This is a genomic window from Lewinella cohaerens DSM 23179 (assembly GCF_000379805.1).
Taxonomy (GTDB): Bacteria; Bacteroidota; Bacteroidia; order Chitinophagales; family Saprospiraceae; genus Lewinella; species Lewinella cohaerens.
Map to the genome: position 1 here is coordinate 1 of NZ_KB903587.1, position 57671 is coordinate 57671.

Annotated in this window: 49 protein-coding genes and 1 tRNA gene (1 of these 50 running past the window's edge); 20 read left to right on the forward strand and 30 right to left on the reverse strand. The window is 44.9% G+C overall.

Annotated elements, in window-relative coordinates:
- The coding region (locus A3EU_RS31740; RefSeq protein ID WP_044086679.1) for a T9SS type A sorting domain-containing protein at nucleotides 1-369 on the forward strand (369 nt) is incomplete at its 5' end.
- Between the two features lie 542 nt (nucleotides 370-911).
- Here the strand turns inward: A3EU_RS31740 and A3EU_RS0124500 are convergent.
- Nucleotides 912-1322: an RrF2 family transcriptional regulator gene (locus A3EU_RS0124500; RefSeq protein WP_020538832.1), complete on the reverse strand. Its 411-nt coding sequence runs from the start codon at nucleotides 1320-1322 to the stop codon at nucleotides 912-914.
- A gap of 167 nt (nucleotides 1323-1489) precedes the next feature.
- On the opposite strand from A3EU_RS0124500, the gene A3EU_RS0124505 reads away from it, so the two are divergent.
- Genes A3EU_RS0124505 through A3EU_RS0124520 form a run of 4 tightly spaced genes read left to right on the forward strand, consistent with a single transcriptional unit; the run spans nucleotide 1490 to nucleotide 5942 of the window.
- A complete protein-coding gene (locus A3EU_RS0124505) occupies nucleotides 1490-3589 on the forward strand; it encodes a HEPN domain-containing protein (protein WP_020538833.1) in 2100 nt (699 codons plus the stop codon).
- 13 nt (nucleotides 3590-3602) lie between these two features.
- Nucleotides 3603-4373 (forward strand): uroporphyrinogen-III C-methyltransferase, encoded by a 771-nt coding sequence (gene cobA / locus A3EU_RS0124510; protein ID WP_020538834.1) that lies wholly within the window; start codon nucleotides 3603-3605, stop codon nucleotides 4371-4373.
- Nucleotides 4370-4945, forward strand: a complete 576-nt coding sequence (locus tag A3EU_RS0124515) for a precorrin-2 dehydrogenase/sirohydrochlorin ferrochelatase family protein (protein ID WP_020538835.1) — start codon at nucleotides 4370-4372, stop codon at nucleotides 4943-4945. The genes cobA and A3EU_RS0124515 overlap by 4 nt, the downstream gene beginning before the upstream one ends.
- Entirely contained in the window at nucleotides 4938-5942 is a 1005-nt protein-coding gene (locus tag A3EU_RS0124520) for an NAD(P)/FAD-dependent oxidoreductase (RefSeq protein ID WP_020538836.1), read from the forward strand. The genes A3EU_RS0124515 and A3EU_RS0124520 overlap by 8 nt, the downstream gene beginning before the upstream one ends.
- An 8-nt stretch (nucleotides 5943-5950) precedes the next feature.
- Here the strand turns inward: A3EU_RS0124520 and A3EU_RS0124525 are convergent, their stop codons facing one another.
- The 4 genes from A3EU_RS0124525 to A3EU_RS0124540 form a co-directional block, all read right to left on the reverse strand.
- A complete protein-coding gene (locus A3EU_RS0124525; protein ID WP_020538837.1) occupies nucleotides 5951-6592 on the reverse strand; it encodes a response regulator in 642 nt (213 codons plus the stop codon).
- A gap of 243 nt (nucleotides 6593-6835) precedes the next feature.
- On the reverse strand, nucleotides 6836-8761 hold the full coding sequence (locus A3EU_RS0124530) for an ATP-binding protein (protein WP_020538838.1): 1926 nt from the start codon (nucleotides 8759-8761) through the stop codon (nucleotides 6836-6838).
- A 221-nt stretch (nucleotides 8762-8982) separates the two neighbouring features.
- A complete protein-coding gene (locus tag A3EU_RS34885; RefSeq protein ID WP_026211568.1) occupies nucleotides 8983-12288 on the reverse strand; it encodes a PKD domain-containing protein in 3306 nt (1101 codons plus the stop codon).
- 97 nt (nucleotides 12289-12385) lie between these two features.
- The gene (locus A3EU_RS0124540; RefSeq protein WP_156825898.1) at nucleotides 12386-13471 is read right to left on the reverse strand and encodes a hypothetical protein; all 1086 of its coding nucleotides are present in this window, start codon (nucleotides 13469-13471) and stop codon (nucleotides 12386-12388) included.
- 171 nt (nucleotides 13472-13642) lie between these two features.
- Here A3EU_RS0124540 and A3EU_RS0124545 point away from each other — a divergent pair, with 171 nt between their 5' ends.
- The 4 genes from A3EU_RS0124545 to A3EU_RS0124560 all read left to right on the forward strand — a co-directional run bounded on the left by A3EU_RS0124545 (nucleotide 13643) and on the right by A3EU_RS0124560 (nucleotide 17829).
- Entirely contained in the window at nucleotides 13643-15067 is a 1425-nt protein-coding gene (locus A3EU_RS0124545) for a hypothetical protein (protein WP_044086686.1), read from the forward strand.
- 99 nt (nucleotides 15068-15166) lie between these two features.
- Nucleotides 15167-16087, forward strand: coding sequence for an SdiA-regulated domain-containing protein (locus A3EU_RS0124550; RefSeq protein ID WP_020538841.1), 921 nt, complete (start codon nucleotides 15167-15169; stop codon nucleotides 16085-16087).
- Entirely contained in the window at nucleotides 16087-16848 is a 762-nt protein-coding gene (locus A3EU_RS31745) for a 5'-nucleotidase C-terminal domain-containing protein (RefSeq protein ID WP_026211569.1), read from the forward strand. The genes A3EU_RS0124550 and A3EU_RS31745 overlap by 1 nt, the downstream gene beginning before the upstream one ends.
- A 63-nt stretch (nucleotides 16849-16911) precedes the next feature.
- Complete coding sequence (locus tag A3EU_RS0124560; protein WP_020538843.1) at nucleotides 16912-17829, forward strand: bifunctional metallophosphatase/5'-nucleotidase; 918 nt, start codon at nucleotides 16912-16914, stop codon at nucleotides 17827-17829.
- A 20-nt stretch (nucleotides 17830-17849) separates the two neighbouring features.
- Here the strand turns inward: A3EU_RS0124560 and A3EU_RS0124565 are convergent, their stop codons facing one another.
- The 7 genes from A3EU_RS0124565 to A3EU_RS0124595 form a co-directional block, all read right to left on the reverse strand.
- Nucleotides 17850-18797 carry a hypothetical protein gene (locus A3EU_RS0124565; RefSeq protein ID WP_020538844.1) on the reverse strand — a complete coding sequence of 316 codons (948 nt, stop codon included), beginning with the start codon at nucleotides 18795-18797 and terminating at the stop codon, nucleotides 17850-17852.
- Entirely contained in the window at nucleotides 18784-19755 is a 972-nt protein-coding gene (locus A3EU_RS0124570; protein WP_020538845.1) for a hypothetical protein, read from the reverse strand. Before A3EU_RS0124570 ends, A3EU_RS0124565 begins: the two co-directional genes overlap by 14 nt.
- 296 nt (nucleotides 19756-20051) lie before the next feature.
- Nucleotides 20052-20528 carry a hypothetical protein gene (locus A3EU_RS0124575; protein ID WP_020538846.1) on the reverse strand — a complete coding sequence of 159 codons (477 nt, stop codon included), beginning with the start codon at nucleotides 20526-20528 and terminating at the stop codon, nucleotides 20052-20054.
- Entirely contained in the window at nucleotides 20528-20830 is a 303-nt protein-coding gene (locus A3EU_RS31750; protein WP_020538847.1) for a hypothetical protein, read from the reverse strand. Before A3EU_RS31750 ends, A3EU_RS0124575 begins: the two co-directional genes overlap by 1 nt.
- Before the next feature lie 14 nt (nucleotides 20831-20844).
- Entirely contained in the window at nucleotides 20845-21402 is a 558-nt protein-coding gene (locus A3EU_RS0124585; protein WP_020538848.1) for an RNA polymerase sigma factor, read from the reverse strand.
- A gap of 149 nt (nucleotides 21403-21551) precedes the next feature.
- Nucleotides 21552-22496 carry a bifunctional Delta(1)-pyrroline-2-carboxylate/Delta(1)-piperideine-2-carboxylate reductase gene (gene lhpI / locus A3EU_RS0124590; RefSeq protein ID WP_020538849.1) on the reverse strand — a complete coding sequence of 315 codons (945 nt, stop codon included), beginning with the start codon at nucleotides 22494-22496 and terminating at the stop codon, nucleotides 21552-21554.
- Between the two features lie 29 nt (nucleotides 22497-22525).
- Nucleotides 22526-23263 (reverse strand): polyprenol monophosphomannose synthase, encoded by a 738-nt coding sequence (locus A3EU_RS0124595; protein WP_026211570.1) that lies wholly within the window; start codon nucleotides 23261-23263, stop codon nucleotides 22526-22528.
- Nucleotides 23264-23422: 159 nt separating this feature from the next.
- Between A3EU_RS0124595 and A3EU_RS0124600 the strand changes: the two genes are divergently transcribed.
- A complete protein-coding gene (locus A3EU_RS0124600) occupies nucleotides 23423-24229 on the forward strand; it encodes a hypothetical protein (protein WP_020538851.1) in 807 nt (268 codons plus the stop codon).
- A gap of 139 nt (nucleotides 24230-24368) precedes the next feature.
- On the opposite strand, the gene A3EU_RS0124605 is transcribed toward A3EU_RS0124600, so the two are convergent.
- From A3EU_RS0124605 to A3EU_RS0124615, 3 genes are all read right to left on the reverse strand, one after another.
- A complete protein-coding gene (locus A3EU_RS0124605) occupies nucleotides 24369-24740 on the reverse strand; it encodes a DUF1573 domain-containing protein (RefSeq protein ID WP_020538852.1) in 372 nt (123 codons plus the stop codon).
- Nucleotides 24741-24767: 27 nt separating this feature from the next.
- Nucleotides 24768-25256 carry a DUF2452 domain-containing protein gene (locus A3EU_RS0124610; protein WP_020538853.1) on the reverse strand — a complete coding sequence of 163 codons (489 nt, stop codon included), beginning with the start codon at nucleotides 25254-25256 and terminating at the stop codon, nucleotides 24768-24770.
- 190 nt (nucleotides 25257-25446) lie between these two features.
- A complete protein-coding gene (locus A3EU_RS0124615; protein WP_020538854.1) occupies nucleotides 25447-26475 on the reverse strand; it encodes an MBL fold metallo-hydrolase in 1029 nt (342 codons plus the stop codon).
- Between the two features lie 137 nt (nucleotides 26476-26612).
- On the opposite strand from A3EU_RS0124615, the gene A3EU_RS0124620 reads away from it, so the two are divergent.
- Entirely contained in the window at nucleotides 26613-27362 is a 750-nt protein-coding gene (locus A3EU_RS0124620; RefSeq protein ID WP_020538855.1) for a 3'-5' exonuclease, read from the forward strand.
- A gap of 105 nt (nucleotides 27363-27467) precedes the next feature.
- Here A3EU_RS0124620 and A3EU_RS0124625 read toward each other — a convergent pair whose 3' ends face one another.
- From A3EU_RS0124625 to A3EU_RS33260, 6 genes are all read right to left on the reverse strand, one after another.
- A complete protein-coding gene (locus A3EU_RS0124625; protein ID WP_020538856.1) occupies nucleotides 27468-28088 on the reverse strand; it encodes an aminotransferase class IV in 621 nt (206 codons plus the stop codon).
- A 53-nt stretch (nucleotides 28089-28141) separates the two neighbouring features.
- Complete coding sequence (locus tag A3EU_RS0124630; protein WP_020538857.1) at nucleotides 28142-29134, reverse strand: aminodeoxychorismate synthase component I; 993 nt, start codon at nucleotides 29132-29134, stop codon at nucleotides 28142-28144.
- 126 nt (nucleotides 29135-29260) lie between these two features.
- A complete protein-coding gene (locus tag A3EU_RS0124635) occupies nucleotides 29261-29713 on the reverse strand; it encodes a hypothetical protein (RefSeq protein ID WP_020538858.1) in 453 nt (150 codons plus the stop codon).
- Between the two features lie 87 nt (nucleotides 29714-29800).
- The gene (locus tag A3EU_RS0124640; protein ID WP_020538859.1) at nucleotides 29801-30361 is read right to left on the reverse strand and encodes an RsmD family RNA methyltransferase; all 561 of its coding nucleotides are present in this window, start codon (nucleotides 30359-30361) and stop codon (nucleotides 29801-29803) included.
- Nucleotides 30362-30372: 11 nt separating this feature from the next.
- Nucleotides 30373-31197: a DUF3822 family protein gene (locus A3EU_RS0124645; RefSeq protein ID WP_020538860.1), complete on the reverse strand. Its 825-nt coding sequence runs from the start codon at nucleotides 31195-31197 to the stop codon at nucleotides 30373-30375.
- Complete coding sequence (locus A3EU_RS33260; protein ID WP_020538861.1) at nucleotides 31188-31778, reverse strand: hypothetical protein; 591 nt, start codon at nucleotides 31776-31778, stop codon at nucleotides 31188-31190. The genes A3EU_RS0124645 and A3EU_RS33260 overlap by 10 nt, the downstream gene beginning before the upstream one ends.
- Nucleotides 31779-32089: 311 nt before the next feature.
- Here A3EU_RS33260 and A3EU_RS0124655 point away from each other — a divergent pair, with 311 nt between their 5' ends.
- Nucleotides 32090-32647: a hypothetical protein gene (locus A3EU_RS0124655; RefSeq protein ID WP_156825899.1), complete on the forward strand. Its 558-nt coding sequence runs from the start codon at nucleotides 32090-32092 to the stop codon at nucleotides 32645-32647.
- A 58-nt stretch (nucleotides 32648-32705) separates the two neighbouring features.
- Here A3EU_RS0124655 and A3EU_RS0124660 read toward each other — a convergent pair whose 3' ends face one another.
- The 5 genes from A3EU_RS0124660 to A3EU_RS0124680 form a co-directional block, all read right to left on the reverse strand.
- A complete protein-coding gene (locus A3EU_RS0124660) occupies nucleotides 32706-33404 on the reverse strand; it encodes a DUF697 domain-containing protein (protein WP_020538863.1) in 699 nt (232 codons plus the stop codon).
- A 356-nt stretch (nucleotides 33405-33760) separates the two neighbouring features.
- Nucleotides 33761-39775, reverse strand: a complete 6015-nt coding sequence (locus A3EU_RS0124665) for an alpha-2-macroglobulin family protein (RefSeq protein WP_044086692.1) — start codon at nucleotides 39773-39775, stop codon at nucleotides 33761-33763.
- A gap of 98 nt (nucleotides 39776-39873) precedes the next feature.
- On the reverse strand, nucleotides 39874-40962 hold the full coding sequence (locus A3EU_RS0124670) for an NAD(P)/FAD-dependent oxidoreductase (protein WP_425412742.1): 1089 nt from the start codon (nucleotides 40960-40962) through the stop codon (nucleotides 39874-39876).
- A gap of 155 nt (nucleotides 40963-41117) precedes the next feature.
- A complete protein-coding gene (locus tag A3EU_RS0124675; protein ID WP_026211571.1) occupies nucleotides 41118-41486 on the reverse strand; it encodes an MmcQ/YjbR family DNA-binding protein in 369 nt (122 codons plus the stop codon).
- Nucleotides 41487-41508: 22 nt separating this feature from the next.
- Entirely contained in the window at nucleotides 41509-42111 is a 603-nt protein-coding gene (locus A3EU_RS0124680) for a hypothetical protein (RefSeq protein WP_156825901.1), read from the reverse strand.
- A 303-nt stretch (nucleotides 42112-42414) separates the two neighbouring features.
- On the opposite strand from A3EU_RS0124680, the gene A3EU_RS0124685 reads away from it, so the two are divergent.
- The 8 genes from A3EU_RS0124685 (at nucleotide 42415) to A3EU_RS34890 (ending at nucleotide 51219) form a co-directional block, all read left to right on the forward strand.
- Nucleotides 42415-42486, forward strand: a tRNA-Arg gene (locus A3EU_RS0124685).
- A gap of 759 nt (nucleotides 42487-43245) precedes the next feature.
- Nucleotides 43246-45048: a helix-turn-helix domain-containing protein gene (locus tag A3EU_RS0124700; protein WP_020538870.1), complete on the forward strand. Its 1803-nt coding sequence runs from the start codon at nucleotides 43246-43248 to the stop codon at nucleotides 45046-45048.
- A 277-nt stretch (nucleotides 45049-45325) separates the two neighbouring features.
- Nucleotides 45326-47722 (forward strand): TonB-dependent receptor, encoded by a 2397-nt coding sequence (locus tag A3EU_RS0124705; protein ID WP_020538871.1) that lies wholly within the window; start codon nucleotides 45326-45328, stop codon nucleotides 47720-47722.
- A gap of 142 nt (nucleotides 47723-47864) precedes the next feature.
- Nucleotides 47865-49106, forward strand: coding sequence for a serine hydrolase domain-containing protein (locus A3EU_RS0124710; protein ID WP_020538872.1), 1242 nt, complete (start codon nucleotides 47865-47867; stop codon nucleotides 49104-49106).
- A gap of 117 nt (nucleotides 49107-49223) precedes the next feature.
- Nucleotides 49224-49907: a DUF4386 domain-containing protein gene (locus tag A3EU_RS0124715; protein WP_026211572.1), complete on the forward strand. Its 684-nt coding sequence runs from the start codon at nucleotides 49224-49226 to the stop codon at nucleotides 49905-49907.
- The gene (locus tag A3EU_RS0124720; protein ID WP_020538875.1) at nucleotides 49904-50617 is read left to right on the forward strand and encodes an alpha/beta fold hydrolase; all 714 of its coding nucleotides are present in this window, start codon (nucleotides 49904-49906) and stop codon (nucleotides 50615-50617) included. Before A3EU_RS0124715 ends, A3EU_RS0124720 begins: the two co-directional genes overlap by 4 nt.
- A gap of 31 nt (nucleotides 50618-50648) precedes the next feature.
- Nucleotides 50649-50930, forward strand: a complete 282-nt coding sequence (locus A3EU_RS31760) for a hypothetical protein (RefSeq protein WP_020538876.1) — start codon at nucleotides 50649-50651, stop codon at nucleotides 50928-50930.
- A 40-nt stretch (nucleotides 50931-50970) separates the two neighbouring features.
- Nucleotides 50971-51219, forward strand: coding sequence for a hypothetical protein (locus A3EU_RS34890; RefSeq protein ID WP_211213970.1), 249 nt, complete (start codon nucleotides 50971-50973; stop codon nucleotides 51217-51219).
- A 350-nt stretch (nucleotides 51220-51569) separates the two neighbouring features.
- On the opposite strand, the gene A3EU_RS0124730 is transcribed toward A3EU_RS34890, so the two are convergent.
- The 4 genes from A3EU_RS0124730 to A3EU_RS0124750 all read right to left on the reverse strand — a co-directional run.
- A complete protein-coding gene (locus tag A3EU_RS0124730) occupies nucleotides 51570-53648 on the reverse strand; it encodes a zinc-dependent metalloprotease (protein ID WP_020538877.1) in 2079 nt (692 codons plus the stop codon).
- Between the two features lie 33 nt (nucleotides 53649-53681).
- Nucleotides 53682-55436: a hypothetical protein gene (locus A3EU_RS33265; protein WP_020538878.1), complete on the reverse strand. Its 1755-nt coding sequence runs from the start codon at nucleotides 55434-55436 to the stop codon at nucleotides 53682-53684.
- A 625-nt stretch (nucleotides 55437-56061) separates the two neighbouring features.
- Nucleotides 56062-56556: a hypothetical protein gene (locus tag A3EU_RS0124745; RefSeq protein WP_020538880.1), complete on the reverse strand. Its 495-nt coding sequence runs from the start codon at nucleotides 56554-56556 to the stop codon at nucleotides 56062-56064.
- 121 nt (nucleotides 56557-56677) lie between these two features.
- A protein-coding gene (locus A3EU_RS0124750; protein WP_020538881.1) for a DEAD/DEAH box helicase crosses the window boundary here: on the reverse strand, nucleotides 56678-57671 show its 3' portion. It continues 152 nt past the right edge of the window; the window shows 994 of its 1146 coding nt (coding positions 153-1146); the start codon falls outside the window, past its right edge — the gene reads right to left on this strand; the stop codon is at nucleotides 56678-56680.

The following is a 57671-nucleotide window of genomic DNA, read 5'->3' on the forward strand; positions in this document are numbered from 1 at the left end:
GAGGCGCTAAGCATCTCAAGCCGTTACACGGCCGCAGAAGCCTACCGCAATGGCGAAATGACCGACCTGGGTATTGAATTTACCAATGGTTGGAATGTAGCTGGGGAATTTGCATTGTACCAGAACACGCCTAACCCTTTTGCAGCAGCAACCCTGATCGGGTTCAATCTGCCCGAGGATGCAGCGGCAACGGTAACGATCAATGACGCTAGCGGTCGAGTACTCCGGGTAATCAAAGGTGATTACGCAGCAGGTTACAATACGATCAATGTGACGAAGCAAGATCTCCAAGGCGCTACTGGTGTACTGAGCTACACGATAGAGGCCGGCGAACATCGCGCGACGAAGCAGATGATCGTGGTGGATTAATTCCTCACGATATATAGACAACAGGCGGCGGTATCCTTCGGGGTGCCGCCGTTTTTTATTTGCACCCCCAGATGCATTGAACCACCAAAGGCAGCAAAGGTTTTTGAGCCATATGAGGGATTATAAGGGCATTTAAGGGGGGAGGCAAACATGACACGACGTAGATGAAATCTACGCCGAACGGGGCATATAAGTGGGCGGTAAACCAAAAGACTGGTTAACTGGTCTTTATGTTTTTTACTTGATGGATCATTATTTTTTGCACCACCTGAGGCACCTGAGGCAAATTCATGAATTTGCCTTGAAATTTGCCTTGAAATTTGCCTTGAACTCGTGCTATTAACGAGCCCCAATCGCTAGAACAGCAATAGCCGCGCAGGCCGTGAGGCCGGAGCGCGGGGCCCGGAGGGCGCAAGGCCGAGGGATGGCAGCGGTATGCAATGCGCAGCAATGCATGAGAGCGAACAGCCTGGTGCCGTAGTGGCGGCGGCGCAGCAACGCTACTACCGGCGCGGCCCCAAGAAGAAGTCAATAAAAAGTAACTAGGCTAGTTTATCTATCGTAGCAGCATTGAATATATCGAGGGTTACATCGCGAACCTTAAGGAAAACAGCGCGAATTACACAGTCCTCTTCCTGGTTGCATTCCTCACAGGGCGTATAGTAATTGAGGGATACACACGGCATCAATGCAATAGGGCCATCCATAATACGCATCACTTCCGTGAAGGAAATTTCTGACGGCTGCTTGAGCAATCGATAACCGCCGTAGCGCCCTCGTTTACTAACGAGAATACGTTGGTTACAAAGTTCCCGCAGGATACTTTCTAAAAATTTCTGAGGGATATTTTCATTCTTGGCAATCTCTGAGGCAAAAATAGATCGATCATCGGCCTCATTACGAGCGATGTAGAGAATTGCTTTTATCGCGTATTTACATTTTTTAGATACCATCAATAATTAGTCTGTTAAGCAAAGATAAGCATTTGTACAACAGTGTTAATGTCTTTAATTCCTATCAATTCTATAGATTTTATCAAATTAATTGGTTTAAATCAAATTTGCCCTTATCTTGCCGCACGAAAACAAGCTCCTAGTACTCCAAAAGACTCTTGGCTAACATGAAAAGTTTTAGAACAGAATTAGAAGACCCTATAGTAGAAAAGGACATCCTTGAACTGGAACGGAAGATATTTGCTTTCCGCAATGGCAAAATTGATGAAGAACAATTTCGCAGTTTGCGCTTAGCTCGTGGTGTTTATGGGCAGCGGCAGGAAGGCGTTCAGATGGTTAGAATAAAAATTCCTTTTGGAAAAGTTGATACTCGCCAGCTGCGTCGCATTGCAGATATTTCTGATAAATACGCTACCGGAAATTTGCACTTGACGACCCGGCAGGATGTACAGATTCACTACGTGAGCCTGGACAGAACCCCTGAGTTATGGGCAGAATTAGAGCAAGATAAGATTACACTGCGCGAGGCTTGTGGCAATACTGTTCGCAACATCACTGGTTCTCCATTAGCGGGGATAGACCCTGCTGAGCCCTTTGACATTGCTCCCTACGCTGAAGCCGTTTTTCAATACTTCCTACGCAATCCTATTTGTCAGGATATGGGAAGAAAGTTTAAGATTTCTTTTTCTTCTTCTGATCAAGATGACAGTTATTCTTTTGTCCATGACTTGGGTTTTATCCCTAAGGTAAAAAATGGTAAACGCGGATTTAAAGTGATGTTGGGAGGTGGAATAGGGTCGCAACCAAAGCATGCAGAAATCATCTTTGAGTTCTTGCCTGTAGACCAACTTATTCCCTTAACCGAAAGTGTATTGAGGGTATTTGACCACTACGGGGAGCGCAACCGCAGGCACAAGGCTCGAATGAAGTACTTGCTACAAGAGGTAGGCCTGGAGGGGTTTAAAAAACTAGTTACTGAGCAACAATTGAGTTTGCCTTACCACTCCTACCCTATTGAGATGAAGCCAACGGTTGTTCCTACTATAAAGAAATCGGCAATAAAGCATGATCTATCACTAGTAGAAAACACTGATTTTCTATTCTGGAAGAGCACCAATGTATTGCCACAGAAGCAAGATGGGTTTTATGCAGTGGGAATAAAGTTAACGAATGGCGATATTAGCAGCGATCATACAAGAGCACTTGCGAAGGTGATTGATGAATTGGCTGGCCCCGAATTACGTCTTACTATTGAACAAAACATCCTACTCCGATTTGTGCCCCAAAGTAACCTTCCTGCTCTCTACCAAGCTCTTAAAGGTTTGGACTTAGCTGATCCTGGATACAAATCACCGTTGGACATTGTTGCATGCCCTGGTACTGACACGTGTAACCTTGGAATTTCCAGCAGTATGGGTTTGGCACGAGCGTTGGAGCAATTAATGACAGAAGAATACCCTGAACTTGCTAAAGACAAAGACCTTGTTATAAAAATAAGCGGTTGTATGAACGCTTGTGCCCAACATACTTTGGCTAGTATTGGATTTCAGGGGATGACCATAAAAGCGGGGAAACTCATAGCACCAGCATCTCAGTTGCTTTTAGGCGGAGGCAACTTGGGCAATGGGCAGGGGCGCTTTGCTGATAAGGTGTTGAAAATGCCTGCACGCCGAAGCACGGAAGCTTTAAGAAGGTTACTCAAAGACTATTTGTCGAAGAAAGAAACAGGTGAACTGTATCATGAATACTATGATCGCCAGGGGCAGGATTACTTCTATCAAATGCTTAAAGATCTTTCGGTTACCGACCAACTGCAACCGGAAGATTTTGTTGACTGGGGAAATAAAGAACAGTACGTTCGGGCCATTGGCGTGGGAGAATGTGCTGGCGTTACGGTAGATCTCGTTGCCACGCTCTTGATCGAAGCCAACGATAAACTAGACAATGCGCAATCAGCTTTAATCAGCGAGCGCTATCCAGATGCTATTTACTGGGCCTATACAGCGATGTTGTATGCTGCAAAAGGATTACTTACGCCAACAGACGCCAAACTAAACTCGCAGCGGTCGATTATTAAAGCATTTGACACGCACTTTGTGGAGAATCAATCCTTTGACCTTGATATTCCTTTCAGTGAAATCATCCTAAGGATGAAGAAAGAAGCTCCTACAGCCGAGTTTGCCACTCAGTATTTGCAAGGTGCCCAACTGGTGGTAGGAAAAATTGAATCCATTCGCCAACAACAACTTGAGCCTCAAGTATCCTAAACTACTTTACACGATGAAATCTTTCAATCAGAAAGCGAAAATAACCCTCGTAGGTGCAGGGCCTGGTGACCCAGAGCTATTAACGATCAAAGGATTACGCGCTATTCAAACCGCCGACGTTATCCTTTATGATAGCCTTGCTAATCCAGAGTTACTGGATCACGCCCCTCACGCCCACAAGGTTTTTGTAGGCAAACGCAAGGGATGGCAGAAGTTTTCGCAAGATCAAATCAATGGCCTTTTAGTAGATTTTGCCAAGTTCCCCTACCATATCGTACGCCTAAAAGGAGGTGATCCGATGGTTTTCGGACGCGCGATGGAGGAGATCGCAACTGCCCATGCACACAATATCCCGGTGGAGGTTATTCCTGGCATTTCTTCTTATTCCGGTGCCGCAGCCTATCAGCAAATTCCGATTACAGAACGAGGTGTTAGCCGTAGTTTCTGGGTCGTTACGGGTACGAATAAAAACGGTGAACTCTCCAAAGATCTACAGCTCGCTGCTCAGTCATCGGCGACCGTCATTGTACTTATGGGAATGAGTAAGTTGACAGAAATTGTAGACTTGTTCAGCCAGCATAAGCCAGCAGATTATCCGGTGAGTATTGTACAAAATGCAACCCGGCCCGACACTCGCAGCTTGAGTGGCCAGCTTGATAATATTGTCGCACTTAACACCATCGCTCAGCTGGGTAGTCCTGGTTTGTTGCTGTTTGGGGCTGCAGCCCGGAACATGGATGCTGTTCAGAAAGAAATAGCTGCTATTAAAACCACCGAAAGATGAACACCCTCTACCCTATCTTCCTGAAGACAGAGCAGCTGGATTTTCTCATTATTGGAGGTGGAAATGTAGCCTACGAAAAGCTATTTTTTATTCTCAAATCCAGTCCGCAGACCAAAGCGACGGTAGTGGCTCCTTTTATCCGTGAAGAAGTTCGCGCGTTGGCTGACGACTATGCTGTAGAACTGGTAGAAAACACCTACAATCCTGAGTACCTGGAAGGCAGGCACATCGTTATAGCGACGACAGATAACCCTGTCGTAAATCGTCAGGTTTATGAAGATGCAAGAGCAAAGCAGCTATTGGTGAATGTTGCCGATACCCCTGAGCTTTGTGATTTGTATTTGGGCGGAATCGTCACGAAAGGCAACCTGAAAATTGCCATTTCTACCAATGGAAAATCGCCTACGGTAGCAAAACGTCTGCGGCAGTTATTTGAAAATATCTTCCCTGAGGATATGGATAAACTCTTACAAAACCTACACCGTTATCGTAGTACGCTAAAGCTATCGTTTGAACAGAAAGTGGATCGTATGAATGCTTTAACGCAAGAATTAATAAAAAGCGATGATTAAGACAGACATTCTCATTATTGGTGCTGGCCCGGTAGGCCTTTTTACTGTATTCGAAGCGGGCTTACTCAAACTCCGTTGCCACATCATTGATGCGTTGCCACAGCCTGGGGGCCAATTGACCGAGATTTACCCCAAAAAACCAATTTACGATATTCCTGGTTATCCTTCCGTATTGGCGGGAGAGCTGGTGGATAATCTATTGGAGCAGATTGCCCCCTTCAAACCTGGCTTTACCCTGGGTGAACGTGCCGAAACTTTGGAGAAGCAGGAAGATGGCCAGTGGCTGGTAACCACCAATGAAGGTACTCAACACCTGGCACCAGTGATTGCTATTGCCGGAGGCTTGGGGAGCTTTGAACCACGGAAACCTCCTATTGCCAATATCGATGACTTTGAGAAGAAAGGCGTCAACTACTTCGTCAAAGATCCGGAGATATACCGGGATAAGCGAGTAGTCATCGCTGGTGGTGGAGATTCTGCCCTTGATTGGGCCATCTTCCTCGCAGATGTAGCTTCCGAAGTAACGCTGGTACACCGGCGCAATAGTTTCCGGGGCGCCATTGACAGTGCAGAAAAAGTCCAACAGTTGGACATGGAAGGTAAGATCAAACTTATCACAGAAGCCCAGGTAACTGGCTTGAAAGGAGGTGATCACCTGCAGGAAGTGACCATTAAACATAAGAATTTGGGAGAATACGAAAAGGCGACAGATTACTATCTCCCCTTATTTGGCTTATCGCCTAAACTCGGCCCTATCGGCAACTGGGGGTTAGAGATTGAAAAAAATGCCATTGTCGTAGATACTTTTGATTACCGTACCAACATCGACGGCATTTTTGCTATTGGTGATGTGAATACTTACCCTGGAAAACTGAAGCTAATTCTTTGTGGTTTTCACGAAGCAACACTTATGGTACAAACTGCTTTTAGTATTGTTTACCCCGACCAGAAGAAGAGTTTTAAGTATACAACGGTACAAGGGGTAGAAGGATTCTAGGAACTGGTTCATTCTAACAATCCGTATTCGAGGCCAATACGCACGAGGCCAGCTGTATTCCTTGCGCCTAATTTAATGAGAAGATTCCGCCGGTGAGTTTCAACGGTACCGAAGCTGATGGTCAGCTTTTCGGCGATTTCACCGGTGGTAAATTCATCAACAATGAGTTGTAAAACCTGCTTTTCTCTTCTCGATAATTGTGGGAAAGGAGATTTGTTTATTTTTTCGACTCTGCTTCCTAAACTTGCCATCACGATGTCGGCAACTTCAGGGCTATAGTACTTTTGCCCGGCGGTGACGGCTCTGATAGCCCTTAATACTTCTGCTTTACCGGCGTTTTTTAATAGGTATCCGTTAGCTCCATTCTTGAGCATCATCTTAATGAGGCTAGCTTCCTTTAGCATGGACAGTACCAGAATTTTGACACCTGGATAGTTTTTACTGATATGCTTACAGGCTTCCAGCCCATTCATGCCTGGCATATTGATATCTAGTAAAACCAAATCAAAAGCTCCCTTCGTTAGCAGATCGAGGGCTGACTGGCCATCATTGGCTTCGCCTGCGCATTCAATATCAGCCTCACTGGAAAGCATTAGTTTAATACCATCGATTACCAACTGATGATCGTCGGCGATAAGGAGTTTAATCATGGCATGTTTTATTTAGAATAGGGTTTTTGTCTTCCGGCGAAAAAGCTCACCGGAAGACACTGTAGCTGCTAACATCATAGGGTTTTGCTGGTACAATTTTGGGATCAAACCAGAAACAAAGTTTTACGAAGGAGTTTACCAGGTATCTTTCTTCACAATAACTTTAATTACAAAATAAAGTACACTCTACGATAAAAGGAGTAAGAATTCAGAAAAAACAAAACTACTGGAATTCATATAGGTTTATGTTAATGGAAATTGTAAGGAAATAGTAGTTCCTTCCCCTGTGACGCTGTCAACATCGCAAGTTCCCTTTAGATAACGAACCCGAGAATCCATACTTTTCAAGCCTATTGATTGTTTTTGCAATCCTTTATCCACCTCAAAACCTGAGCCATCGTCTTCGATAGTAGCATTTACAACTTCCTGATGAACAATAACTTGAATCAATACATGCTTAGCTTTTGCATGTTTTAAAATATTATTTACGGCTTCCTGCATAACCCTGTAAAGGGCAATTGTCCTAATTTCATCAATTTTTTCAATAGCCCCCACTACCTCCAAGGTACACTCCAAGCCATTGGTCCTAACCTGAACAGCCAAGTCTTCCAAGGCCCCTCTCAGGCCGGAATACAGTAGTGCAGCGGGCATCATATTCTGAGAAATCCGGCGTACTTCCGTGCAAGCCCGGTCAATCAGCTCCCCCGTCATAGGAGCTATTTTTTCTGTAGCTTCTTCAATAGGGAAATGGCTGACCAAGGTACTATAATGCGCCTTGATTGTGGTAAGTAAGCCTCCCATTCCATCGTGCAAATCTTTTGCAATACGCTGTCGTTCTTGTTCTTGTCCTTCAATCATGGAGGACATTGCCAACAGCGTTTTTTCCTGTTCCAGTTGCTGAATCCGTTGCTCCTGGAGGGCGGCCTCCTGGTTAACTAATAGTTCCCTTTGGTGCATTCTTTGCCGAAGACCACCAAAAACAAGTACACCTAATAAAACTAAAAAAACGGAGCTTCCCAACCAAATATTTCGCTCCTGGGTCTTTTGCTTGAGCTCCAACTGATTGATTTTCAACGCCTGTTCTTTCTTTTCTGTCTCATACTGCACTTCGAACTGCCGCAGATTGCGCTCAGATTCTTCATTTTTCAAACTATCCAATACCTGATAACTAGCATTGGTATATTCAAGCGCTTTAAGGTAATTGCCCTCGCGCTGATACAGCTCCGCCAAGCGCTTCCTGATAAATCCAATGTAAGAGGAGTAGCCAGCATTGGTATATAATATGTCTGATTTTTCGTAAGCTTCTCTCGCCAGAGTATAATTGCGATCATTGTAATAAATTTCACCAAGGTCATGATAACACCAGGCAATACGATGAGGCCTACCAGAATCTCTAAAATAATCAATAGCGTCATAAATGACCTTTACCATGTCAATATCTTCACCGGCAACCATCGAATAAAGTGCAATATGCTCAGGTTTTTCAAGTAATGAAGCACTGAAGCTATTGGCCCCCTTATATTCATTCCACATAAGCCGTACGTCACGAAGCAAATCGAAGCGGCGAAATTGAGCTGCATAAGCAAAAGCCCGGTAAAGTAAGAACCCCCGATTGGCAGATGGGCCATTGTCTGGATAAAGTGCTATAGATTTACGAAACTCCGCATCGGCTGCAGGAAGATCACGCCGCTCTCTATTAATTGTAGCAAAGCTTAAATAACAACGCCAGAGCTCATCTTCCATGCCCGTTTTGATAAAGCCTTTTTCTGCTTCTTGGGTATAAAAGAAGGCCGAATCCAATTCAAAGCCCCTGCCATGACTAAGGCCTAAATTAAGGTTTACCCAGGCAGAACCTTTCTCAATATTGTGCTTTTGGGCTAAGTACAGTGCCTTGTAATAATAATCTCTTGCTTCTATTAATTCTCCTTTTGAGCTATAGCTCCGCCCAATGGTCAAGCTAACATGCATGAGCGAGGTCGGATCATCATGCTCCTCGCCTATCTTACGCAACATCGCTGTAAAATAGAACATGCTGTCACTGTTATACATTTGGTAGTGATCCGTTAGAGAAATCAAAGCGTCCTTTCTTAACTCCCAGGAGTCATTGGTCTCTGCTTCCCTGCGCAAACTATCCAGGGGGTAGGGTGCAGCAATTGCCTCATTGGACATTTGTAAAAAAAAAGCAATTCCTAATACTGATATTATATTCCTCACCAATGCATCAATTGTTATTATTACTAAGGTAGTACTATAAGAGGCAATAAAGCTCCTTTTTTCTGTCTGCTTAAAACTAAGGGAATTCCTGTAGAAATAAAAAGGCAGGAACAGCACCTATTTGCCGCTCCTGCCAAAAAAATGAAAAGCTCTTTTTCTTAAAAGCCTTTTTCAGCTTATAATTTACTTAATCGCAAGGTTTTTTGTCCTTCCGAAGTTTGAAGGCGGAAGAGGTAAATACCTGCTGGCTGCCTTGAAAGATCAATTTCCAGGTTATTCACCCCACCATTTGATCTAAGGGTCTGTTGCTGAAGGAGCTTACCATTGAGGTCAAACAACTGCCAATTGTAATCTCCTGCCTTTATTGATTCCCAATTCAACTGCACTGTGCTTGAAGTAGGGTTTGGCGCTGCACTTAAGTTTTTGAGTGCTACTACTTCTTGTGTACTACTTATTAATGAGAATACAGGGTTACTGGTAAATCCATCATCTTCACCGCTAAGGTTGATCGTTACCGAGAAGGTATTTGTACAACCATCAATAGACGTCGTGGTGAGTGTAACCGTATAAGTGCCTGGTTCAGTATAGGTGTGGAATGCTAACGGATCCATACTAACGGTACCATCACCAAAGTCCCACTCGAATTGCACCGCATCAGGGCTAGACAAGTTGATGAAATAAACCTCCAGGGTTGTTGGATTGATAATGGGTAGGAACCAAGCCCGGCATTCTAAATCACCGTACCAGACGTTTGTCCCCGCAGTAAGCGCTATTTGTATACTACTTTCACAATCATCACTAATGACTGTTAGGCTCACCACATAAACGCCTTCGGTAGCATAAGTATGCGTAGGGTTCTGCTCTGTGGAAGTCGTGCCATCACCAAAGTCCCAAATCCAGGCATTGATATCACCCAGGGAGAAATCAATAAACTGGTAGCTTAAGAGATCATCTGCATTCGGTTGCTCGAAAAAGAAGAACCCTTGACAAGCAGGGCCGCCAACACCGCCACCATCGCCTACACACAAGTGATAAGTAGTCGACAAAGTGCCGCATTCAGGGCCTTCAATCACCAGCGTGACATCATACACTCCTGCTTCTTCGTAAATATGCTCTGGATTCTGCTCGGTAGAGGTCGCACCATCACCAAAGTCCCAGAACCAAGAAGTAATACCACCTATCGTGAAGGATTCATCGGTAAAGGTTACCCTATGACCTAGCTCTGCATCATCATAAAATAGGTAGCTAAAATCGGCGTAGCACTCGTTTCCATTATCACAAGGGAAGATATCATCGGCCCCGTAGCCTGCACAAATAGCATAGCAAGGATTGATAAACTCTATGAAATCACCTGTGGCAGGGTCAATGACACAAACAGGCAAGTAGTAATCATCGCAGGTGCAGTCACCACAATCAACAAACTGATCAGGCGTGAAGCCTTCACACTCGGCCATACAGGCATTAGAGAAGGTGATGATTACGCCATCAGGAGTGGCAACACAGACGGGATCCCAAACGGTATCACAAACGCAGTCCTCTTCACAATCAACATAATACTCAGGGCCGAAGCCTTCGCATTCTGCATAACAGGCGTTGGGGAAGGTAATAATACCTGCAAATCCATTTACACAAACAGGATCCCATACGGCAGGGCAATTACAGGTTTCGTTACAATCTTCGTATTGATCAGGACCATAACCTTCACATTCTGCATAACAAGCATTGATAAACTCTATGCTTTCTCCGGTAGCTGGATCCGTGACACAAACGGGTTCGTAAACCTGAGGGCAAACGCACTCTTCTTCACAATCCACAAATACATCAAAGCCGTAACAAGCTGCTTCGCATGGATTAGCAAAAGTAAAATTGTATCCCTCGTCTGTAACGACACAAACGGGGTCCCATACATCGTCACAGAAACAGGACTCGCCACAGCCATCCAGCCAAGTTGCCGGGCCGTAGCCGGCACATTCGGCGAAGCAAGTATTAGGGAAATTGATTACACCAAAGGGCGTACCTACGCATACAGGAGTTCCTCCGTCTTCACAACCACACTCGTTCTCACAGTCAAGGAATTGATCTGGGCTGTAGCCGGCACATTCTGCAAAGCAAGGGTTATCAAACGTGATTACGTTACCTAAATCATCTAGCACACAAACCGGATCGAGGTATTCCGGGCAGTTACATTCATTACCATTACAGTGATAGTAAACATCTGGGCCATAGCCCTCACATTCTGCCTCACATGGGTTTATGAAGGTCAGGATAATACCACCACCAGGCGTAGCTACACAAACCGGATCAAAGAGGTCTTGTGGGCACTCACATTCATTTTCACAGTCTTCCCATTGGTCAGGGCCATAACCTTCACATTGAGCAAAACAGAAGTTACTGAAGGTTAAAACAGTACCATCATCAAGCGTCACGCAAACCGGGTCGTAAAATTCCGGGCATACACAACCACCATCACAAGGCTGGTACTGACCTGGCTCAAACCCTGCACATTCTGCAAAGCAAGCATTGGTAAATTCGATAACTTCACCAAACGGTGTAATAACACAAACCGGGTCATATTCATCGGTAGGACAATTGCATTCCGATTCACAATCCATCCATTGATCGGGGCCATAGCCTTCACATTCGGCGAAGCAGTGGTTTTGAAATTCGATGGTAACCCCATCAGGGGTTGTGACACATACAGGTGCATAAAATTCTGGACAGCCGCATTGATTACCTTCACAAGAAGTGTAAACATCGGGACCATAGCCGGCGCATTCAGCAAAACAAGGGCTAACAAATTCTAAAATAGCCCCGCTAGGTGTAAAGACGCAAACTGGGTCATATTCATCGGTAGGACAATCACAGTTTTCATCATCATAAACCGTTACCAACTGAACGACCGTAGCTTCACAATCCTCTCCAGTGATGGTTAAAAGGACCTCGTATTCTCCAGCTTCTGAATATACGTGTACAGGATTTTGCTCATCACTGACACCTCCATCTCCGAAGCTCCAAGACCATGAATCGATACCTTCCTCTCCAGGGTAGGAAACATCAAAGAAATGAACCGCGAAACCTTCGTCAGAAGGTACTTGCTCATAATAAAAATAAGGAGCACATTCAGTAGGTGGAGGAGGATCAATCCCTCCACAAATAGTCAGGTTGATTTCGTACGTCACTTGATCAGGAACAGCATCAAAAAAGACCGAAATAAAATCCCCAGTACAGATATCCTGTGTTCTTACTTCTATCCCCCCAGGATCGCCGAGTGAGGTTTCAATCAATTGCTCATAGGAGCCGTCATCATTCGTAATAATCGCACCAACTTGAGTGCCATCAGAGAAGAATACCTCGATGGGCCAACCAGGAACCCCGGGGCCGTCTTCTTGTCCAAAAGTAACTTGTCCGAAGATCGTTACCTGAGCACTGAGTAAGCTGCATAAGAGCAAGAAACTCAGTCCAAATAGGAATTGTTTAAGCATAATTAGGTAATTTTGAGTTATAGTTATTAAAGGTTTTTCAGGAAACCAGAGGGTCAGGCTCTTGTCCTGGCCTTTTTTATTAGATTCCCTAATAAAATTATTGTTGTAGCATTTTTAGCCAGGAAATACCTTGGGAGCCTTCGATTTTAAGATGGTAACAGCCAGGTTCTAAGTTTAAGTCTGGCAAATTCCAGCTTCGTCGTGGGCTAAATTCATAAGTACAGACCCTTCTTCCAAGACCATCTACCAAGGTTAATTTTGCAAAAGGTAAAGCCGTACTAATCGTACAAGGACCGGTACTAGGATTAGGATAAAGTTTTGCTTTCAAAGCATTAATGGGGTCTGCAGTAGCAGCAATAACTCCTGGGCGGTAAAGTTTCACCTCAAAAGAATCTACCGTTACTGGAATTGGCGAAAGCTCGCCGTCTACCAATTGCATGCCCTCTATTTTCAGCCAAGAAGAAAGTGTATCGGGTGCAACTTCAAGGAGATCAACCATATCACTTATGATGATAATACTCAGGGTTCCGCCAGTTCCGCCTCCCGTTACAGGGTTATTCCCCAAACGTGTCATTCCTATATTAATCTCTCCAGGAGAGGTGTTTTGCAGGCTAATACCTTGGCCGTCTTCTTTGAGCCAGTTGCCGGTAGACGAAAAATTAACTGTTGAAAAATGAGCGCTTTCGTATTTTATTCGAAATGCAGCCCCATTTACTTCTTGAAAATTGTTAATAATAAAATCAATAGGAATCTCAGCCGTTTCATTACTTGTCAGTGGTAGTAAAACGGTTTCATTATTCCATCGAATAGCTGCTGGGGCTTCTATTTCATTCGGAGACAACTCTACGGGGGTAACAATATCGTGGATGATGCCAAAATTTTCATCCCAGATGAAAAAGTCAAAAAGGTTTACCGCACCATTCCCATCTACATCAGCATGTATATAATTTAACCCTATTGGAAAAGACGCTCCCCAGAACTGAGGAATCGCCTGTGCCATAGAAGCATCTTCATTTTGGATACGTGCCGGCCCAGTAGCACCCATTGCGTATCCGATAAGGGGTACATCGTATTCATCAACTTTCCCATTTGCATTTGCATCACCAGGAAAAACCGTTGATTGAGCAAATACGCAATTGGCAAAAACACCTGCCAATACTATAAAAAGGAGCCTTGTATTCATATCAAATTCAATTTCATAAAATAAAAATAGGTGCAATTCCTTAGCACAGCAACAACAATATTGGTCTTTTTTCGTAAATTACAGCTATTCAATTTATCATAAAAACATGATTTACAGCAATTTAACACATTTATTTATCAAATTAATTGACCTTGTCAAGTAACAAAGACGGTGAAAAAAAGTAAGCTATTAGACATTTGCCAAGTACTCCAATCAGAAGAATGGCGACAATTATTTGATTATGTTAGTTCTCCCTATTTTAACAAGCAGGATGCTGTAACAAAACTATGCTCTCACCTGCGAGAGTTATCCAAGAAAAAATTCCCAGGTCATCTTTTAAATAGACAAGCAATCTGGACCACCCTCTTTCCCGAAACGAACTTCTCAAACAAAGAAATGGCCTACCTTATGAGTAGCCTTCTCAAATTAATCGAGGACTTTTTAGGGCAAAAAGAGTTAGAAGATAACCCACAGCAAAAGGAAACCTTCGTATTGAAAGCTTTGGCTCAACGAAAACTAAAAAAGAGTTACACCTATCGGTTAAGGAAACTAAAGAAGGAAGTACAAGATGGAGGAAGGAGAGACGCCCAGAGTTACAAGCTACTTCACACTATTGCGACTATAGAAGACATCACCTTTAATGCTCAAAATCTAAGACAGGAAAACCCACACTTACAGGAACAGAACAATGCCTTGGATCAGTACTTTATCCAAACCAAGTTAAAATTGTACTGTAACATCCTTAATCATGCAGAAGTCATCAGAACCGACTATCAAATCACCTGGCCACAAGATCCACAAGCAAGAAAAATAGACGATTACGACAATTATGTCACTAAAACCTATCAATGCCTTTTTGAACTCTTATTAAAAAAGGAGCCAAACGAAGCGTTCTTCCATTTATACGACTCTTTTCTTGATACCGTAGCTAATATGGTAGGCAAGCAAGAACTTATTGATATGTATTACTATGCCATTAATTATTGCCTGAATGCGATCAACAAAGGAGAAAGACAATATGCGAACAAGCTTTTACAGCTCTACCAGACAGGGCTTTCCAAAGAATACTTGCTTGTAAATGAAGAACTTTCGCCATGGATTTACAAAAATATCATCAAATTAGGTCTAGGGTTAAAGCAGTTTGAATGGACAGAAAATTTCATTCTTAACTATACTAAAAAGCTGCCTTCTGCTTATCGCGATGATGCCTTATATTTTAATTTATCTGACTTAAGATACCATCAAAAACAATATGATGAAGCGTTGGCGCTTTTAAACAAGGTAGATTTCTCAGACCTTTTCTACAAGCATGGAACCAAGATAATGCTCTTAAAAATCTACTTTGAAAAACGTGAAACAGAAGCATTATTAAGCCTCTCAGGCTCTTATAAACTCATGTTAATCAGAGAAAAAGAACTTTCTGGAAGTATATTAAGCGCTTACAAAAATTTTGTGCGATTACTAGAAAAAACCTACCGAGTGAAAGACAACGGAAAAGATCACCTCCAGAAAATTGAAAATGAAATCATCAAAACCAAAAACATCAATGCACGCCAATGGTTGTTAGAACAAATAAAGGAAATGAACAAAAAATAAAGCAGCAATACTCGAATTCTTAACCCTAGCTTGCCTAACCGCCTAATTTTTCGTTCCTTCACGAGGAGAAAACAGGCCTTGAGCACTGAACCGCATACTATGAAAATGGACTTACAAAACTCTACTACCGTTACCTGGCTTATTGTGCTGGTAATACTATTTATTGCGGTAGGCTATTCTGTCTTTGCGATCAACAACAAGCCGCCACAAATGGCATTTACTGTTGCTGATGACTATACCTTTCCCTATAAAATTGATAAAAAAGGATTTCGTACAGAACTGAATCCCATTCTCAAAGAGATTTCGGGAATCACCTCCATTAACCAAGATCAGGTTATGGCTATTCAGGATGAGAAGGGTATCCTCTTTACCCTAGACCTTAACACCGGAAATATTGTAAGTCAGACCCCTTTTGATAAAGACCGTGACTACGAAGACCTTTGCCTAGTGGGCGATCATGTCTTTATCCTTGAGCGAGATGGTGATCTCTATCAGTTTAACCTGGCTGCTACTGATACCGTCCAGAAGTTTGAGACCTCCTTTAGTTATCGTAATGACACGGAGAGCCTATGTTTTGATGCATCGCGCAACCGCTTACTCATCGCCCCAAAGGACGGTGCACCGGATGATACCGTAGAATTGCCTAAAAACGTAAAAGGCATTTATGCTTTTGACTTGATTACCAAACGGGTAAGCCAAGAACCCGTTATCACAATTGCCGAAAAAGAAATTGGCCGCATCATAGGTAACGGTGGCAAACCTTACTCCTTCAAACCATCAGCAATAGCGGTACACCCCAAGACGGGGCACATCTACGTATTGGCTTCTGTAGGGAAGGTTTTAATTGTTGTTGACCCTGTAAGTAATCAGGTGATGCACGTTCAGTTATTGGATGAATCTGTGTTTCCTCAGCCAGAGGGTATGACCTTTGATACTGCGGACAATCTATTGATTTCCAGTGAAGGATTGCTTGCCAAAGCTGCGTCTATTACCCGATTTTCTGCTAAAACGACCAAGTAGTGCAACTCCGAACTCTACCTCTATACGCTGTTCTGTTAATGGTGATGCTACCTAGCTGTAGCAAATATTTCCTACCTAGCGATGCCGAACCTACCAATTACCGAATGACGGTAGCAGAGGAGCCGGCTGACACTGACCCGTTGCATGCAATCATTGCGCCTTACAAAACAGCCCTTGACAGGAAGATGAACAGCGTCATCGGAGAAGTATCAGGAAGGTTATTCAAAGAAAAACCTGAATCTCCGTTAGGCAATTGGGTCGCTGATGCTTTACAAACAGAAACACAGGCGATCAGTAAAGGGGCCATAGATGCTAGTGTGCAAAACTATGGCGGCTTGCGTATTCCTGAACTACCTGCAGGGCCTATTACACTGGGGAAAATCTATGAATTGATGCCTTTTGACAACATGCAGGTCATTGTAGAAATGTCAGGTAGTATAACACAGCGTTTCTTTGACCTTATTGCAGCAGACGGTGGCTGGCCCGTTAGTAAAGAGGTTCAATTTGTCCTCAAAGGGAAACGTGCCGATCGCCTTACCATCAGCGGCAAGCCCATTGACCCACAGGCAACCTATCGAATTGCTTTGCCTGACTATATTGCCAATGGAGGCGGTGATGCCGATTTCCTGATCGACCTTCCTAGAGAAAACACCGGGCAGTTTGTCCGTGATCTCCTTATTCGTCATGTACAAAGGTTGACAGAACAGGGCCTACCTGTTTCCGCTATTTCCAATGGACAGCGAATTATTTGGGGCGATTAGTTCCGTTTTCAGTATCTCTATCCGAGTCTCCGTGCCGTTCTGGCCTTAAAAAATAAGTAAATCATGCGTAGAAGAACGTTCCTCCGTCAAATTAGTGCTACCGGCCTCATGATTGGTAGTGGCCTGAGCCCAGCCTTAGCGCTTGGTACTTCTGATACTGTCTCTCTAACTATTTTGCATACTAATGACTGGCACAGCCGAATTGAACCGTTCCCTATGGATGGTGGCCGCAACGCAGGTATGGGCGGTGCCGTGCGCAGAGCACAGAAGATCGCCGCACTACGCAAAGAGTTGGAGCACGTCTTGTTGCTGGATGCCGGAGATATTTTCCAGGGAACGCCCTATTTCAATCTCTACAGCGGAGAACTCGAATTCAAACTCATGACTGAGATGGGTTATGACGTCGCCACTATTGGTAACCATGACTTTGATGGTGGCATCGAAAACCTGGCTAACCAATTTGATCAGCACGCCTCTTTTGGTTTGGTCAATAGTAATTACCGCATGGAGAACACTCCTTTAGCTGGTAAAGTAAAGCCCTATCAAATCATTGAGAAAGGCTCCTTACGCATTGGCATCTTGGGGGTAGGTATCGAATTAGATGGGCTTGTACCTGCTTCTTTGATCGGAGAAACTGTTTATACCGACCCTATTGCTGCTGCCAACAAAACAGCCATGCACCTAAAGATGGAGGAGAAGTGTGATTTGGTCATCTGTCTCTCCCATCTTGGTTACCGTTATCGTGAAGAAAAGGTAAGTGACCTGGTTTTAGCTGCCCAAAGTCGTAATATTGACCTCATCCTTGGAGGGCATACCCACACCTTCCTAGACGAGCCCGTTGTTGTAAACAACAGAGACCAGCAAGGCGTGCTTGTACACCAAGTTGGTTGGGCAGGTATCCTGCTAGGTAGGATCGACGTCAGCTTTGACAAGCGTAGGGGCAAGCGATGTTTTAACTGTGCGAATGAGTGGTTGGGGTAGGTAAAATATGAACCTCCCCTTTAGATATCGCCATTCGCTTCCATTTTTTTTCCTAACAAACCATACCCATAGGCTTTTGGCCAATGCTTGAAAAGCAACTTGTACAATGGGTTAATAATAAAATATAACCAGGGGAAGAAAATCACAAGAAAGAATCCAAAAAACCAACTAGCCCCAGTAACTAATAAATCCCAAATATACACTTGCAAAGTGCTCATTTTATATTTTTTGTATTTCTTATAACTGTCTATTATCTCTTCTGCCTTAAAGAAATCTTTTAATTCAATATTGCCCTTTGCATATTTTATCTCGTTTATCTTAAACATTGGAGTAACAAAGAAAGAATAGATAAGAATAAACAACACCTGAAAGGAAAAGGCAAGTGAGACTTTGAACTGGGTGTCATCAATCATTGAATCGAAAGTGGCGCTTGAACTACCAATAGCATTACCAAAAATAAATGTTAGCCAATCAAGAATAAATTCAATATAATGATAACCAACAGCTGTCAGAATTAATATTTTCGGCAGATCATATACTAGCTTCAAACCAATAAGTACAGCTCCTTGCTTGATGTTTCCACCTATGTTTGACAAGCGATTAACTGTAGGCGCGATGCCCGTTACTTTTTGAGTAGAAAGAATCATATTTCTAATAATATCAAGCCGCCAACCTCGTATAAAAAATGTGGAAATTCTAGATGGTGACAGAAAAACATACACTAGCAGAGTCTGCCAAACCCTCCTTCTGGAGGCACTATCAGATAAAGGTACTATTAGGGCATTTTTAAGCTTAGATATCTCATTTAATGGAATTTTAAATCCTTGCAAAGGAATTTCTTCTACCTCCTGAATATCTAACGCTAGTGCTTCTGCTCCACCTGGCGGATTGGTTACAATTATTCTTTTTCCTTCTAATTCCTTAGCTCTTTCATTACTAAGGTCAACAAACAACTCATAAGTTTTCATCGAGAATGTTTTGATAGGTTGACTCATTTTGTTCAAAAACAGAAAGTGCAATTAGCTTCCTTCCTAAAATACCATAGGCATACCCTTTTACCCAATGCCGAGCGAATAATACAAACAGAGGCATAATGAAAAAGAATAACCAGCCAACAGTCCAGCTGAACCAGGTCACAAAAACATCGACAGATAAGACAAAGCCATATACACCGTACACTAGTGCTGAGTGAGTTTTAAATATTGCAATTGCTTTTTTTATTTGTGTCATTGAAAAAAAGCCCCACCCTCTACTCTTTCCTAATGCATAACTAACCATAATAATCCTATAAACCGGCCAAACTAAAATGACATAGAGCGCAAGAACGACCAATTGAATAATTACTTCAACACCAAATTGGGGTAATACCTTTTTGATAAAAAACGCGCCCATGCCCAAATTGTCGGAATTCATTGCTTTATCCCATAAAAAAAAAGCGACTTCTTTGGCTATGCCAAGCATTTTTGCACCTGACAGAAATACAACAATAACAAGTGGCAAGAAATATACTGTCCTTGAAAAAATAAGAACTAAGCCTTTCCAGTAATATTTAAGAAGTAAATCAGGCCTAGGAGAAGGAATGAGTTGAGGCTTTTTTAATGCTACGTTTTTTACAACCTGAAGTCGCCATCCACGAACCAAAGGTTCATTTAACTTCCAAAGAAAACTGAGTACGATACTAATAAATGCAATTATTCCAAAATATCCAAGCGCAACTACGTTTGTGAAAGGACGTATAATCAAACTAATTTGTGCTCGAATATGTCTCCAAAAATCGTCCTCTCTATTTTCAATAGCGAAATGTTCCCTGTCAACAGCACCCTTTGCTTTAAATCTAATTTGCTCGCCTTCACTAAGGCTCCAGGAAACTTCTTCCCTCTCATCATAAATAGACGGCATAGCCGTTATCTTGTATCTGACTTTCATTCATTAATGGGTTTTAGGAAATGCATAATCTATCCAAGCAAAAGATACAAATTAAAAATTAAACCTTATCAAAAAAAATAATTAAAACCCTCCCCGCTCTCAACCAGTGGATTTTAATCCTTTAATAAAATGTGCAGAATGGCAAATACACAATTGTCAATATTCAATGAACTTACACACAGCAAACTAAACTACCCCAGACCGCCTGTTGTTGATCCTCTTTTATATCAATCATATAAAATAGCGGTACTTGAACAACCAAGGTGGTGCTATTATTATTTTCCACCGTCTTACCATCAATCCTTCGGAGGTGGTGCTTTCTGTTGTTCGTCAAGCAACAACATTCGTAACGCACGTCTCATAAACTCATCAAAATTAGCACCTTGTGAATCATCTAACAAAGCCTTTACTTCAGCAAAATGCTGAAATGTTCCTTCAATTTTTGCTCTCTCTATTCCCAATATTTCCGCCATAAGACTGTCGGGGTCTTCCGATTTCGGATAACCCAACAAGGGTTCAAAATAGTTTTTCAACATACTATCCTCCTGTTTACCTAGCTTAGTCATTGCTTCGCTATGCTTCATGGCCGACTCAACAAAAGCTGCTTCTTGCTCACTACTCAGCTGTAGTACACTGACTGCTTCCTCCCTGAAATTTTGTCTGCCGGGACCATTAGGAGGCCCCGGTCGCCCCAAAAAGAAGAAAGCGACCAACAACAGGTTCAATGAAAGCAATAACCAGGTAGCGTATTTATAAAACTGGGCTGTTTTCATTATTCATAAATTTTAAAATCGGATACCAGTTGTGTATTTCCTGTGAAATCTACTGAGGCATATCCATTATTATTGTTGACGGTATAGCTACGGATAGCAACCACGTTCAGTAGAAGCAATACCGCAGCAATAGCAATGCTCCACCGAATCTGCCGCATAGGAATGATCTTACCTTTTCCTTTCGGCTTGGTAATCCGTGCCTCGATAGCTTCGAACAGGTCAACAGGGGGCGCAGCGCGTTGCATTCCTTGTAGACTGTCCATCACCTCATTCACCCATTTTTCTTGTTCGTTTTCCATCATATTTATTTTTTTCTTTAGCGTTTTTTACGATTCGGGTATTCGCTTGCCAAGCGAGTTCTCAAGTTTTTCTTAGCTCGATGAAGCAAGGATTCTACTGCTTTCAACGATACGCCCATAATGTCGGCTACCTCCTGACGAGGTAAATCATCTACATAACTCAAAATAAAAGCTGTCTTTTGCTGTTCGGCAAGGGTGTTTATCGTTCGAAACAAAGACCGGGCGGCTTCTCTATTCTCCAGTAAAACACCTGGGTGATCGAAGTCTGGTTGGTCATTATGTTGTTCGTCAATACTTAGAAACAAAACCCTTTTTTTTCGTTTCAGAAAATTGAGGGAAGTGTTGATCGTGATTCGATAAATCCATGTGCTCACTTTTGCTTCTGACCTAAAAGTATCCGCTTTGCGAAAAACGTTTGTAAACACATCCTGGGCAATCTCTTTAGCATCATCTGGATTTTGAGCATAACTCAAGGCAGTATTGTATACTTGCTTGCTGTACAAGTCATACAATTCTCGAAAAGCAGCCTGATCGCCCTTTTCTATCGACTTAAGTAATACTCGCGGTCTATCCAATAGTTCGCATCTTTAAAAGTAAAATCCCTTATCTACTGGTTTGACAAAAGATCTGCTTAAATCCTTCGCTTGTTTTTAAAAAACTTCAGGTATTTTAATACCCGTATTTTCTAGCGTAACAAAAGCAGCTTTGTAGAAAAAGTGAATCTTTAATCTATCTGTCTATTCTCAAAATAAAACCGAGCAGCTACCAAATCCTCTAGTGCGTAGCCCACTGATTTAAATAAGGTTATTTCTGTATTAGATGTCCGCCCTTTTATTTGGTCAGCACACAGCTCCCATAGTTCTCCTTTTATATCCTGAAGGTCAATTACACCACGCCGTAGTGGTTGAAGGAGGTCACCACTTTCCTGGGTTGCGCCAGCCAAGGTATCTACAAAGACCGAAGAAGCTTTAATAACCTCGTCATCAACTTCGCGCATGGCTGGCTTATACGAACCTACCAAATCAAGGTGATGACCTGGCCGTAAGTGCTGTCTTTTCAATATCGGTTCTTGAGCCATTGTCGCACAAGAAATGATATCGCAATAAGGGGTAATCTCTTCTAACCTATCAACACTATTAATCTGCACATTATTAATGACCATGCTCTTCGCTAGCTCCTCCGCCTTACGAGGGTCTCTTCCCCATATATAAACTTCGCGAATAGGTCGTACACTGCAGTGAGCACAAATAAGCTCAGGAGCAAGTACACCAGTGCCTATCTGCAATAAAGAGGACGATGATTCTTGGGACAAGTAGCTACTCGCTAGTGCGGAAGCCGCAGCCGTACGCTTCTTGGTAAGTGTAGCAGCATCCATGATTGCTAAGGGAAGTCCGGTAATTATATCCAGGTAAATCATTAATCCCTGGATACTAGGCAGGTTTTTGAGGCGATTTTCTGGCGTTACAGTCACCAACTTAACGCCCATATCCAGCCCCTCTTGCCAGGAAGGCATCATCAGTAAAGTATTTACCTCTCCATAATGATGATGACTTCGCAGCGGAACAGCTACCTTCTTGTTAGCGAAAGCATTACGTAAAACAGCTATGAGTGCCGGATAGCTATGAATGGCCTCCAGGTGTTCTGCACTCAGAAAAGGAATATCACTCATACGACTAAAAGCTAGAGCGAAACCTCCAATTATGAGATACCGTAACTAGAAAAGAAAGATCGCCAGCGCATCTGCATGACGCCAAAGACTGCTTCTTTGATGATTCCGTTCGACATTTTTGAAATCCCTTCAACCCGGTCAGTGAAAGTGATGGGGACTTCGACAATTTTATATCCCAATTGGCGGGTCGCAAATTTCATTTCTATCTGAAAAGCATACCCTACAAAGCGAATCTTATCAAAATCAATGGCTTCCAATACCCGGCGAGTATAGCAGACGAAACCTGCCGTTGGGTCCATGACCGGCATAAAGGTAATCAAGCGCACATAGAGGGATGCGCCGTAACTGAGGAGCACTCGATCCCAGGGCCAATCCTGCAACTGGCCACCTTTGACATATCGTGAGCCTACCGACATATCTCCTCCCTGTTCTGCACAGGCTTGATAAAGCCGGACCAAATCGTTGGGATTATGGCTAAAATCGGCATCCATCTCGAAAAAATATTTGTATTGCGGACGTTCCAGCCCCCAGCGGAAGCCTGCGATATAGGCAGTGCCCAATCCCAATTTTCCTTTACGTTCAAGAATGTGTAAACGACCAGCAAATTCTTTTTGTTGATCTTTGACCAGAGTTGCTGTCCCATCAGGAGAGCCGTCATCGACAATCAAGATGTGAAAATCATGGGGCAGAGAGAATACAGTGTGAATCATTTTCACAATATTCTCTTTCTCGTTGTAGGTCGGAATGATTACGAGGCAGTCGCTCAAGATAATTGATTCAGTTTAGATGGGTAAAGATAAATGATTCTATGACAAATGCCGCAGCTAGTCTTATCGTAATTAGTAAGACAGTTTAATTTAGTTGTGAAACTGATCTTTACACCATTGAATAATGAATTCTGTTTACGACAAAAAACATTTCCACCGATGCAACACCCCCCCTACCTGCTGTTCTTTATTATTCTTTCTACCAGCACTTTATACAGCCAGGGGCCTATCAATGGGTTCATGCCCAAGCCAGGTCAATTGGATGCAGCATTCACCTACAGTGGTGAGACATTTTCAGAATTCTATAATGAAAACGGTGATCTTATTCCCCGTAATATAGATGCTACAAGCTATAACTTATTCTTCGAATACGGCCTAGACCCCAAAACAGCCCTAATCGCAACAGCTCCATATATCGAAAACACCCCCGACAACAAGGGCTGGCAGGATGGTAGTATTTGGCTCAAATACCGCAATGAAAGGGTAGAACAAGAAAAAGGCTACCACAACTTTATAACTTCTATTGGCCTGGGGTTTCCACTCAGTAGTTATCCCAATGACAATCTTTTTGCGATCGGACGACGGGCCACCACCTTTCAAGGAAGATTTCTTTGGCAGTATGATGCTAAATACGGCTGGTTTGTTAGCGCACAATCAGGCATTGATTTTCAGTTTGCCCCGGAGGCATTAGCTGCTTTACCAATCTTGGTACGAGGGGGCATTGGCACTTCCCGTTTTTATGCTGATGTTTGGCTGGAACATTATCAATCGCTACAAGGAGCAAGCGACAATCAAAATTCAGCTAGTGGGGCAGGTAGTACCTGGACACGCGCCGGAGGGACTTTCTATGTTCCCGTTGCCCCTTGGGTTGGCGTTTTCACAGGAGGAGCCATCATTTTAGGAGGTAAAAACATTGGTCAGTCTACCCGCTGGAACCTAGGGGCTGTTTTTAGGGTAAATAGTTAGAAGTAGGTGTAATTAAGGTGTAAATGTTGGAAAAGTGTAAAGGTGTAAAAGTTCGCACCCCATACCTCTATGTGACTATGTGTCAAAAAAACTATGTGGCTATGTGATAAAAACATCGCACCTCGTACCAAAGTCGCGCCTACTCCTCTACCCAGCCTTCTATCCAGAGTCGTTCGGCTTTGCGGTAGCCATTAAAGTAAACTTTAACGCCTTTATTGAAGTAGCCAGCGTCATCGGCATCATATTCAATAAGGATGTGCCCCAATGAATCAGGTGGCACCATTACATCCTCCCATTCGGGGCTGGTACAACCACAGGCAGGCCGTACATTATCAATATATAAGGAATCGGCACTAACATTACGAAAAGTAAAAGTCGTAGTGGTAGGTACGCCGCGCTCCAGATCGCCAAAATCGTGCGTCGTCGGCACTTGCCAAACGACAGGAGCATCAGGAAATTGCCAGGAGAAGACCAAGCTGCTAAGGACAATACTTAAGAGTGCAAATTTCATGCTAATAGAAATGATTTAAACGGCTTTTTATTGTTTGGAAGCCTCATCTTCGTTGGTACGCAGAACATCCCAGGTATGGTCGGCCAACATCTTTACTTCAGCAACAAAAGTATAAGGCGGCTTTTTGCCCCATTCATTTGGACTAACCATCGAAAGAATTGTCTTTCCTGAACCCTTCCGATATAAATAGTAATTACGGCCAATAAGTGGTTCAAAATTCATGTCTGTCTGATAAATTTCTTCAGAAATGCTTACACGATCCTGAAGCTTTCGGGCTTGCTGAGCCAGTAGATCAATCTGTTCCTTAATTTGCGCTAGTTGTAGATCTGTCTGTTCATACATAGCAGCTACTGCGCGGCCTTTCACCCGACCTTTGTCAATGGGTTTGATCACCGCTCCGCCTACAGTATGCGCGTAAGGCAACAAATGAGGATTTTCTGCAATTTTCTCAGGATCGATAGGGTTCACCCAATTTTCTTCCTGCACTGTTTTTTTCTTTTCTTGTTCTTTAGACATTGTAAATCTTAAAGCTAAGGGTGTTCTGGATATGCTAACATAGTACTCCTAAAGAACAGCAGGTAAGAAGGGAGGTTCAACAAGATCAACAATTCTTCGTATGAAAAAATCGCTGCCTCATATTATATACAAAACAGCGCGACCACCCTAATCGGATAATCGCGCTATTTAGATAAAAGCATCACACTTATTATTTCAATCTCATCGTCGTACTTCCTGCAAGAAAGCCTTTATTATAGATTTCAATCTTATAGTTGCCTGACGCAAATTGCTGGCCAGGATTCCAGATAAACTGCAATGCATTTTCGTTACGATCATAGCTGATATCATCCTTAAGTGTATAGCGCATTGCTTCTCCTGTACCCTGATTAGTAAAGACCCCTGACCCCATCTGCTCCATCGCTAAAGTCTCCCCTTGCGGGTTGATGATACGAACCACAAACTCTTCTGTTCCCGGCTCTGTTATTTCATTAACCGTCGTCACAAAAGAAACAGAAATACGCTCCACGTTATTCGCATCCTGACGAGTGACAGGCTTGCCACTGCGGCGAATTTTCTGGCCCACTGCTTCGAGTCCTGCAACCTTAATCGTAGATGCCTGGCTCACTTTACGCGATAAACTACTATTAGTAGAAGCCAATTGTTGTTTTTCACTTACGAGCAGTGCACGCTCCTGGTTAAGGCTCTCATTTGTCTGTCGAGTAGAACTCAGGTCTGTTTGCAGGTTATCACGCTGTTCCGCCAATTGCTGGTTTTCATCCGTCAATAATGCATTCTGTTCTCTGAGTTGATTGAGTTCGGCTACATAGCCGTTCAGCTGCTGCTTCAACTGGTTAATCTCCGCACGAGCGGCACTGCCATCACCTCCTTTGCGTATCATGCTGGCGATCCGATCTTTTGATGCCAATAGTTCTTGTTGCTGTTGCTCAATCATAGCGTTCAGTTCTTCATTATTTGAACGCATAGACTCCAGTTCTGCTTTGGCTTCGTAGTACTGATCATTAAGTTCTTCCTGAAGCTTGGTGGATTCGTCCAGCTGGGTAGTCAATGTCTCCTGAGCTTTATCAGCTTGGGTATATTTGAATAAAAGCCAGGCATTAACTGCCAGTAATACCACAATCACCACTGCTGCAATGGCAATCAATCGCTGTTTAGAACTATCTTGCTTAGGAGGAAGTGGAGTGGGTGTGGGCGTTGGTGAAGATGTGTTGGTTGTCATAACTAGACCTTTTATAAATTCAGATGTGTATAGATTCTCGTGCTTATAACGCCCATCATCGATTTTAATTGTGTCCTTAAAATCGGCTTTTTTTTGCTACTTTAGAGCCCGTTCACCATCAAAACATTGCTCTACTTATGCTCGAACAAATTGATATAGCCAACGTGCTTTTCCTGGATATTGAAACCGTTAGCGGACAAGCCGCTTTTGATAACCTCAACGAAGACGTACAAGCACTCTGGGCACACAAAGCACGCTCTGTCTTAAGAACTACGGAAGAGATAAGTGAAGAAGACCTTGCTGCTTCCTACCTGGATCGGGCTGCGATTTTTGCAGAATTTGGTAAAATCGTCTGCATTTCCGTCGGGGCCATACACCGCGACAAGGACAAACGCCTGAAAGTACGCCTGAAATCATTTGCCAGCGCTGATGAAGGGGAAGTACTGAAAGGTTTTTCTGAACTCCTGGGACAGTACTACAACAACCCTTCGAAATACTTTCTTTGTGGGCATAACATCAAAGAATTCGATATCCCCTACGTTTGCCGCAGGATGATTGTCAACAGCATGAGCTTTCCTAAAATGCTGGATATTGCAGGAAAGAAGCCTTGGGAAACCAAGCACCTGTTAGATACGATGGAGCTGTGGAAATTTGGGGACCGAAAATCTTACACTTCCCTCAAATTATTGGCGGCCACATTGGGTTTCCCCTCTCCTAAAGATGATATCGACGGCAGCATGGTAGGCCGTGTTTTCTGGGACGACGACGACATCGACAGGATCGCTCATTATTGTGAAAAAGATGTTTTAGCTACCGCTCAGCTATTCCTTCGCTTTCAACTGGCACCGTTGCTGGAAGAAGATCAGATTGATCATGTAGGAAGGTAACTACTCACCTAAAACAACTCCAATAATTTTGCAAACAACCCCATGAAGTAATTGAGACAGCAAGACCCACACAGGTGCAGGACACAGAAAAGCCCTAAGAAAACTCTACTCCCCCGGCAAGAAGATTTGGTCTACCTTAATCGACCTACTTTCTGCCAATGGTATCATGGCATTAATAATCCGTACCTCTTTAAAGTATTTCAGGTCGGGAACTCGGATAACGGTAGGGTGTATTCGCCCTTCTCTGCACAATTTGGCACGGCGTGTGCCTTTGAGTAGAGGATGTACCGGTGTCCACCATTTTTGACCATCATACAAAGCCAAGTTGCCGTAATAAGTGTCTGTGATAAAGTCATGCCAACTCATGATGATGTCATCACAGCCATCACGGTAGGTAAAGGCTTCGTCAAGAGGTTTACGATCTAGGTATTTATGCCGGTAATCAAAAGGCTCCAACTTAACAACCCGTAGTGTTTTCACACGCCGAGGAGTATAAACTTCACATGAAAAAGAATGGATGACTTTATCGTAAACGATCCTGATTTTGTGATAACCCGTATCAGGAAGTGTTTGCTGTTCTAGAAAGGTCTTTAAATTCAGCTGCTGCTTAATCCCAAAAAGCTGGCGACGAGAGTGATTTACCCGCTCCTGATGAAAAGGGAGGAGATCCAAACTGCCTTCGCGCAAACATATCGACTCTATTAGTTGAACCAGCTGATCAGACAAGGTGTAAAAGGGATTGGGTGTAGTTTTGAAATTTTACCAAATATAAGCCAGGATTATGACAAGGACAAATCTACTTTTACTGCCGTTCTCAAAGGTAGATATACCTTTTCCTTTAATTCTTGGTACTCTTCCTCCCAATTACTGTAAGCGGTAATTCCGCCACCAGACCAATAACGCATCCCTTCTTTGTGTTTTTCCACAAAACGAATGAGTACACAACTGTCTAGTTCGTAGCCATCCCAAAGTGCAGCAATACCTGTATAAAACCCTCGCTCCTGTCCTTCTGCTTCCTGAATAATCTTGACGGTCTCTACCTTTGGGGCACCACTAATACTCCCCGCAGGTAACAAACGTAAAAGAACATCTCCAAGCTGATGATGGAAATCAACAGGCAACGTCCCCCCGATACGCGTACTGGTTTGCCATAAACCTCCCCGAGGAGTAGATAGATGCTCCAGGTAGCGATAATCCTCTACCCGAACTTTATTGGCCACCTGACTCAGATCATTACGAATCAAGTCAACAATCGTAGCATGCTCTGCACTTTCCTTAGGGTCAGCAAGTAATTGCTCCCCTTTCAGGTAAGCAGGCAAGGTGCCCTTCATAGGGTAAGAAAAAATACGGTTGTCCTTAATTTGAACAAAAATTTCCGGCGAGAAGACTGTAAAATGATCTTTCCACCACAACTTATAGCGCGCCTGGGTTTGTTGATAGATATCTTCAAGGCTCCAGTTGGTATCAACTGGAGTCGGGAAAGTGAGGTTGGTCAAAAAACTGTCTCCCCTTTTCAAACCTTCCTGTACACGCTGAAAAGCCTTCAAGTATCGCTCTGGGCTAACAAAAGTAGGATTCCACATCAGCTGTGGGGCCGAACTTTCTGTAGAAATAAAATCGTTAGAACGTTGATGAAACTGAAAGCGAAGTTCCGCCGGATCAATATCTGCCAAACGAATGGCCCGTAACTGCTGAAGTTCAAAATCAGCTAATAATAAAAAAGGTTCCCTGGTACTCCCCCACTGGTTGAGCTGGCGGCGTAAACCAGACAAACCCTCTTTGTCCTTAGTCGTAACGGTATGAAGTAATTTTTCGAAAGTCTTGTTTTTTTATTATCTCTTAGAGCTTTTTTGGGACGAATGCTATCGCCTTGGAGTCACAAAGGAACAATAAAATGACTAAACTTGTGGCGGAATATATTTCAGACTCAGCCAGCCTGGTATGCATATACCATATCCAGAAACACCTTGCCAGGGTCCTTCCAAGTACCACTCTCCTGCCCTTTTCACCTTCCTCAGCTGCATGGTTTTGAAACACCAGGATAAATCGCTTGGTTTACGGCTCTCCAACAATTCTTCTTCTTTCAAGTACAAAACAGCGCCCTGTTCTTGCGCTTTAAACGATAATATTCCTAATACATTCGGTGCATAAACGTAAGTACGGCCAGTATAACTATTATCATTAACCTCAATGAGATAAATTTCAAAATCGTATTCTTGCCGATAGCCACCCTGTTCTTGAGTAAGCTTCCCCAACCACTGTCCGGTTCGGGGAGCATTCGAAGACTGAGCACGAAGGGGTAATATACCTATCAAGGAAATTACCAAAGCAACTACACAACGCTGCAACATACGTCAACATTAAAGCCTATCACCAGTTGTAAAAAACTGCTAATAAGTTGATCAGATGGAAATAACTAAAAAATGTGGGTGTGTAGTTTACTCTTCTTCCTCCGTTACCGGAACAGTAAAAATACTAAAAATGGTGGTCCCATAATTACGGACTTGCAGCAAATTGGGGTGTTTTTCAAAATTGTGCCGTGGGTTATGCTCTAATACCAGCCAACCTCCGGGTTTCAGCAATTGCTGCTGTAGCACAAGGTCCGGGATTTCCGGAATATTAGGTAAAGGATAAGGTGGACCAGCAAAAATATAATCGTAAGGAGCTTGCCGCTGCTGGATAAACCGAAAGACATCTGCTCTGTTGATACGCATAAAATCTTCGATACCAAGCTCTTTTGCCGTACGTTTTGCAAAAGCTACGCAGCCTGGAAATTTATCTACATAAGTTACATCACGGCATCCTCGTGAGATAAACTCGTAACTGTGATTACCCGTTCCTCCAAATAAATCGAGTACCCTGAGCTCACTAAAATCAAAGGTATTATACAGGATGTTAAACAAACCTTCTTTGGCATAATCCGTCGTAGGGCGGGTAGGCCAATTCTTTGCTGGTGGATTGAAGCGCCGCCCTTTAAATTTTCCTCCGATGATACGCATGCAAAAAAAAATTAATGGTAATGTTGAAGACTCAGTAAATCATAAAAGAGATGAACCTCATGTTGCTTAGCTTGTGGGCCCATCATAGAGGTTTCTTTCAATTGAAGGAAAGCCAGATCACGCACGTAGCGATAGAAAAGATTAAAGACTTCCGTTGCTGGCAATATCTCGCCAAAAATTCTCAGTGGTACTTGAGCCGGTTTCCAGCCACATTGCTCGTAAGCTAATAAAACGTAATAGAGGTAATCTTTGGCCGAGTGACAAGAAAAAGCATTACAAAAAAGCAACCGATCGCGCTCAATAGCAATCAAATAGATAAAACCATCCCGCAGGTAAGCGTACATCTGAGCCCTCCCCAACCTGCGGGTATACTGCGCCAATTCATGGAGCATGGGCGTCAGGCCATGATAAAAACGGCACCCAACAAAAGCTCGCCGCCACTCACTCAGTTTTTCCTGATCTAGCGCATACAACAAATAAGCGCCAAGTTCTGGTATAGGATCTGCCAGAATCGTGTCCGAAGCGTTCAAATCCGTAAGATCAGCCAGCATGGTTTGGCGGGCATCGCCATTGTAAAGCCTGGCAGGTACGAGCGTAAAACGAGGCCCTAACCAAGCCAAGCGAATTTTCTTAAAACTAGCGCCTAGCCGTTCATCCATTTGCCACCAAGCCTCTGACGTAGGATGGCTAAAAGCCCTGATAGCCAGTGCCTTTTTCTCAGGGTCAGTAACCAAATAACTGGAACTGTCCATCCCGGTAAGGATGGACAGTTCTGATTGAGGCAAGCTTTGTTCTCGAAAAGCCTCCTCTGTAATATCATAACGAATTACTCCCAATTACCAGAAAGGTTTGGTTTGTTCAGATCACCAAACTTGATAATCTTTTTGGGACTATAGTTCTGATCATACTTCGCAAAACGTAAATCGGAATATTTTCCCATAAACGTTCCATAGGGCGTACCTACCTCAACAACAGCTACCGTTGTTGACTGATAGTCAATGGTATCCGCAGCAATTTGGAAGGTAGCTTGCTCTGTATCTTTAAATACAGGTACAAATTTCAATGACTGTAAATCCATACCCAAGGTTCGAATCGAATCAATCGCATTCGTGTAGCTGGTGTCGTAAGTGATCTCTCCGGTAAAGTTAGGATCATCAGGGTCACCAATGACTGCAATACGCGTAAAGCGACCGTTGGTCAGTACATCTACCAAAGTATCAAAGTTAGGAGCAAATGTTCCGGTGATATCCCGGTACATTTCCTGAGCATCACGAATGAGCTCTAACTTCTCCACAACAATTTCTTTGCGGCGCTCTTTCTCAGCGTCAAAAGCGATGGGTTCTTCGATACTCATATACAGCATATAGGCAAGTGCCGCAGCGATGACTAGAAGAATGACGTTTAATACCAATCTCATTTTCCGGTTTTGTTTTGATGCAATTATACGTTTTTTAAGTCAATCTCGGGTAGCTTTCCCACATCCGCTTACTGACCAGCTGCTAAGATGTTAATATCTTGGCACATTAGTGTAATTTTTAACGGATTTTTTCCGAGGACAGTTACTGAACTTGACCTGAAGCTATTGCTTCAAAGCATAAGATGCACAGAAAATGTTTTTTGGTGGAAGAAGGAAAAAACTAATGAATAGCTTGAATATTTCCAATACTAGAGGGTAAAGCAACACTCTATTATTTTGAAAAGAGAACCACGAAACGTTTTTTTTATCGTTTGGACAACAATGATATTGAGCAATTACTTTATAAAAGATACAATGTAGGAGACCATCTCATAAGGACTAATAATCAATATAAAGTTCAATTAAATACCGCTATGAGTGGAGGTAATATAGGAATTGACAGGATTGACAAACTCACTTATGAGCAAAAATCTCTGGTTAGATTATTTACGGATTACAACAAACTTAACGGAAAAGGCTCTAAACTTTACACCCCGAAGAAAGAAGGTAAAAACTTTCACCTTAGCATTCGACCTGGTTTGCAACATTCTTCTATTTCTATCACCAACACCTTTATCTCTTCTAATTTTTTTGACCTCTACTGGGAAGAACAAACAACTCTCAGTAAGAGTGAGGTAAAAACGCCTAACTTAGGTCGCTTACCTTTGGCTTCAAGCACCACATTGGCCTTTGGTGGTGGATATTGTTTTGCAAACAAAGTAAGCATTGAAATAAGACAGCGATTGAATAAAAATGTCTTCCAACTTGTTGGAAAACCTGAATCAGATTACACTGCTCTCTCTTTAATTTTTGGTTACACCATACTTTAATAGGAACAGCAAGTAAAAAGGCCGCAATATTGCGGCCTTTTTACTTGCTGTAATCACATTACATCCCCGCAATCAATTTGCGTTTCATTTCCGAAAACTCTTCGTCAGTAATTACGCCATCATCTCTCATTTGGGCCAGGCCTTTAAGTTTATCCATAATCGTTTCTTCAACGACTGCATCAGCAGTAGCAGCTGGTTCGGGTGTTGCTTCTTTCGGAGTAGGTTCCGCAGGGGCTTGTGCCTCCTCTGCCTGCCATTCTTTAGCTACTTTCTTCCCTTTCTCAAACTTCTCTTTGTAGACTTTTTTCAGTCGCTCCGTATCAAAATCAAGTATGGTACCACCAGAATCAAAATGCCGTTTGAAAACTTCACCAAGGGCATAGGTCGAAGCACCGTTGAAAATAGATACCGTCACACCACCGATGAGTGTCCCAATACCAGGCACTAGCTTTATCAAGCTTCGGGCTCCGGCGCGAGCCAGCGTACTACTCGTAAGAGATGTAATAATGGCTTTCCCTTGCGTTTCCGCAAAATCAATATCATAGACCCGGCTCAACTGTCGGATCATATCCAACTGTAAAGCACTGACGGCAAAAACATCCGCAATCGGAATAGGGATCAAAAAACTGGCCCCCATCGACCAAATAACATGATTACGTACTACGGTATCCGCGTGCTTGGCACGATCACTCTTTCCTGTGCTCATAAATGATTCTTTTATCTTCTTGGTAGCAAACTTCTTGATTTGCTTGCGCATAAATTCGGGTAATTAATTCTCTACAAATATGCACCTTTCCGCTTTGTGATGCCAGAATTATCGACGATGGAGCGTCTTTTTAAGATAAGCAGTCCTAAAACGCAACCATTTTCATCATGTCTTTTTGGGGCCATGCCGTCAGTAGCGTTGCCACGCAAACGCTACTGCGGCACCAGGCTATCCGGTCGCTATCGCTTCCTATTATCCTTTGGCCTGCTCCTCCGTGCGCCGAGCTTTAGGCTACGCCTTGCGCTAGGTTCTGGGTGTTTTAGCGCGCTAAAACACCCAGAACCTATAGCCTTCGAGTAAAACTCACGCTCGGGCTGAAGCCCAAGCTACGGTAAACAGTCCCTTCGCTACTCCCCTATCTGCAACCTTCTACCCTCGCTGTGGCTAACAAATTTTGGCGCATACATACACTGGATGGTAGACAAACCACCAGAAAAATCACCTTGGTGGAAAACAACCAGGTCATATTCCAACACGTATTGTCCGGCAGGTAACCAATGAAAGAAGAAATGAGTACCCAGATCGGTGGTTTGCTGGTAATAGCCCAAGCCTCCCTGGTAACGGTAGCTACTCAGTTGGTCTATAGGCTCCAAGCCACTAGCACGGAGGTCTTTGAGATGAACATACTCCAACGCCCGGTCATTGCGCACCACCAAGCGGACGGTGATCCGGTCGCCTGCTTGAGGGGCTCTGGTCAAAGGTTCCAAAACTTCACCCTCACCATTATTGACACGTTGATACAGGGTGCGCTCTATAAGTAGCGGATTGTCACCGTCTCTGGTAACGGCATCAATACTGGTGAAATACTGCCAGTACAAGGCGCCCCACCCTGGGGCTTTTGAGCGGTTGCGCAAGCGTATCGTTGCCATCGCTGGCTGCACTTCTTCTTCTGTCCATTTCACCTGATAGGCGCCGGTGCCTGCTTCGGCGTTCTCTTGCGCCGTGGCCACTTTTGCCTCATAGGCATCTTTCGACCAATTGGGGAAGCTCACCTCTAGTGGTGTGGTCTCGCCCAGCCAGTTGTCGCCTGTACTTACGAGGGCAAAGATGGCCGCTGCGGTGGCTTTAGTGGTTTCCCAGCGGTTGGTTTCTTTGTTGCGCAGGAGCCAGATTTTCAACTCAGAGAGGGTCGCTTCATCCGCACTCATGGCAGCAAAAAGCTCCGTCAGCTTTACGTGGGTTTCCACATTATTTTGATACCAATAGTAACCATTGAGCTGCATCCAGTAGCGGCCCAGTTCTTCGGAATGCAAAGAACGCTCCTTGAGAGAAGCATAGATTTTATTGGCCAGTTCGTCCCGGCTGCTGTACTTTGCGGCAAGCGCAATCATAGCCTGCTCAAAAAGGCTAGCATCCAGCCAATGTTCCGTCACCATCGACCAGCAATATTCGTACATCGCCATTTGCTCCGGCAGTAGGTCGATATCTAAATTCAGGTTGCGGGTATAGAGATAGTGGATAATTTGAGGACTGGCAGCATATACTTTATCCTTTTTCTGCTCTTCGCCCAATTCGAGGTACCACTTATAAGCCTGCTGATCACAGTAACGCATGGCGTTTTCCAGTGCATTTTTCAGCTCATAGTTCATCTCTTCTCCCGTGAGCTGCCGTAGGTGTGAGAGCTGTTCGACCACGTATTGGGTCATATACCACTGTTCCGGCCCACCGGGAAACCAACTAAAAGCGCCATTCGGTGACTGTCGGTCTAACAACTTACGTTGGGCAACAGCCTGCTCGTTAGCCAGGCGGTCCAAATCGAACAACAATGCGATGCGTTCTCTTTGCAGGCTTTCACTTTGGGCTTCCATTACCCATGGTGTTTCCTCTAGCAGCGCTGTTTTCAGTTCTTCGTTTTGGTAAAGCGGGCTTTTCAGCGCTTCTTTGTTGCTTCGCCAATCGGCAAAAACCTCTCTGATTTTTGGATAATCTTTGACCACCTTACTGGCCAAGCTGTTGGCAAACATTCGATTGACGATCTGCTCTGTGCAATCATACGGATACTCTTGCAGGTAAGGCAGTGCCTTGATCGCCTCCCAAGCAGGATTGCTGGTAATATCCAGGCGAAAAGCATGCTGATCTGTGGTCGCATCGGCGTTTTGCAAACGCTCCAAAGTGAACGTTTTCGTTTGTTTGGGACGCACAAACAAAGGCTGAGCTTCTGTGATCAACACCCGGTTGGTCAGCACCTGAATAGCAGCTTCCTCGCCATCAGAAAAGTCGCCTGCCCGGGCAATGACGCGGTAGCCCAAAACACCTGCTCCTTTTTTCGGCACCATCAACGACCAACTGACTGCTTGGGAAGCATCCGCAGTCAAGTTGAAAGCAGTATTTTTCCCTTCCAAGCTGTACACACTGGCTATGCTTTCATTTGTTTGCACATCAAACAACTCCAGAATAGCTTCGCCGCTGAGTGTTTTATCAGAGAGGTTACTCACCTTAGCGGTGAAAGTTATTTGATCACCTTCCCGCAAAAAGCGAGGAGCATTGGGCAGAATCATCAACTCTTTCTGTGTAACCAACTCCTCCGTGGAGAGGCCATAGGCCAAGTCTTTAGTATGGCCAAAAAGTTGCAATTTCCAACGGGTGAGGGATTCCGGTGCGCGAAATTTGAGCACTACCCTACCCTCGGCATCTGTAGCCAGCTGAGGAAAGAAGAAAGCTGTTTCGCCCAGGTTCGTCCGTATTTTTGTTGGTGGAGGGGCAGCGGTGGCTGATTCTCCATCTCCGGTACTAGTTTCAGCAGCATAACTGTTTGGTGGTGGCGGCGGTGGAGCATTACCTGCTCTCATCTTCGACATGGTAATGTCAGGTTCTTCTTCACTAAAGGCCATTTCACTGCGCATTATCCCACCAGATTGAGCTCTACTCATCAGCATATAGGGAGCCGGGGCACCGTAGCCGGCACTTGACCAAAGGCGTGGATAAACCAAGTTGGTCTCTTTCTCATAAGGCACAGGCGGGCTATTGAAATCGGCATAGTTTTGCAACTGCCGGAAGCCCATCGCCTGCCACTGGGGTCTTACCTTCCCGGTTGGATACGCTGGGAATTTCCAGTCGAATGGCCTAATTTGATCCAAACTGGCATCATACATACTGGCCAGTAATTCCGTAGCAACCTTGTCTTTATCTGGCCCATCCACCCGCAGGATAAACTCTTCTTCGGCATCAGGATACAGCTTGGAACGGAAGGTTTCAAAAGTAATATCGAGCTCCTTGTTTTTCCACGGAACCGACCAATAAGCCGAGGTTTGGTAATAACGATTATTAGTGATGTAGAATCCATTCCAGCTCAGTCCACCGCGATCAGCTTCCGATAATTCATAACCGAAGCCCGTTTCTCCTTCAAGCCACTGCTCCCAATGCGTCGTTTGACGATTTTGTAAAACAGAAAAAACATGAAGGTCGACGGATTGCTCCCCCAATCCTAATGCTGCTACATCGCCGGGCTGAAGAGGCGCTTCGCTTTTCCGCGTGTACAGCCACTCCCCTACAGCAAAATCACCTTTTGACCAATCATGCACCTGAAAATCCTGTTTTGTTTTCAAGGTATCTCCTTCTGGCGTAACCGTGAGTAAGGTGGCGCGATAATGGCCTACCTTCCAATCTTTGGCAGCGATAGAAAGACTATCACTTCCAGCTAGCGTCAATGAAGTACTATACACCTGATCGCCTTCTGGCCAGTGCTCTTTTTCCTCTTCTTTGTTATAGGTAAACAAGGGGAAATATTCGCGAAAATCCTTCTCGTTTAACAGCTGTAAATCAGGACGACTCCAATAGCGGCCATGATAATTCTTCGCCGGAGCGTCAAGCTGTACAACCTGTACAGAAACGTCCTTTTCAAGTGGTTGCCCATCCAGGTTTTTGCAGCTTAGTCCAAAAATGAGGCCTTCTTCGCGGTCAAAAGATGCTGGTGCTTGTATATCTAAGCTGAATGGGTATTCCGTCAGGGTAACACTTTTATTGGCCATCCTGGTTTCTCCCGTACCATCTACAACTTCCACATTCACTTTGAAATAGTAGGTAGGAAAACGATTGCTCTCTACTGCTGCGTCGGGGTCAGCAAAAAAGCGGAAAGAAAACTTCCCGGACTCATCCGTAGTGGTCGTACCTGTCACCAGCGTTTTCGGTTGCTGATAGGAAGGAAGATAGCGACCATACCCTCTACGATACCAAGGAAAAGCTGTTTCTCTGACCACTGTATATTTCACTTTTGCATCGGCGATGGCAGGCCCTGCATAAGCAGCGGCAGTACCTTCTACCGTGACCGAATCTCGTAAGCGGGGTTCTTCTTTCAAATCTGCCAATTCTACTTCAAACCGAGGGCGTTTATATTCTTCAACACGTAAATATTGGGTGGTACCGTTGCCCAGGTTAGAACGCAAATACATAGTACCCAACAGGCCACCTTGCGGCAAGGTAAACTGACCATGTGCAGAGCCAAATTCATTGGTTTGCAAAGCCACTGTAGCTACTTCCTGGCTATTGGCATCCAACAGGCTAACCGAGAATTTTGTATTTGGAACAATCGTTGCTACTTCTTTTTCTTTTTGCAGCGCCAGCGTTTTAAAGTACACGATCTGTCCAGGCCGGTAGATTCCGCGATCAGTAAAGAAGGCATTATATGGTGGCGACTTTTGCTGGCGGTTATAGTTGTTACTACGAAGCCACAAATACTCAGAAGGATACAACCGATCCTCTCCTTTAATGAGTTCAATCGCTACCCGCCCTTGGGAAACGCCCGGAAAAGTGACCTTACCTTCTTCATCTGTCTGATAAACCGCTTGCTGCTTCATGGGTTGATTATCGCGACTACGGCGATTGTCCGCCCAAATCTTTACCGTAGCGTCGGGAACAGGCGAGCCACTTCGTCGATTTACAACCCTAATTTGATACTGCCCTTCATTATCAACATTTTGGACCATCGCCAATTCTGACACCCAAAAATAGGTCAGTACCGTGCCACCTTCTTCCAAAGAAAAGTCAGCCTTTGTGGAGACGGCCAGACAATACACGCCGTTGGGAAGGCCCGGCAAGGCCGTTTCCACCTGATGATCTCGAAAGTCTCCGGGTTGGGGTAGGTTTTCGGACCATTCCAGGCTCGCTTTTTTGCCTAAAATAGCTTCCAGCTTTGTAGTCGTTTTATCTTGGTCATGATACTCCGCTACCGTGATTGGGATGGCTTTCAGGTAGACTTTCTCCACATTATTGTAAGACAATGAAACCAAGGCAGGTGTCTGTGGCAACTGTACCGCTTCGATAAAGGTATTTAACGCTGGGCGTAATAAGCGATTGAGTAATTTTGTTGCCTCACTTGCAGCTTGCTCTTTGGGAAAACGAGCACGAACATCACGAGCTACTGCTATGGCTTTTTTGAATTCCCAGCGGAGTTCTTCTTTTCCAGGACCTTCTGGGTTGTAGTTATACCCTTGCTGCTCGTGAAAGGTCATTAGCGCTTTGAGCACCATGGCCTCTTTGGGTGTATTCTGATGCTGTTTTTGAAGACCTTCTAAACTTTTGCGGTAAGCATCATGGCGATCTTCGGTATTCAGCTGCTCGTAAATCAGCTTGAGGCGAGTAAGATCGAGATCAAGCTGTGCTTTGCTATCTGTTCGAAAACGCAAGGACCAACGGAGTGCTTCTTGCAGAATTTCCAAGGTACGGTGGTAGCTGGTCGCTTTTTCGCTGCTTGGCAGTTCAACAGTGATAAAATCCTTAACCGGCCCTAACCAGGCCACATTATCGAGTAATGGTTCATAACCAGGCTCTCCCAAGAAAGCATCATTATTTTGGAAATATTGAAGCGCTCGGTGCAGTAGCAAATCGTAGATGCTGGGCCGCAAATCTTCTGCATTTTCACCGGGAACGACCAATGGGCCGTAAGCAGCCAAGTCCTTATCTCTCAGTTCCGTTGCTTCGAGAGAGGAGAGGTACAATTCGGTGATACGATTAACGAAGCTTTGGGAACTCCAGGTCGTTTCATCGGTGGTAGGGCTGGTATCAGCAAGTTCGGTTCGCTGATCAATTTGCCAGCGGTTGTTTTGCCAGTAGTTGAGGTACTTTTCGGCCAGATAAGACTGATAAATGGCTTTAGTGGGCTGATCAGCGTAAGCCGTCAGCTCTTCCAGCATTTGCAGGGCATTCCATTCGCCCTGTTCTTGCCGCGCTTCCAGCACCAGCTGGTATAACAAAACCTTGATTTCATGTGCTTGCCGCAAAGGGTCATCGCTATTCATTCCATCTAGTTCCCCCTTCAATTCAAGCAGTGCGTCGCCTGCCGATTCCGGTAATCCTTGCTGGTAAAGGGAATCGATATTGTTCCATTCTTTGGTGAATGGTTCGTTAGAGAGGATATCCTGGGCCATAAGGGAGGTGGTTGTCAAAAATAGCAGTAGAAACATTGCAATGCAATGTCTGCACAAGGGAATAAATAGGCGATTAGGCAGCAGCATGGTGTGTATTTTTATTTGAAACGCTGAATGTCCACAGCAAAGTCTAGTTCTTTATTAAAAGCTAAATAATCCGCAAAATGTTTGGCCCAGAAAGGAGCCAACGAAGCACCTTTCGTCCCCAGGCCATTGAAGATCCCAAGCTGCGGATACTGTGGGTGCATCCCCAAAAAGGGCCGGCGATCTTTGACCGTTGGGCGAATAGCAGCCCGGTGATCGACCAATTCATAAGGCGTCGTAAGCACCTCTTCCAGTCGAGCCTGCAGGTAGGCTTTCCCTTCCGGTGTGGGATCTTCACTGGTGAACTGGTTTTCGGAAGTAGAACCTACCCAGTAGAGGTCGTCTGTAAAAGGAACAATAAAAATACGGTGCTTAAACATCTGTTCCAACTGGGCATTGGGTAGCCGAATGAGGAGGACTTCGCCTTTGTTTCCGCCGTAAGGCAAGTTGCCAAACCAGGGATTGAAGCGGGCCCGCCAGCCTTCGCAAAACAAGACACGATCCGCTACCAAATCACCATACTGAACATCATTTTCACGAATAACCAGCTGCTCTGGCGCAAAGGCTTCTTCATAAAAACGGCCTTCTTCCTTTCGTTTTGCCTTTAAAGCATCTACCAAAACACCGATGGTCACCTGTGCGGTTTGGGTTACTTCGAGGTAAGAGAAAGCGGGGTCTGTAAGCGTGGGAATATTCCCCAAACGGGGCGGTTCGTGGAAATAATCCTGGTAAGCATCTTCCAATATCCTGGCTTGCCAATTGTTTTCGTCGCCTCGATTGAAGAGCGTTCTGACTAAAGGGCGTTCGTGATAAAACTGGATATCCAGTTCTTGCTCCAGCTTGCGATATAGCTGCTGGGCAAAAGGTACCAAGTCATCAATACGCCACGACTTCACAAAACGGCGCCCCGTAATCGGATTGATAATCCCTGCGGCAACCTGGGTAGCTGCCTTTTGGTCGGGCGCATCGAGGTAAATACACTCCTCACCGGCTTGTTCCAGGAAGTAACCAAACAAAGCACCGGCGATACCGTGGCCGATGATGAGGTTTTTTTTGGTTGATGGTTGATGGTTGATGGTTAGATGGTTTTTCTTTGGTTGGATCGTTTGATGGTTCGAGAGTTGGTTTGTTGATGGTTGATGGTTGATGGTTGATGGTTGATGGTTGATGGTTGATGGTTGATGGTTGATGGTTGATGGAAAAAAACAACCTTTACACCTTTACACCTGCTTATAACTTTTACACTTTTTTTTACACATTAATTCTGGTTGCGCAATTCTTCTAGTTCCAGCTTCAGTTTTTTGGTGAGGCCTTTGACAACCAGGTCGTAGCTGTGATCAATTAACTGGAGTAGGAGCTTTTCGGGGACATCGCCTTCTACCAAGACGGTATTCCAGTGTATTTTGCTCATGTGATAGCCGGGTTGAATATCGGGGTATCGCTCACGTAATTCTACGCCCCATTCCGGGTCACATTTTAGGTTTATTTCAAACGCTTCTCTGTCGAGTCCGCAGAGGGCGAACATTTTGCCCATCACTTTAAAAACAAGTGTGGATTCATTGAATGGGAAGGTTTCTTCAACGCCTGGTTTGGCCATGCAGTATGAGTGGAAGGTTTCCAGCGTCATTGTATTTGGTGGTTTTAAAGTTCTAAAAATGTTTAGCGAACCATAGCAGTTTTTGCTGACTAGCTTCTGCACAAAAACCAGCTAAAGCTTGTACATCCTGGTAGAAAGCCGTAATGATTTTGTCTTCACTAGAGTGTTCAGGAATAGCTTGTTCAAAATACGGTTTTAGCTCATCTTGGCCTTGGTATTTGATCGCGCGGCCAAAAAAAGGATAGTCGGTGATCAGCTGTAGCATCTTGTCTATCTCTTCTTTCAAATCGGCGAAACTCGACCATCCTTGCTGCTGCATAAAATCAGCAATCTCATCATCTATTTCGCCCGTTTTCATGGATTGTGCCAACTGATAGGTCCGTAACAACAAGGCATTATTCGAACGGTCGCCCAGGAATTCCCATTCATCTGCTTCTGGATCATAATGCATAAGGGTTTCTGGCTTCTGCTCTAAAACAGGGTGTAAGAGTTCTTCCAGGTCAATCTCAAATAAGCGAGCCAATTGGCGCAAGATAGCTGCTTTGCCATATTGCTCAACATCTGTTGTCATCAGGTACATCATCTGAGGCGAAAGCGATGGCATTTTGAGCCCCTTGACAGCAATAGGATTTACGAAAGAAAAAGCTTTGTGCATACCGAAATACAAATTTTCGGAAAGATACAAGCTTTTACCATGTGAGGAAGATGGAATAAGACTAAACATCCTAGAGCTTGTTTGGAAATTTCATTTATTGAAAAACAAATACCCCAAATTAAAGCAAGAAATAAAGTTAATGCTTCCTGATTTTCAAGGAATTCCGAACCTGTCGTCGAAATGAAACCCTCACTTAGCCCGCTAAGCTCGGCTTTAATTTCTTAGCCAGAACCATAATTCGTTGGAAATCAGTTCGCAAAATTTCCAAACAAGCTCTTATATTTGCCTCCCTACTCTTTCGATGGCCCCATAGTTCAAGGGATAGAACAAGCGTTTCCTAAACGCTAGATCCGAGTTCGAGTCTCGGTGGGGCTACTAAAATTGAAATTTCACTACTGATAGTCAACGATTTGCATATTTTAGATTAAAAGGTGAGAGTCATTAAAGAAACTCTTCTTTAGATACTCTCAATTATTTCTAAATTTCTATCATACTCGTTAAACAGTATGCCATATCTCCAAATCACAGTAATTCTCACCTGTATTTAGATGAATAGTTGTACTCGTCACTTGACCATTACATTTTTGTTGACTTAGTAGCTTAGACGCTATTTGTATAAATAGAAGAAAGAAGATAATAAAGCCAAATAGCTGGATAAGTTTTTTCATAAAAGAAAGCAATTGTAAATGCTAAAAAGGACTTGTTTTGCTACCTCGTTACCTGCTTCACTTGCAGCTGCAGATTCTGAAATCCTTAAACTGAATCAGGAAAGTATAGAGCTAAACACAATGGGGTCTGCACCTCCAGAATTTGCAAATGCAGCTCGTGCCTCATTTATCATTCCCTTGTGAGAAATTATTCTAATTTGACTTGAATTTCCATGTATCCCAAGTAGCTCACCGCTTGCTGCATAATTAAACGGACTCACCCAAGCAAACTGCCCCCGCAACCTGATTTCTCCCAGACAATTCTCCCATCACCCAAAAAGTAGGTAACGGGTATATTATCTACCCATTCTACTCCTCCAAGATAGTATATTGTTTCTATGTTGATGCCATTGGGAAAGCTCAAATCCTCAAAAAGTTTTCCCTATCTTAGCCCGCCACACAAACCCACAACTTACTTCCTTAAAGCATGAGCGTTCTACCCGAGAACAAATCCATTGCGGTCCTTCCTTTTGTCAACATGAGTGCTGATCCTGATAATGAGTACTTTAGTGACGGGATCACGGAGGAAATCATTAATGCGCTCACTACCGTTGAGGAGCTGAAGGTGATCGCTCGCACTTCTTCTTTTGCTTTCAAAAACAAGAATATTGATATTCGGACCGTCGGCCAGCAGCTGGGGGTAAGTACTATTTTGGAAGGAAGTATTCGCAAAGCCAACAACTGGGTAAGGATCACGGCACAGCTGATTGACACCAGTGATGGGGCGCACATCTGGTCACAGAATTTCGACCGGGAGATGGATAATATTTTTGCCCTCCAGGATGAAATCAGCTTGCTCATTGCTGACCAGATACGGGAGAACTTCGGGCACTTCAATATCCGAACCATCACCAAAGAGGCGCCTACTAAAAACACGGCCGCCTACGAAGCATTGCTGCAAGGAAGCTACTACCTCAAGCGGAAGGATTTTGAGGATATCAAAAAGGCACTCGACTACTTCCAACAGGCCGTAACCCTTGACCCTCACTATGCACAAGCTTATGCTTATATCGGCGAGACATACCTGCATCAGGCTGGTTTTGGCATTATTTCCAACACCGAGGCGCATGGTAAGGCACGAATCGCTGCCAAAAAGGCCCTCAGCATCAATGAAAAAGAACCTTTGGCGCATAAGGTGCTGGCTTATATTCACTTTTTCTTCGATTGGGATTGGGATGCCGCCTTGTTTCAGTACAACAAAGCGATTGAAAACGGCCTACCCAATCAGAATGAGTTTATCTCCTACTATTACGTCTTTATCCAAAAAGACTATGATCGGGCGATTCATGTTGCTCAGCAATTGTTGGATACCGACCCGCTGCACGTCATTGGCCATTGGCAACTAGGCCTGTGTTTTTTCTTTGCCCAACGGTTTGAAGAAGCGCTTCAAGCCTTTGATAATGCGCTGAAAATTGATGCCGATTTTGGCGAAGCGCAACGATGGCGGGGCTTGGTTTTGGGTTATCTCGGTAAATTCGACGATGCTCAATTATCCATCCAAAAAGCACTGGACATCTCTGAAGGGGAAGGCTTGGCAAAACTGGACCTCTTGATGGTAAAGATTTTGATGGGGCAGAAAAAAGAAGCCCTTGCGGAGATCGAACAAACAGACTACATCGACCCTATGGACCCGGCAATGCTGTACACCATGCTGAAGATGCCCGACGAGGCCATCGCTTGGCTCGAACGCGGCTATCAAGAACGTTCCGTGATGTTGGTGACCCTGAAACATCACTGGATATGGGACAATATTAGGTCAGACAAACGCTTTCAGGCCATTTACGACCGGATGAACTTTGCTGATCAAAGCAATTACCGTCCCTCTCCTATCAAGACCATCGTTGTTCCAGAAAAACCGGCTACTAGTACGGCTTTGATGACACCGGAAGAGATCGAACAATACCTGGTGCCGCTGCATCAAAGTATGACGGAGGAACAGTTGTTTCTAGATGCTTCTTTGTCCTTGCGGCAACTAGCGGAACACGTTGATCTACACCCCAATAAATTATCGTGGTTACTGAACGAGCAGGTAGGCAAAAACTTTAATGAATTCATCAATGCTTTTCGGGTAAAAGTCTTTAAGACCAAGGCACTAGACCCTGCCAATAGTCACCTGACGCTGCTAGGGCTCGCTTATGAAAGTGGTTTCAATTCCAAGACCGTTTTTAATGCCTTTTTCAAAAAGACGGAGGGTATGACTCCGCGGAAGTGGGTGAAATCACAACAGTAATCTCGACGAGACCTCTTATTATAGCTCACAATCTTCCTTCCTAATTTACGGATGGATTCATTCAGCGGTTTTCCTTGCTGGATGGGCTGGTGATATTGGCCATGCTCATTACCATAATGACTCATGTCTGCCATCCATAAAATCGCTCAAAAGCAATCAAGCTTTAAAAGTACGGAATCTCATAACTAGTTCACAAATGTAATACCGGACGATGGCGGCGGTTACAGCCCCCATCTTTGCGTCAACAAAAATGCACTGAGCACTAAAATTTGTTGATATGCAAAACTTAATTCTAACACCGCTGCTGATCCTGTTCTTTGCCCTTAGTGGTTTGGGGCAGGAACTTTCGCAGACCGTCCGTGGCACCATCATTGATGCCAATACTCGCCAACCTATTATTGGAGCCGAAGTTATCATCGTCAACAGTGAACCGCTAAAAGGGGATGTCACTGATATTGATGGTAAATTTAAGCTCACGAAAGTACCGCTGGGTCGCATTGATTTACGCTTGGCTTACCTCGGTTACGACAATACACTCGTTCCTAACATTGTCGTTAATTCCGGCAAGGAAGTCGTTCTGGAGCTCACGATGGAACAGGCTGCTATTGATATGGAAGAGGTCGTAGTGAAAGCTTTTCAAGGCAATGGCACTCCGACCAGCTCAATGGCCTTGATCAGCGCCCGTTCCATTTCTACCGAAGAGATCAGCCGAATGACCGGCAGTTTTAATGACCCCGCTATTATTACCGCCAATTACGCTGGGGTAGCAAATTCAGGAACTGGTGGCAATGACATCATTGTTCGCGGTAATTCCCCCAAATACATGCAGTGGACCCTGGAGGGCGTGCCCATTACCAACCCCAATCACTTTGCTGACCAAAATGCAGTGCTCGGCTCCACCAGTACCCTGAATACTAACCTGCTGGCAACTTCAGATTTCTACATGGGTGCCTTTCCTGCCACTTTTGGCAATGCCTTGTCTGGTGTTTACGATGTAAAACTGAGAAACGGTAACAATGAAAAGCGGGAGTATACTTTCGGGATCGGCCTATTAGGTACCGACCTGACCGTTGAGGGGCCGCTGAAACAGGGTTACGGAGGTTCTTTTTTGGTCAACTACCGCTACTCTACCGCAAGTATCCTCAACGATGCTGGCTTAGTAGAAGTGGATGGTAATCCAAGGTTTCAGGATGCGGCCTTCAAACTGAATATGCCTACGCAAAAAGCGGGGACTTTCTCTCTCTTTGGCCTAGGCGGCATGAGTGACTTTTCGATTGTCAACGCGACGCCCGAAGACTGGACTACGCCCGGTGATGAGATCATGAGTGGCTTAATTTTTGAAGATTACGAAAAAGCTTCTTACCTCTTCAATACGGGACTAAATCACACGATCAGCTTAGGAAAGCAGGGCTACCTCAAAAGCTCCTTGTCGTATTCACTGGAAGGTATTGATGACGACGTTTACCAAAAAACAGACTCCCTGGGTACAGGTATCAATAGTTACGCCAGCGAATTGCGGAAAAATACCTACCGTGCTAGTAGCACCTATCACCGGGAGATCAATCCAAAACATACTTTACAGGCGGGTGTGATCTACACTTTGTTTGACCAGTTTATCGACCAGCGGATGCGGCCAGCTATTGATTCGCCGCTGAGCCACTTGGTCGACTTTGACAAGCAACTGGGCAACCTCCGCAGCTACGTTAGCTGGAAGTATCGCATGAACGACGACATAAGCCTGGTGGGTGGCTTGCACAATACCAATGTGTTTTTCAACCAAAAGCACACGCTGGAGCCCCGCCTATCGGCTCGCTGGCAAGTCAATGATCGCAACACTATGAGTTTTGGCTACGGGCTGCACAGCACGATGGAAAGCGTTCACCATTATTTTGCTAAAATTGAAGACAGCGCGGGTAATACCACCCAACCCAACAAAGACCTGGACCTACTGAAAGCTCATCATTTTGTTTTGGGTTACGAACACCAATTTGCTCCCGGCCTGATCGGCAAAGTCGAAGCTTACTACCAGCATCTTTATGACTTGCCGGTGGAGAATAACGACACCAGTTACTACGCGACTATCAACGAGGGTGCCGAGATCAAATATGTAGATCTCGTGAACGAAGGAACCGGGCGAAATTACGGCATTGAGCTTTCGCTACAGCGGTACTTCTCTGATGGGTACTACTTGCTCGCCAATACTTCTATTTACGAATCAGAGTACAAGACGCTGGAGGGAATCACCCGCAACACCCGCTTCAACACCAACTACCTGGTCAACCTGGTGGGTGGTAAAGAATTCACGCAGCTGGGCAAGAAACATAACAAAACCCTCGGTATCAATGCCCGCTTCTTTATGGGTGGTGGCCAAAAAGTGCTTCCCATCTTACGAGATGCCCAAGGCAATGCAGCCGTGGACACCGCTAACAACCAGTACTGGGATTATGCCAAAGCTTACGAAAATGACATCGAAGATATCTATCAGATAACGCTTTCGGTGAGTTATAAGATTGCCCGTAAATCAGCTACCCACGAACTCTTCCTCAATCTCGAAAACATTACCAACAACAAAGGTAAGCTCACCGAATACTACGATCAGAATGCCCCCGGCGGAATTGGAAATACTACCCAGTTTGGGCTGCTGCCCAACATGATGTACCGGGTTTATTTCTAGTAGATCAATTCGCAAGATTGCAAGGCGAGTGCCCTAATAGAGCGACAGACAGCCTGGTGCCGATCCCGTCCCGACTTTTCTAATCGGGACGGGAGACGGCATGGCCCCAAAAAATCAAATATTCAATTCAAAAAATCAAACGATGAAAAACATTTTTCTTTTTTCCATTACGCTTTTATTGACGACCCTTTTTGTTTCTTCCTGTGACAAGGATGATGACGCCCCACCTGTAACCACGACTATCGAGACGGCGGAGGAATTGACGACAGCCTTAGACAATATTTACGCGTCGGCTGAAGCACCGGGCTTTGCTGTTTCTGTGGTCAAAAATGACGCGATTATCTACCAGGAAGCTTTCGGCAAGGCGGACATTGCTGCCGGAAAGGATTTCACCAATCAGACTTTGCTACCGATTGGTTCCATTAGCAAAACCTTTATTGCTGCGGCTGTGGTAAAAGCGATTGAGGAGGGCTACTTCACGCTGGAGACCAACATCAATGATCTTTTGCCTTTTGAGGTAAACAACCCCAAACAACCGAACACGGCCATCAAGGTAAAACACCTGGTGACCCACACCTCGGGCCTGTTGGATGCCCCTGATTATTACCTCGCCGCTTACCACATTCTCCCCGGAGAGGACCTCACTGGGCTCGGCGCGCAAATCCTCACGGAGATTGGTGCTGAACAACGGCAGACAATTGCTTTGGGCGATTTCCTGGCGGCCTATTACCTGCCTGACGGCGAAGGCTATAGCCCTGATAATTTTGCCAATACAGCACCGGGGAATACCTGGAATTATTCAAACATTGCTTCTTCGCTCGCAGCGTACCTCGTAGAAGTAGCTACTGGCAAAGACTTCAAAGTATACGTCCAGGAAAATGTTTTCCAGCCCTTGGGCATGGATGATACGGCTTATGATTTGGCAGATTTGGATGCCCAACACGTGGCCCAACTTTATTGGGATGAACAGACGTCTTTTCCAAAATACACCAATGATTCTTACCCCGATGGAGGCATACACACCAGCAACGAAGACCTGGGCAAATACCTGACAGACATGATGAAAGGCGCACAGGGACAGTCTACTACCCTATTCTCGCAGGCGTCTTACGAGATGCTATTATCTGCCTTGTTGCCCAGTGGAGTTTTGCCCACTTATGTTGGCGAAAATCAAGGTGTATTCTGGTTTTTGGGCAATGGTTTTATTCTCCACGACGGCAGCGACCCCGGAACGGCCTGCGACCTGCGCTTTAATGAAGAGGGCACAGTGGGGTCTATCATAATGACAAACATGGATGCCTCTACCGATGAGCACGAGGAGGCATTTACCGAGGTAGCTACCGCCATTCTAACGGCGATCAACGAATTTTCTGATGCGAATTAAGCGTTAGCGAAACCTATAAAAACAGACTTTTTTATTAATAGACTTGTTCTGCCAGGATCATCTCGGGGGCAAATCGTACCAAGCTGACCCAGCAGAACAAGTTTAATCCCCGACTTTATGACAAACAAGAAGAACATCGCCAGAAGAGCCGGACTGTTGTATTTGATCGTGATCCTATTTGGTACGTTTGCGGAACTGCATGTACGTGCAGCACTGGTGGTGCCCGGTCATTCACAAGCAACCGTGAGTAATATTCTCAATCACCAACTGTCGTTCCGGCTGGCTTTTCTCAGCGATCTCCTGATGCAAGTTGCTTTTTTCTATCTGGCCTTGACCTTATACCGCCTGTTCGAATCCGTAAATCGCCGTTTCGCCTTGTCTATGCTCCTGAATGTGGCCATTGGAGTAGCAATCATGTGCTTGAATATGCTCCATCACTTTGCCGTGATTTTATTGCTCGATGAAGGTGGGTATCTCCATGCTTTTAGTAATGAACAACTCACAGGCATGGTTGCTTTTTTTCTTGAGCTTCACAAATACGGCTATCGGATTGCGCAGATATTCTTTGGCATTTGGTTGTTCCCCTTGGGGTATTTGGTTTGTCAATCAGGCTACTTTCCTAAGGTTCTTGGCATAATGCTATTGGTGGCTGGTCTTAGTTTTCTGGTCGATTTCTTCCTGTTCTTTCTTTTGACAGACTACAGCGCAGCTACTTCCTCGCTGGTGACTTTGCCCACCGTAATTGGAGAATTTTCTCTCTGCGTATGGTTATTAATCAAAGGTGTAAAAACAGTAGCATGAAATTATCCAACCAACATAAAAAGGACCGCTGGCCGTTAGTAAACTCCTACTTCAACAAACTGGATGATCTGGCTACCCCTTACCAATCGATGAGTATAGAAACCAGTTTTGGCGATACACACATCGTATTGATTGGGCCCAGTGATAAGCCACCCTTGGTGCTACTCCACGAGGCGCAAAGTAATGCAGCATTGATGATTGAAGCCTTTAAAGGCCTGTTACAAGATTTTCAGATCTATGCCATCGACCTATTGGGAGAAGCCAATTTGAGTGCCCAGTTTTCCCTCCGTAAAACAGATGAATCCTACGCCCAATGGATGTTTGAGTTACTGACTCGGATGAACATCGAAAAAGGCACTTTAGTGGGCCTTGGGGAAGGAGGATTCATCGCGTGGAAATCGCTGAGTTTTCTAAAAAACCGAATCGTACGTGCTTTTCTTATTGATCCTACCTGGATCATTGCTAGAGAAGATTCGCCGAAAGAAGAAGATTACCCATTGATTACCGCTGAGGAGGCGAATTGTATTGCTACTCCTCTGTACATCATTGCCGGGGAGGCATATCCTGATTTTTCAGGAAGGAAGTTATTGGCTTACGCCAGAACTATCTTCCCTTCCCTACAAGAAACCCTGTTGCTCGAAACGACAGCAGTAACTACTACGACTCAAGGCTACGAGCGCATCACTAATTTTATTAAAGACCAATTCTAATCATTGCAAAGACCGCAGCTTTGAAGGTTTTGTGCCTGCGATTCAATATTGGGTCGACAATCGGTGGTGGGTCAGTGGCGGTGTAGGGCTGGCCATTGATGCTCCTGCGCTTTATGAAATAAAAAAAATCAAGGACGAGACCTTCAATTTTGGCTGTGCGGTCACCTTGAGTAGCGGCTATGAGATACGCCAAACCGACAATTTTGCGATTGACCTCCAGAGTAAAATCCACCTGGGCCGAGTATTCCTCGATGGTGATGAATACCGCGACGGGGCGGCATTCTCGGTGGGTGTTGGTTTCACTTGGTATTGATGTTTTTTGGTGCGGAGTGCGGTTTTTGGTGCAAGGTGCGATGAATACTTCCGAAACTTGTCCAAGGCATTCCGACGGGGCAGATTTTACTTCCGTCCGAGTGGGTATCCCACCTCCGACCCTGCGGGCCACCTCCGCCCGAGCAGAGGACATGGGCGGGCCGTGGCCCGTGGAGTTACATCCAGTGCGTAGGCCAGCAGGCCGAAGCTCGGGGCCGGGACGGGGCAAGGACAATGGGATGGTAACACTAGTGGACAGCCCGGTGCCGATCCCGCCCCGACTTTTCTAGTCGGGACGGGAGATGGCATGGCCCCAAAAGCAAATCCCAACCTCTGGGTAAGACCAAAGATCGGGACAGCTCTTTTCAGGGGATTTATTTCAGGGTGCGAAAAGTGCGAGTGCGGAGTGCGAGGGTGCAAAACGCCTAACTTTTACACCCTTACACTTTTCCATCCTTTACACCTTTTGGGTGCGAGGTGCGTTTTTTGGTGCGGGGTGCGAGGATGCAGGGTTAGCTGAACCTAACTTTTACACCCTTACACTTTTCCATCCTTTACACTTTTTGGGTGCGGGGTGCGAAGTGCTTTGTGCGGGGTAACTTCCGAACTCCCACTTCCAATTTCCGACTTTGCAGAGGCCCTATTCTTTCATCACAGGCCGCACAATGGTCTCGCTACCGGTTTGGAGGACGACATAATACATTCCTGGTGCCCAAGAAGTTACATTGACTTCCATGTTCAGTTGGCCCTGCTCGATTTTTTGATCTTGGGGCAAGGTGTAAACTGTTTGGCCCAGCTGATTGATGATGCGTAGTCCTGCTGTATCCACCTCTTTTTCAATAGTCATATTGAGGTAGAGTAAGTCGTGGGTAGGGTTCGGGTAAGCAGTGAGTTCATTGCCCTGGGGACTGGCCTCGTTGTTTGAGATTCTCGTTCCCTGGGCATTGTCATTATCGTAAACGATCATGTTCATTTCTGCCGGGTTGGCACACAAATCATCGAGAATTTGGGCGATAAAAAGTTCTGTGGCTTCAAAGCCTGGCTCTAAAATGATTTGGTTGCCCGCCTGAAAGACTACGACTTGTGGTGCGGCACCAGTAGCTACGCCAGTGGACGTGATCGTGCTATTGGCATAGTAAATACCATCGGGAATCGGTGCGCCATTGATGGTGCGATCGGTAAATTCTTCGCAGCCACAATCTTCATCTGTGAGGCAATCAGCCGTTAGGAACAGGTCGTTGATCACTGCTCCGACTTCTGCGTGGAAGCCGTTCAGGATATCACGACCAATGGCCTGGGTGTGGCAATAACTCATAATCGTTCCGCGGCCATTGGCGGTATTGGGAGTTACCGGGTTCATGGGATCAAAACAGGCACCGCCTTCAGCAGCACTTGCTTCGTCGGCCTCATCTACGTTGTCATCACCAGCGCAGCATTCACAACCATCCATGTTGGTATCACCGGGGCAATCGCCATCGTCATCACCTCCATTGGTAAGTACCCAGCTGTTGCCACAATCGTCAATCTGTTGATTATTGCCAGGGCCCCAAACACAAGCCTGCGTGTGACGGGCTCCCAAAATGTGGCCCATCTCGTGCGCTGCACGAACAAAAGTACTGGAGGTAGATGGCAAACTGCTCACATCAAAAGAAGCAGTCAAGCTACCACTCACACAGTGTGGTCCGGGTGAACCTCCGCAAATGCTGCCGATACCATCAGCTAGTCCGCCACCAATATTACGCGTAGTAATCAAGTGAGCCAAGTCGCCATTAAAGGCTGGTCGCGTCGCTATAAACTCATCCAATACGGCGCCTGTTCCGTCTTCATCATCTTCATCACTGTAAGGATCGGCAACATCCCATACGAAGATCTCTGATACTTCCATGTTCACTTCTATATTGCGGTAAGCAATAATAGACTCAGCCATGATGCCCATGATGTAATTGGTCACCGCTAGCAGGCTGTTGCTATGATCCGTGTATACCTGAAATTCTGTTTCTACATACACCTTCACACAGCCGCCGCCTTCTATCATTCTGTTATCAGAAGTTTTAGGTTTCTCAGTTGCTGGTGGTAGTGGCGTATCCACGGTATGACAATCCCAATTGGCTTCTTCGCGCAATAACTTGCGTTCGTCAAAGAGTACGTATTGCCCAGAATCATCCTGCATCTTACCCAGCACGTAAGTACTGGCGCGGTCGCCGATAATCATTCGCAATTGGTTCCCAAAAAGGCTAAGCGTAGCAATGGAATTCGGATCTCCCTCTACCATGCCGGTGTAAAACAAGCCGGTGGGGCCAGTAATCGTTTCCTGACCTGAGGCGGTATGCACCTGAAATCCTTCCGAAGCTACTTCGAACTGGGTCAATTCCAGAACAATATTCTTGCCTGCACCTACTGGTATGGCAAAGCTGATATCGCGTGGACCTTCCCGAAGGGTATTCATCAGTCCATCGGCATTCAAATCCAGTAAAACTGGATCAAGCACCCAATCCTGGAGGCTGGCATTGCTTCTGTTGTTGGACAACCGAAACAAGTCTACTTCCGTCAGTTTGCCTTGCAGTGCTTTGCGCTCTTGAATAAGCTGGACCGTCGGCTTGAGGTCCATTTCGACCTTGGGATAGCGCTTGTCCTCAAGGGTATTGGTAATTAAATCTTGCCCGAAGCCCAAGGTGCAAACCGCACACAAGAATGCCAGGACGAGCCATAAGTTTTTCATAATCAAAGGATTTAACGTTGATAAATAGCTGGCTTACTGCAAACTGATGAGTACCAACACTAATCCTTTCCCTGCATCGAGGCTGGTCATTGCTTTGCCAATGATGGCGCCTTGCGCTTGGGTATAATCGGTCACTTTCATGGCGTGACCTGTGGTTGGGGAAGTCGTTAATAAGTCTCCGGGCTCGATAGCGCCATAGCTGGCATCTACGTAAGCGTACACGCGGCCTGTAATGGCTACGGCTACATCACCGTCGGCTATGGTGCCCGTTTGGCCAAAGACCATCGCAGTCTCTACGTCGCCTGCACCACTGACGATACCTGCTACTGCACGGTCGTTTGCACTATTGCTCAGGGTCAGCTCGCCGGCCTGGGTACGGTCGATCGAGAGTACCATTCCGGGCAGGATAGCAGGAGCATCTACCTCCTCTGAAGTATTTACATTAAAGCGTTCGGCCAAATCCGCACCACCGGTTACGATCAGACGTCTTCTCACTTCAACTTGTGTGCTGGAAATCACCATCATCTCTTCATTATCAGCTTCGATGATGACGTTACCGCTTTGGTTTTCGATGAGTAAATCGCCTGCAAGGTCCGCCACTCTTTTGCTGTTGCCTACGCCCATGATGAGTTCGCCGTCCAGGTCGAGGTCATTGGTAATACGAGCGTTGCTGTTTACACGAGTAAAGCCATTGAGGGTCGTCTGGCCATTCACTTCCAGGTTTTGGCCGATTCCGGCATCACCACCTACAGAAAGATTTTCGCCAACAGTCGCATGACGGTTTGCGGTAAGGTCACGACCGGTGCGGGTATCGCGCAAGACATTCATATCGTTACCAATTTGTGCATCAACACCTACCGTGAGGTTGCCACCTACGGAGGCGTCATCACCAATGGTAGCACTGTTGGTTACATCCAGGTTTCGGCCTATAACAGCATCACGGCCTACTGCCAAATCATTGCCAGTGCGGGTATTGTCTGCCACATTTAGATTTTCGCCAATTCCGGCACCACCAGCAACGACCAAAGCACCAGAAACAGGTGATGCAGAGCTGGTTCCATCGTGGATGGTGGTCACGCCATTCACATCCAGGGTTTCGTCAATGATGGCATCGCCACGTACATCAAGGCGAGCCGTTGGTGCCAAGGTATTGATACCAAAATCGCCGGTATTCGTGATCGTTCCGCGCTCTTCATCGTTGGTGAGGAAGACCACGCTTTCGTTGTTGCGTGTGCCCAGTGTGTTTTTGTCAGCACTAACGACATTGCCGCCCACGTGCCAATCTTGTGCAGCACTGGATAGATCACAAACAAAGTTATTGCCAAGGTCGGTACGGGAGAAAACGGTGAGGTCGCCGAAGGTTTTGCCAACAACATCAAGGTCGTCGGTAGCTCCAGGCCAAGCATTGCTCGGGCAGCGGGTATAGATAGACTCTACACAACTGTTTCCTCCATTGGTGATCACAAAGTAAGTGGTGTTGCCCAATGTTCCGTTGATGGTCGTTGAACCGTCGATAGTCAGCAACTGGCCGGAAGTTACATTATTAAAGGTCTGAATAAGGATACTCAGACTATTGTTACGGTATACTTCGATGGTCACGTTATCGTCGCCGAAGTAGTAGACCTGCATTTCTACAAAGTTCCCTACACAAGGGCACGGGCCGGGGCAATCTTTAGGAGCAGGTTTGGAGGTACTAGCATCTTCCGCTTGGGCGCCAAGGTTGCCAATACTGAAAATCAAAATAAAACTTAATAAGTAAAATAGGGTCAGATGTTTTGAAGTGTTCATCTTTTAAAGGTTTTAGTTTTAGGTGAAAAAGCGATTGTTCGCAATTGATACTGCTTTATACCTGGCGATGAACGGGCGTTACCTTTTGGGGGAGTTTTTTTTTGGGAGGGTGCTTTGAACCACCAAAGGGCACCCGAGGGCAAATTCATGAATTTGCCTTGAAGCATACGAGGGGCTGTTTCGGCAACGAACACCGGCGGAGGTACAACCTACGCCGAACAGGGGGAATACAAGATTGAACTCGCCGGGTTAACTGATATAGGGGGATTTGAACCACTTAAGGCACCAAAGAGGATTCAGGCTGAATGTGGTTGTTTTGGGGCCATGCCATCTCCCGTCCCGACTAGAAAAGTCGGGACGGGATCGGCACCGGGCTGTCCACTGCTCCTCGGGCGGGTCTGAAACCCGCCACTACGGAGCAGTTACCATCCCATTGTCCTTGGTCGCTCCGCGCCCCGAGCTTCGGCCTGTTGGCCTGCGCACTGGATACAATCCTTGGGTTGCGGATGATGGACTTTGCGTTGTATCAGCTCTCGTTTCCTTTTCTAACTAATTTCTTCAATGCTGAAATCTTCACTTTAAGCATTTCACTAAGCTTAAATTTTTCAGTTAGATGAGTTGAGATTTAGCTACTAAGTTCTTCTCGAATTTCTTTAAATAGCCTGATTTCCTCTGGCGATAAATTTTCCCCGTACCAATCATCAATCTGGCTATTTATCTGGTTTAAATTCATAAAGTAAGCAGAATCAATCAACTCTGATACATCTTTGAAATAGGCCAGGATTTTATTTCTTATTATTTTTTGAAATCGATTCTGATTGTTTCTATCTGATTCAAGTATTAAGATTTCTTTCGTCTCTTTGACGAACAATTCTTCCCAAGTCTGGTCTGTTGTTTTTGATACTATTTTCAATTGCTCAATTAACCCTGTTGATGGCATTGAAACCCCATATTTATCTTTAATTTGACTGGTAAGCAGGTTCATGAAATTGCATTCCCAATGTGCCCCCAGTTCATAAGCTCTTATAAAACTTTCTACCTGACTCCAATCATTTGCTCCCATGTAAAGTCCTGGCCTTTTCAAAAGAGCAGCAAATACTTCTAAATCCCAATCTCGCATGTTTCAATAGCTATTTTGTTAGAACTATACAATGGGCTTTCTTTTCTCCCCCAAAAGCTATAGTAGTGAAGTTAAATCGCCATGCAGTTCTTTGGAAGCATCAAAAAGGATTTTAGCCCTTCTACCCTTCCAGCAATCTGGTGGTCTCTTCCCCGTCAACAAGGTCTACCCATTTTTTCATTTTCTTTTGGATGACTTTGAAGTGGTGGCGATCTTCTTCGGTAACAAAGGAGATGGCTTCGCCAGGGTTTTCGGCCCGCCCTGTTCTGCCGATGCGGTGTACGAAATCTTTAGGAGAGCGAGGCAGTTCGTAGTTGATCACAAAAGGGAGAAATTCGATATCGATACCTCTGGCCAGCAAATCGGTGGCCACGAGCACCCTTACTTTACCGGTTTTAAAATCGCTTAAGGCTTGCGATCTGGCTCCCTGGCTTTTTTTGCCATGAATGGCTGCTGAAGAAAACCTGTTTTTACTCAATTTAGAAGCTACCTGATCGGCTTGATAGACTGAAGAGGTAAAAACAAGTACCTGTCTCATCTTTTTAGCCTTGATCAAATGACGCAACAATGGGCCTTTTTGCGCCAGCGTAACCGAGTAGGCTGATTGGTTAATCAGGTCGACGGTCTTTTCTTCCGGGGCTATATTGATCACCAATGGATCTTCTAGCAGGACATTTCTTACGTTTTCAACGTTGGGGCTCAAGGTGGCCGAAAACAGGAGGTTCTGTCTTTTCTCCGGAAGGAAGGTCAGGATTTTATCCATTTCGTCCTTAAAACCCAGGTTGAGCATCTTATCTGCTTCATCGAGCACCAAGGTTTTTACGGCAGATAGCTGAACGGCGTTAACACTTATCAAGTCAAGCAATCGGCCTGGTGTAGCCACCAAAACATTGACTTTGGGCAGCGCTTGCATTTGTACATTGATGGAAGCACCTCCATAAACGGCCAGCGACTTGAATCGGAAAGGCAATGATTTGCCATATAACTTAAATACGCCTTCTACCTGCACGGCCAGCTCTCTGGTAGGCACCAGCACCAGCACCTCTACGTGCCTGGCCACACGGGTGGTCACCTTCTCTAGGTTGGCCAAAATAGGCAACACGTAACTGGCTGTT

Bases quoted from the DNA above. Each gene is read 5' to 3' on its own strand.
- A3EU_RS0124720 (WP_020538875.1), top strand. From the start codon at position 49,904: ATGAAATTATCCAACCAACATAAAAAGGACCGCTGGCCGTTAGTAAAC.
- A3EU_RS0124520 (WP_020538836.1), top strand. From the start codon at position 4,938: ATGATTAAGACAGACATTCTCATTATTGGTGCTGGCCCGGTAGGCCTT.
- A3EU_RS0124565 (WP_020538844.1), bottom strand. From the start codon at position 18,797: ATGAAAACTTATGAGTTGTTTGTTGACCTTAGTAATGAAAGAGCTAAG.
- A3EU_RS0124560 (WP_020538843.1), top strand. From the start codon at position 16,912: ATGCGTAGAAGAACGTTCCTCCGTCAAATTAGTGCTACCGGCCTCATG.
- A3EU_RS0124600 (WP_020538851.1), top strand. From the start codon at position 23,423: ATGCAACACCCCCCCTACCTGCTGTTCTTTATTATTCTTTCTACCAGC.
- A3EU_RS34885 (WP_026211568.1), bottom strand. From the start codon at position 12,288: ATGCTTAAACAATTCCTATTTGGACTGAGTTTCTTGCTCTTATGCAGC.
- A3EU_RS0124680 (WP_156825901.1), bottom strand. From the start codon at position 42,111: ATGCACAAAGCTTTTTCTTTCGTAAATCCTATTGCTGTCAAGGGGCTC.
- A3EU_RS0124505 (WP_020538833.1), top strand. From the start codon at position 1,490: ATGAAAAGTTTTAGAACAGAATTAGAAGACCCTATAGTAGAAAAGGAC.
- A3EU_RS0124620 (WP_020538855.1), top strand. From the start codon at position 26,613: ATGCTCGAACAAATTGATATAGCCAACGTGCTTTTCCTGGATATTGAA.
- A3EU_RS31750 (WP_020538847.1), bottom strand. From the start codon at position 20,830: ATGATGGAAAACGAACAAGAAAAATGGGTGAATGAGGTGATGGACAGT.
- A3EU_RS0124715 (WP_026211572.1), top strand. From the start codon at position 49,224: ATGACAAACAAGAAGAACATCGCCAGAAGAGCCGGACTGTTGTATTTG.
- A3EU_RS0124700 (WP_020538870.1), top strand. From the start codon at position 43,246: ATGAGCGTTCTACCCGAGAACAAATCCATTGCGGTCCTTCCTTTTGTC.
- A3EU_RS0124640 (WP_020538859.1), bottom strand. From the start codon at position 30,361: ATGCGTATCATCGGAGGAAAATTTAAAGGGCGGCGCTTCAATCCACCA.
- A3EU_RS0124525 (WP_020538837.1), bottom strand. From the start codon at position 6,592: ATGATTAAACTCCTTATCGCCGACGATCATCAGTTGGTAATCGATGGT.
- A3EU_RS0124605 (WP_020538852.1), bottom strand. From the start codon at position 24,740: ATGAAATTTGCACTCTTAAGTATTGTCCTTAGCAGCTTGGTCTTCTCC.
- A3EU_RS0124710 (WP_020538872.1), top strand. From the start codon at position 47,865: ATGAAAAACATTTTTCTTTTTTCCATTACGCTTTTATTGACGACCCTT.
- A3EU_RS0124665 (WP_044086692.1), bottom strand. From the start codon at position 39,775: ATGGCCCAGGATATCCTCTCTAACGAACCATTCACCAAAGAATGGAAC.
- A3EU_RS0124660 (WP_020538863.1), bottom strand. From the start codon at position 33,404: ATGCGCAAGCAAATCAAGAAGTTTGCTACCAAGAAGATAAAAGAATCA.
- A3EU_RS0124570 (WP_020538845.1), bottom strand. From the start codon at position 19,755: ATGAAAGTCAGATACAAGATAACGGCTATGCCGTCTATTTATGATGAG.
- A3EU_RS33260 (WP_020538861.1), bottom strand. From the start codon at position 31,778: ATGAGATTGGTATTAAACGTCATTCTTCTAGTCATCGCTGCGGCACTT.
- A3EU_RS0124515 (WP_020538835.1), top strand. From the start codon at position 4,370: ATGAACACCCTCTACCCTATCTTCCTGAAGACAGAGCAGCTGGATTTT.
- lhpI (WP_020538849.1), bottom strand. From the start codon at position 22,496: ATGAGTGATATTCCTTTTCTGAGTGCAGAACACCTGGAGGCCATTCAT.
- A3EU_RS0124540 (WP_156825898.1), bottom strand. From the start codon at position 13,471: ATGAATACAAGGCTCCTTTTTATAGTATTGGCAGGTGTTTTTGCCAAT.
- A3EU_RS0124705 (WP_020538871.1), top strand. From the start codon at position 45,326: ATGCAAAACTTAATTCTAACACCGCTGCTGATCCTGTTCTTTGCCCTT.
- A3EU_RS0124575 (WP_020538846.1), bottom strand. From the start codon at position 20,528: ATGAAAACAGCCCAGTTTTATAAATACGCTACCTGGTTATTGCTTTCA.
- A3EU_RS33265 (WP_020538878.1), bottom strand. From the start codon at position 55,436: ATGAACACTTCAAAACATCTGACCCTATTTTACTTATTAAGTTTTATT.
- A3EU_RS0124615 (WP_020538854.1), bottom strand. From the start codon at position 26,475: ATGACAACCAACACATCTTCACCAACGCCCACACCCACTCCACTTCCT.
- A3EU_RS0124675 (WP_026211571.1), bottom strand. From the start codon at position 41,486: ATGACGCTGGAAACCTTCCACTCATACTGCATGGCCAAACCAGGCGTT.
- A3EU_RS0124500 (WP_020538832.1), bottom strand. From the start codon at position 1,322: ATGGTATCTAAAAAATGTAAATACGCGATAAAAGCAATTCTCTACATC.
- A3EU_RS0124730 (WP_020538877.1), bottom strand. From the start codon at position 53,648: ATGAAAAACTTATGGCTCGTCCTGGCATTCTTGTGTGCGGTTTGCACC.
- A3EU_RS0124530 (WP_020538838.1), bottom strand. From the start codon at position 8,761: ATGTCCAATGAGGCAATTGCTGCACCCTACCCCCTGGATAGTTTGCGC.
- A3EU_RS0124745 (WP_020538880.1), bottom strand. From the start codon at position 56,556: ATGCGAGATTGGGATTTAGAAGTATTTGCTGCTCTTTTGAAAAGGCCA.
- A3EU_RS0124610 (WP_020538853.1), bottom strand. From the start codon at position 25,256: ATGTCTAAAGAACAAGAAAAGAAAAAAACAGTGCAGGAAGAAAATTGG.
- A3EU_RS0124635 (WP_020538858.1), bottom strand. From the start codon at position 29,713: ATGTTGCAGCGTTGTGTAGTTGCTTTGGTAATTTCCTTGATAGGTATA.
- A3EU_RS0124550 (WP_020538841.1), top strand. From the start codon at position 15,167: ATGAAAATGGACTTACAAAACTCTACTACCGTTACCTGGCTTATTGTG.
- A3EU_RS34890 (WP_211213970.1), top strand. From the start codon at position 50,971: ATGAATACTTCCGAAACTTGTCCAAGGCATTCCGACGGGGCAGATTTT.
- cobA (WP_020538834.1), top strand. From the start codon at position 3,603: ATGAAATCTTTCAATCAGAAAGCGAAAATAACCCTCGTAGGTGCAGGG.